This window comes from Enterobacter sp. R4-368 (genome assembly GCF_000410515.1).
Taxonomy (GTDB): domain Bacteria; phylum Pseudomonadota; class Gammaproteobacteria; order Enterobacterales; family Enterobacteriaceae; genus Kosakonia.
In genome coordinates this window covers 2,985,340-3,043,010 of the sequence record NC_021500.1, presented here as the reverse complement: position 1 = coordinate 3,043,010, position 57,671 = coordinate 2,985,340, and the positions used below count along the sequence as shown (strand labels likewise).

Annotated in this window: 49 protein-coding genes, 2 tRNA genes and 3 rRNA genes; 29 read left to right on the top strand and 25 right to left on the bottom strand. The window is 52.3% G+C overall.

Annotated features, from left to right (window positions below):
• Positions 1–59: 59 nt before the first annotated feature.
• Together spfP and polA are read right to left on the bottom strand one after the other, a co-directional pair.
• Positions 60–107 carry a small protein SpfP gene (spfP, locus tag H650_RS26230; protein WP_071892919.1) on the bottom strand — a complete coding sequence of 16 codons (48 nt, stop codon included), beginning with the start codon at positions 105–107 and terminating at the stop codon, positions 60–62.
• A 166-nt stretch (positions 108–273) separates the two neighbouring features.
• Entirely contained in the window at positions 274–3,060 is a 2,787-nt protein-coding gene (polA, locus tag H650_RS14310; RefSeq protein WP_020455884.1) for a DNA polymerase I, read from the bottom strand.
• A gap of 422 nt (positions 3,061–3,482) precedes the next feature.
• Here polA and yihG point away from each other — a divergent pair, with 422 nt between their 5' ends.
• Complete coding sequence (gene yihG, locus H650_RS14305) at positions 3,483–4,391, top strand: 1-acylglycerol-3-phosphate O-acyltransferase, YihG family (protein ID WP_044489534.1); 909 nt, start codon at positions 3,483–3,485, stop codon at positions 4,389–4,391.
• Positions 4,392–4,403: 12 nt separating this feature from the next.
• On the opposite strand, the gene dsbA is transcribed toward yihG, so the two are convergent.
• The 3 genes from dsbA to H650_RS14290 form a co-directional block, all read right to left on the bottom strand.
• On the bottom strand, positions 4,404–5,027 hold the full coding sequence (gene dsbA, locus H650_RS14300) for a thiol:disulfide interchange protein DsbA (RefSeq protein ID WP_020455881.1): 624 nt from the start codon (positions 5,025–5,027) through the stop codon (positions 4,404–4,406).
• A gap of 16 nt (positions 5,028–5,043) precedes the next feature.
• Positions 5,044–6,030, bottom strand: a complete 987-nt coding sequence (locus H650_RS14295) for a serine/threonine protein kinase (protein ID WP_044489533.1) — start codon at positions 6,028–6,030, stop codon at positions 5,044–5,046.
• Positions 6,031–6,105: 75 nt separating this feature from the next.
• Positions 6,106–6,375 carry a YihD family protein gene (locus tag H650_RS14290; RefSeq protein ID WP_017460091.1) on the bottom strand — a complete coding sequence of 90 codons (270 nt, stop codon included), beginning with the start codon at positions 6,373–6,375 and terminating at the stop codon, positions 6,106–6,108.
• 69 nt (positions 6,376–6,444) lie between these two features.
• On the opposite strand from H650_RS14290, the gene mobA reads away from it, so the two are divergent.
• Entirely contained in the window at positions 6,445–7,032 is a 588-nt protein-coding gene (mobA, locus tag H650_RS14285) for a molybdenum cofactor guanylyltransferase MobA (RefSeq protein ID WP_071925243.1), read from the top strand.
• The gene (gene mobB / locus H650_RS14280; protein ID WP_020455878.1) at positions 7,029–7,538 is read left to right on the top strand and encodes a molybdopterin-guanine dinucleotide biosynthesis protein MobB; all 510 of its coding nucleotides are present in this window, start codon (positions 7,029–7,031) and stop codon (positions 7,536–7,538) included. The genes mobA and mobB overlap by 4 nt, the downstream gene beginning before the upstream one ends.
• 208 nt (positions 7,539–7,746) lie before the next feature.
• On the opposite strand, the gene rrf is transcribed toward mobB, so the two are convergent.
• From rrf to H650_RS14255, 5 genes are all read right to left on the bottom strand, one after another.
• Positions 7,747–7,862 (bottom strand): 5S ribosomal RNA (gene rrf, locus H650_RS14275).
• Between the two features lie 91 nt (positions 7,863–7,953).
• A 23S ribosomal RNA gene (locus H650_RS14270) occupies positions 7,954–10,859 on the bottom strand.
• A 178-nt stretch (positions 10,860–11,037) separates the two neighbouring features.
• A tRNA-Ala gene (locus tag H650_RS14265) sits at positions 11,038–11,113 on the bottom strand.
• A 110-nt stretch (positions 11,114–11,223) separates the two neighbouring features.
• Positions 11,224–11,300 (bottom strand) — tRNA-Ile (locus tag H650_RS14260).
• Positions 11,301–11,370: 70 nt separating this feature from the next.
• Positions 11,371–12,910, bottom strand: a 16S ribosomal RNA gene (locus H650_RS14255).
• The 16S, 23S and 5S rRNA genes sit together here with 2 tRNA genes alongside, the layout of an rRNA operon.
• Before the next feature lie 458 nt (positions 12,911–13,368).
• Between H650_RS14255 and H650_RS14250 the strand changes: the two genes are divergently transcribed.
• Together H650_RS14250 and mdtD are read left to right on the top strand one after the other, a co-directional pair.
• Complete coding sequence (locus H650_RS14250; RefSeq protein ID WP_020455877.1) at positions 13,369–14,058, top strand: FadR/GntR family transcriptional regulator; 690 nt, start codon at positions 13,369–13,371, stop codon at positions 14,056–14,058.
• An 11-nt stretch (positions 14,059–14,069) separates the two neighbouring features.
• Positions 14,070–15,473 (top strand): multidrug transporter subunit MdtD, encoded by a 1,404-nt coding sequence (gene mdtD / locus H650_RS14245; RefSeq protein ID WP_020455876.1) that lies wholly within the window; start codon positions 14,070–14,072, stop codon positions 15,471–15,473.
• Here mdtD and rbsR read toward each other — a convergent pair.
• From rbsR to kup, 7 genes are all read right to left on the bottom strand, one after another.
• Complete coding sequence (gene rbsR, locus H650_RS14240; RefSeq protein ID WP_097407231.1) at positions 15,465–16,457, bottom strand: ribose operon transcriptional repressor RbsR; 993 nt, start codon at positions 16,455–16,457, stop codon at positions 15,465–15,467. The genes mdtD and rbsR overlap by 9 nt on opposite strands.
• A gap of 3 nt (positions 16,458–16,460) precedes the next feature.
• Positions 16,461–17,390 (bottom strand): ribokinase, encoded by a 930-nt coding sequence (gene rbsK / locus H650_RS14235; RefSeq protein ID WP_044489765.1) that lies wholly within the window; start codon positions 17,388–17,390, stop codon positions 16,461–16,463.
• Between the two features lie 108 nt (positions 17,391–17,498).
• Entirely contained in the window at positions 17,499–18,389 is an 891-nt protein-coding gene (gene rbsB / locus H650_RS14230) for a ribose ABC transporter substrate-binding protein RbsB (RefSeq protein WP_025263782.1), read from the bottom strand.
• A gap of 26 nt (positions 18,390–18,415) precedes the next feature.
• On the bottom strand, positions 18,416–19,381 hold the full coding sequence (gene rbsC / locus H650_RS14225; protein WP_020455873.1) for a ribose ABC transporter permease: 966 nt from the start codon (positions 19,379–19,381) through the stop codon (positions 18,416–18,418).
• A 5-nt stretch (positions 19,382–19,386) separates the two neighbouring features.
• Positions 19,387–20,892 (bottom strand): ribose ABC transporter ATP-binding protein RbsA, encoded by a 1,506-nt coding sequence (rbsA, locus tag H650_RS14220; protein WP_020455872.1) that lies wholly within the window; start codon positions 20,890–20,892, stop codon positions 19,387–19,389.
• 7 nt (positions 20,893–20,899) lie between these two features.
• Entirely contained in the window at positions 20,900–21,319 is a 420-nt protein-coding gene (gene rbsD, locus H650_RS14215; protein ID WP_020455871.1) for a D-ribose pyranase, read from the bottom strand.
• 204 nt (positions 21,320–21,523) lie between these two features.
• Positions 21,524–23,392: a low affinity potassium transporter Kup gene (gene kup / locus H650_RS14210; RefSeq protein ID WP_020455870.1), complete on the bottom strand. Its 1,869-nt coding sequence runs from the start codon at positions 23,390–23,392 to the stop codon at positions 21,524–21,526.
• 223 nt (positions 23,393–23,615) lie between these two features.
• On the opposite strand from kup, the gene ravA reads away from it, so the two are divergent.
• Both ravA and viaA read left to right on the top strand, forming a co-directional pair.
• Complete coding sequence (gene ravA / locus H650_RS14205) at positions 23,616–25,115, top strand: ATPase RavA (RefSeq protein WP_020455869.1); 1,500 nt, start codon at positions 23,616–23,618, stop codon at positions 25,113–25,115.
• On the top strand, positions 25,109–26,560 hold the full coding sequence (gene viaA / locus H650_RS14200) for an ATPase RavA stimulator ViaA (protein WP_020455868.1): 1,452 nt from the start codon (positions 25,109–25,111) through the stop codon (positions 26,558–26,560). The genes ravA and viaA overlap by 7 nt, the downstream gene beginning before the upstream one ends.
• Here viaA and asnA read toward each other — a convergent pair.
• Positions 26,557–27,549, bottom strand: coding sequence for an aspartate--ammonia ligase (asnA, locus tag H650_RS14195; protein WP_020455867.1), 993 nt, complete (start codon positions 27,547–27,549; stop codon positions 26,557–26,559). The genes viaA and asnA overlap by 4 nt on opposite strands.
• A 150-nt stretch (positions 27,550–27,699) precedes the next feature.
• On the opposite strand from asnA, the gene asnC reads away from it, so the two are divergent.
• From asnC to H650_RS14130, 13 genes are all read left to right on the top strand, one after another.
• Entirely contained in the window at positions 27,700–28,158 is a 459-nt protein-coding gene (asnC, locus tag H650_RS14190; RefSeq protein ID WP_007369362.1) for a transcriptional regulator AsnC, read from the top strand.
• Between the two features lie 118 nt (positions 28,159–28,276).
• Entirely contained in the window at positions 28,277–28,726 is a 450-nt protein-coding gene (gene mioC, locus H650_RS14185) for an FMN-binding protein MioC (RefSeq protein WP_020455866.1), read from the top strand.
• Positions 28,727–29,098: 372 nt separating this feature from the next.
• Complete coding sequence (gene mnmG / locus H650_RS14180; RefSeq protein WP_020455865.1) at positions 29,099–30,988, top strand: tRNA uridine-5-carboxymethylaminomethyl(34) synthesis enzyme MnmG; 1,890 nt, start codon at positions 29,099–29,101, stop codon at positions 30,986–30,988.
• A gap of 53 nt (positions 30,989–31,041) precedes the next feature.
• Entirely contained in the window at positions 31,042–31,665 is a 624-nt protein-coding gene (rsmG, locus tag H650_RS14175) for a 16S rRNA (guanine(527)-N(7))-methyltransferase RsmG (RefSeq protein ID WP_020455864.1), read from the top strand.
• 617 nt (positions 31,666–32,282) lie between these two features.
• Entirely contained in the window at positions 32,283–32,663 is a 381-nt protein-coding gene (atpI, locus tag H650_RS14170) for a F0F1 ATP synthase subunit I (RefSeq protein ID WP_017458042.1), read from the top strand.
• A gap of 8 nt (positions 32,664–32,671) precedes the next feature.
• The gene (atpB, locus tag H650_RS14165; RefSeq protein WP_020455863.1) at positions 32,672–33,490 is read left to right on the top strand and encodes a F0F1 ATP synthase subunit A; all 819 of its coding nucleotides are present in this window, start codon (positions 32,672–32,674) and stop codon (positions 33,488–33,490) included.
• Between the two features lie 48 nt (positions 33,491–33,538).
• Entirely contained in the window at positions 33,539–33,778 is a 240-nt protein-coding gene (gene atpE, locus H650_RS14160; protein ID WP_007369368.1) for a F0F1 ATP synthase subunit C, read from the top strand.
• Positions 33,779–33,836: 58 nt separating this feature from the next.
• Positions 33,837–34,307, top strand: coding sequence for a F0F1 ATP synthase subunit B (gene atpF / locus H650_RS14155; protein ID WP_017458044.1), 471 nt, complete (start codon positions 33,837–33,839; stop codon positions 34,305–34,307).
• A 13-nt stretch (positions 34,308–34,320) separates the two neighbouring features.
• Positions 34,321–34,854: a F0F1 ATP synthase subunit delta gene (gene atpH / locus H650_RS14150; protein WP_017458045.1), complete on the top strand. Its 534-nt coding sequence runs from the start codon at positions 34,321–34,323 to the stop codon at positions 34,852–34,854.
• A gap of 12 nt (positions 34,855–34,866) precedes the next feature.
• Positions 34,867–36,408: a F0F1 ATP synthase subunit alpha gene (gene atpA, locus H650_RS14145; RefSeq protein WP_017458046.1), complete on the top strand. Its 1,542-nt coding sequence runs from the start codon at positions 34,867–34,869 to the stop codon at positions 36,406–36,408.
• A 50-nt stretch (positions 36,409–36,458) separates the two neighbouring features.
• Positions 36,459–37,322, top strand: a complete 864-nt coding sequence (gene atpG / locus H650_RS14140; RefSeq protein WP_017458047.1) for a F0F1 ATP synthase subunit gamma — start codon at positions 36,459–36,461, stop codon at positions 37,320–37,322.
• Between the two features lie 26 nt (positions 37,323–37,348).
• Positions 37,349–38,731, top strand: coding sequence for a F0F1 ATP synthase subunit beta (gene atpD, locus H650_RS14135; protein ID WP_017458048.1), 1,383 nt, complete (start codon positions 37,349–37,351; stop codon positions 38,729–38,731).
• Positions 38,732–38,751: 20 nt separating this feature from the next.
• The gene (locus H650_RS14130; RefSeq protein WP_017458049.1) at positions 38,752–39,171 is read left to right on the top strand and encodes a F0F1 ATP synthase subunit epsilon; all 420 of its coding nucleotides are present in this window, start codon (positions 38,752–38,754) and stop codon (positions 39,169–39,171) included.
• Positions 39,172–39,507: 336 nt separating this feature from the next.
• Here the strand turns inward: H650_RS14130 and H650_RS14125 are convergent, their stop codons facing one another.
• Positions 39,508–41,625 carry a right-handed parallel beta-helix repeat-containing protein gene (locus tag H650_RS14125; protein ID WP_020455860.1) on the bottom strand — a complete coding sequence of 706 codons (2,118 nt, stop codon included), beginning with the start codon at positions 41,623–41,625 and terminating at the stop codon, positions 39,508–39,510.
• Positions 41,626–41,968: 343 nt separating this feature from the next.
• Between H650_RS14125 and glmU the strand changes: the two genes are divergently transcribed.
• From glmU to phoU, 8 genes are all read left to right on the top strand, one after another.
• Positions 41,969–43,339 (top strand): bifunctional UDP-N-acetylglucosamine diphosphorylase/glucosamine-1-phosphate N-acetyltransferase GlmU, encoded by a 1,371-nt coding sequence (gene glmU, locus H650_RS14120; protein ID WP_020455859.1) that lies wholly within the window; start codon positions 41,969–41,971, stop codon positions 43,337–43,339.
• Between the two features lie 207 nt (positions 43,340–43,546).
• Positions 43,547–45,376, top strand: coding sequence for a glutamine--fructose-6-phosphate transaminase (isomerizing) (gene glmS / locus H650_RS14115; RefSeq protein WP_044489764.1), 1,830 nt, complete (start codon positions 43,547–43,549; stop codon positions 45,374–45,376).
• 66 nt (positions 45,377–45,442) lie between these two features.
• On the top strand, positions 45,443–46,021 hold the full coding sequence (locus H650_RS14110) for a hypothetical protein (RefSeq protein ID WP_020455857.1): 579 nt from the start codon (positions 45,443–45,445) through the stop codon (positions 46,019–46,021).
• A gap of 272 nt (positions 46,022–46,293) precedes the next feature.
• Positions 46,294–47,334, top strand: a complete 1,041-nt coding sequence (gene pstS / locus H650_RS14105) for a phosphate ABC transporter substrate-binding protein PstS (RefSeq protein ID WP_020455856.1) — start codon at positions 46,294–46,296, stop codon at positions 47,332–47,334.
• 123 nt (positions 47,335–47,457) lie between these two features.
• Positions 47,458–48,417: a phosphate ABC transporter permease PstC gene (pstC, locus tag H650_RS14100; RefSeq protein ID WP_017458058.1), complete on the top strand. Its 960-nt coding sequence runs from the start codon at positions 47,458–47,460 to the stop codon at positions 48,415–48,417.
• Positions 48,417–49,307 carry a phosphate ABC transporter permease PstA gene (pstA, locus tag H650_RS14095; RefSeq protein ID WP_017458059.1) on the top strand — a complete coding sequence of 297 codons (891 nt, stop codon included), beginning with the start codon at positions 48,417–48,419 and terminating at the stop codon, positions 49,305–49,307. Before pstC ends, pstA begins: the two co-directional genes overlap by 1 nt.
• Positions 49,308–49,353: 46 nt before the next feature.
• Positions 49,354–50,127, top strand: coding sequence for a phosphate ABC transporter ATP-binding protein PstB (pstB, locus tag H650_RS14090; protein ID WP_017458060.1), 774 nt, complete (start codon positions 49,354–49,356; stop codon positions 50,125–50,127).
• 69 nt (positions 50,128–50,196) lie between these two features.
• Positions 50,197–50,922, top strand: coding sequence for a phosphate signaling complex protein PhoU (gene phoU / locus H650_RS14085; RefSeq protein ID WP_017458061.1), 726 nt, complete (start codon positions 50,197–50,199; stop codon positions 50,920–50,922).
• A 34-nt stretch (positions 50,923–50,956) separates the two neighbouring features.
• Here phoU and H650_RS14080 read toward each other — a convergent pair whose 3' ends face one another.
• From H650_RS14080 to yieH, 3 genes are read right to left on the bottom strand one after another with little or no spacing between them, the layout of a single operon-like run.
• On the bottom strand, positions 50,957–51,859 hold the full coding sequence (locus H650_RS14080) for an ADP-ribosylglycohydrolase family protein (protein ID WP_020455855.1): 903 nt from the start codon (positions 51,857–51,859) through the stop codon (positions 50,957–50,959).
• Between the two features lie 24 nt (positions 51,860–51,883).
• Positions 51,884–52,471 carry a PF03691 family colicin E2 tolerance protein CbrC gene (cbrC, locus tag H650_RS14075; RefSeq protein ID WP_020455854.1) on the bottom strand — a complete coding sequence of 196 codons (588 nt, stop codon included), beginning with the start codon at positions 52,469–52,471 and terminating at the stop codon, positions 51,884–51,886.
• A 26-nt stretch (positions 52,472–52,497) separates the two neighbouring features.
• Positions 52,498–53,163 (bottom strand): 6-phosphogluconate phosphatase, encoded by a 666-nt coding sequence (yieH, locus tag H650_RS14070; protein WP_020455853.1) that lies wholly within the window; start codon positions 53,161–53,163, stop codon positions 52,498–52,500.
• A 169-nt stretch (positions 53,164–53,332) separates the two neighbouring features.
• On the opposite strand from yieH, the gene H650_RS14065 reads away from it, so the two are divergent.
• A complete protein-coding gene (locus H650_RS14065) occupies positions 53,333–54,670 on the top strand; it encodes an NCS2 family permease (RefSeq protein WP_020455852.1) in 1,338 nt (445 codons plus the stop codon).
• Positions 54,671–54,707: 37 nt separating this feature from the next.
• Here H650_RS14065 and H650_RS14060 read toward each other — a convergent pair whose 3' ends face one another.
• The 3 genes from H650_RS14060 to mnmE all read right to left on the bottom strand — a co-directional run bounded on the left by H650_RS14060 (position 54,708) and on the right by mnmE (position 57,599).
• On the bottom strand, positions 54,708–55,274 hold the full coding sequence (locus tag H650_RS14060) for an NADPH-dependent FMN reductase (protein WP_020455851.1): 567 nt from the start codon (positions 55,272–55,274) through the stop codon (positions 54,708–54,710).
• Positions 55,275–55,293: 19 nt separating this feature from the next.
• On the bottom strand, positions 55,294–56,037 hold the full coding sequence (locus H650_RS14055; protein ID WP_020455850.1) for a 4'-phosphopantetheinyl transferase family protein: 744 nt from the start codon (positions 56,035–56,037) through the stop codon (positions 55,294–55,296).
• A 197-nt stretch (positions 56,038–56,234) separates the two neighbouring features.
• On the bottom strand, positions 56,235–57,599 hold the full coding sequence (gene mnmE, locus H650_RS14050; RefSeq protein ID WP_020455849.1) for a tRNA uridine-5-carboxymethylaminomethyl(34) synthesis GTPase MnmE: 1,365 nt from the start codon (positions 57,597–57,599) through the stop codon (positions 56,235–56,237).
• Positions 57,600–57,671: the final 72 nt, after the last annotated feature.

Genomic DNA, 57,671 nt, shown 5'->3' with positions numbered 1-57,671 from the left:
TTCTTTCTTTCGCACAATAAAAAACGCCCCAGTCATTTCTGACTGGGGCGGCTAAATATTCAGCCAAATCCGATTACGTGAAGTAAAAGGTCTGAAAGATAGAACATCTTACCTCTGTACCCTACGCGAATAACTCTACTCCCTTTTTAGATCCGGACAAAGCACTTTTTGTAATTTCTTTTCAATTTTTACATAGGGAATTCTAATGATTGTCACAAAACTCACGGTGATTTGTTGCTTACTTACAGAAAAAGCTCTTTACCCACCGAATACTTAGTGCGCTTGATCCCAGTTCTGACCGCTCCCGACTTCCACCAGCAACGGCACATCCAGTTTAGTGCTGCTCTCCATCAGTTCATGGATCTTTTTCGACACGGCCTCAACATCATCTTTGTGCACTTCAAACACCAGTTCATCGTGTACCTGCATGATCAACCGCACGCGCGGTTTCTCGCTTTGCAGCCAGCTATCTACAGCGATCATGGCGCGTTTAATGATGTCCGCAGCCGTTCCTTGCATTGGAGCATTAATCGCCGCACGTTCCGCACCGGCTCGTCTGGCTCCATTGCTGGATTTGATGTCCGGCAAGTAAAGACGACGCCCGTCCAGTGTTTCAACATAGCCACGCTCTTTCGCCTGTGCGCGGGTACGCTCCATATATTCCAGCACGCCAGGATAACGCTCGAAGTAGAGATCCATATACTTCTGCGACTCTTTACGCGGGATATTGAGCTGGCGCGATAAGCCAAAGGCGCTCATGCCGTAAATCAGCCCAAAGTTGATCGCTTTCGCGCTGCGGCGCTGCTCGTTACTGACACTTTCCAGTGGCAAACCAAACACTTCTGCCGCTGTTGCGCGGTGAATGTCTTTACCTTCGGCAAAAGCAGACAGCAGGCCTTTGTCGCGTGACAGGTGCGCCATAATACGCAGCTCGATTTGCGAGTAGTCCGCCGAGACAATGACGTAATCTTTCGGCGCGATAAAGGCCTGGCGAATACGGCGGCCTTCTTCATTACGTACCGGAATATTTTGCAGGTTCGGATCGGTCGAAGATAAACGGCCCGTTGCCGTCACAGCCTGATGATACGAGGTATGCACGCGCCCGGTTTTCGGGTTGATCATCAGCGGTAGCTTATCGGTATAGGTCGATTTCAGCTTCGCCAGCCCACGATGTTCGAGAATGACTTTTGGCAGTGGGTAATCCAGCGCGAGTTCTTCGAGCACCTCTTCCGACGTCGACGGCGCGCCACCAGGCGTTTTCTTCAACGGCTTAATGCCCTGCTTCTCAAACAGAATGGTTTGCAACTGCTTGGTTGACGAGAGGTTAAACGGCTCACCCGCAATTTCGTGCGCCTTTTTCTCCAGCTCTGCCAGGCGCAGCGTCAACTCTTCGGAGTGCTTGTGTAACACGGCGGGATCGATATTGACGCCGTTACGCTCGATACGCGAAATTACCGGCACCAGCGGCATTTCAATGTTCTGGAAGACGTTCAGCGGCCCGGCATTGTTTTGCAGCTCCGGCCACATCTTCAGATGCAGTTGCAGCGTGACATCGGCATCTTCCGCCGCATAACGCCCGGCCTGCTCAAGATCGATCTGATTAAAGGTCAGTTGGTTTTTACCTTTACCGGCGATCTCTTCAAAGGTGATCGTTTTGTGTTTCAGCCAGCGCTCGGAGAGACTGTCCATATCATGACGGCCAGCGACGCTATCCAGCGTGTAGGATTCCAGCATGGTATCGAAGGCAATACCGCGCAGTTCAATGCCGTAATTTTCCAGCACGCCGCGATCGTATTTAAGGTTCTGCCCCACTTTACGGACATTTTCATCTTCCAGTAGCGGTTTCAGCAATTCCAGCACGCGTTCGCGCGGAATTTGATCCGGAGCATCAAGATAATCATGCGCAACTGGCACATAAGCCGCGATACCCGGTTCGGTCGCAAAGGAGAGGCCAACCAGGTTGGCGCTGATATTGTCCAGGCTGTCGGTTTCCGTATCGAAAGCAAAGAGCGGTGCGCTTTTCAGTTTGCCAATCCATGTTTGCAACGTCTCTTCATCGAGAATGGTGACGTAATTTTCCGCTGACAGCGCGGCTGCGGGAATATCAGCTTCTGCCTCAATCTCAATGGTTTCCTGCGGTTTCGCCGCCGGTTTACTGCCTTTCGCCTGGAGCCACTTGCCCGCTTCTACATCTGCGCTCCAGCGTTTGAATTCATATTTCTTAAACAGCTCAAGAAGCTCCTGCGCCGCAGGCTGCTGAACCTCCAGCTGTTCGCAGGTCAGATCCAGTTCAACATCCGTTTTGATCGTGGCCAGTTGGTAAGAGAGGTAAGCCACCTCTTTGTTCTGCTCAAGCTTCGCCGCCATGGTTTTGGCACCGCGGAAGGTGAGCCCGGCGATTTTATCCGATTCGGCATAGAGCGTATCCAGGCCGCCCAGCCCTTGTAGCAGCGCCTGCGCCGTTTTCTCGCCAACACCTGGCACACCTGGAATATTATCTGAGGAGTCCCCCATCAGAGCGAGGAAATCGATAATTAACTCCGGCGGGACACCATATTTTGTCACCACTTCATCCGGGCCAAGGATCGTGTTGGTCATGGTATTGATAAGCGTAATATTCGGCGTCACCAGCTGCGCCATATCTTTATCACCTGTGCTTATCAGCACGGGCCGCCCCGCTTTTTCGGCTTCACGCGCCAGCGTACCGATGACATCATCCGCTTCAACGCCGGAGACCGCCAGTAATGGCAATCCCATCGCTTTTACCATGGTGTGCAGCGGCTCAATTTGCGCACGCAAATCGTCCGGCATTGGCGGGCGATGTGATTTGTAATGCTCAAACAGTTCATCACGGAAGGTTTTGCCTTTCGCATCAAACACCACCGCAGCATGTGTCGGCTGGTATTGCAAAATCAGGCTGCGCAGCATGTTGAGCACGCCGTACATAGCGCCAGTAGGCTCACCGGCACTGTTGGTCAGTGGCGGAAACGCATGATACGCGCGATAAAGGTAAGACGAGCCGTCAACAAGGATAAGTGGGTTTTCTGGGATCTGAACCATGATGTCCATGCCTGTTTATCAAATTATGGTTAAAGGATGCCACAGACAGGGAGAAAACATGAGTTTTTCGCGGAAAATGCCGAAAAGATTTCGCGATCGTCGGGATCGCTCGCATAAACATCCTGTGGATAAGTTTGTGAATAGTTTTTATCAGGCTGGACTTTTGTGCCATTTCGCCCATCGCAGGATTATACAAATTATTTATATTCAATGAGTTATAATATAAAAGATGATCGTTATTGCTATTTGCTGACAATTTACGCTGTGTGGATATAAGTAATTTTGATTTGATTTATTGCCAATAATTCCTCAGGTATTACCAGCAAGGTTTAAGCATTCCTGATAACCGTTTTCTGTTAAGATCTGCGCCTTGCGCTTGTTTTAGTGTGCTTTTAGCAGCTAACTTTCTGAATAATATAACTATGTCGAGATTCCTTGCGGTAGCCACTCTATTTTTGAGTGTCCTGCTCACCATATTGGTTACCATTTTTTGCTCCGTGCCCATTATTATCGCCGGAATGCTCAAGCTGTTAATTCCCGTTCCTGCGGTATGGCGCGCGATCTCCGCTTTCTGCAATTTTATGATGTATTGCTGGTGTGAAGGGCTTTCCTGGTTATTGCATCTCAACCCTTATTTAAAATGGGATGTTGAAGGGCTCGAAGGCCTGGATAAGAAGAACTGGTATTTGCTGATCTGCAATCATCATAGTTGGGCAGATATTGTGGTGTTATGTGTACTGTTTCGTAAACATATTCCCATGAACAAATATTTCCTTAAACAGCAACTGGCGTGGGTACCTTTTATTGGCCTAGCCTGCTGGGCGCTGGATATGCCTTTTATGCGTCGTTACTCCAGAAGTTATCTGATTCGCCACCCTGAACGTCGGGGTAAAGATGTCGAAACTACGCGCCGTTCATGCGAGAAATTTCGCTTTCACCCAACCACTATTGTGAACTTTGTTGAAGGCTCACGCTTTACGGAAGAAAAACGCCAACAGACACGCTCTTCTTTCAAAAACCTGCTGTCGCCAAAAGCAGCAGGTGTTGCCATGGCGCTAAATGTATTGGGTAAACAGTTCGATAAATTGCTTGATGTTACGCTCTGTTATCCGGAAAACGACCGGACGCCGTTCTTTGATATGCTCAGCGGTAAGCTGACGCGTATTGTCGTGCGAGTCAATTTATTGCCGGTGGATGAAGCGCTACATGGGGACTACGTTAACGATAAGAATTTTAAACGGCGTTTCCAGCAGTGGCTGAATAAACTGTGGCTTGGAAAAGACGAACTGATTGATACTATCAAAGCAGAATACAAAAACGCCGGTCAGTGACCGGCGTTATTTTTACTTCTTCTCAACCAGATATTTCACGGTATTTGCGTAGTCCTGAACGAAGGCATCCAGGCTGCTCCCGTCCATACCCTGCAGGTTAACCTGGTATTTCCCGTTAACAAACATGGCAGGAACACCCTGCAGTTGTAAATCCGCAGCCGCTTTTTCTTGCTGAGCAACCAGCGATTTCACCACGAAGCTGTTCCACGCAGCATCATACTCTTCGCCTTTCACGCCCGCGCTGATGAAGACATCGCGAATATCAGCAACAGACTTCACGGTTTGCGTTTTCTGCACGGCTTCAAACAGTGGAGAGGTGATTTTATCTTCCACACCAAGCGCCATGGCCACAGCCCACGCCTGCGTCATCTCTTTACCCAGTGGGCCTAAGAATTCCACGTGGTATTTGGTCATTTTTGTCCCTTCTGGCAGCTTCTTCTTCACCGCGTCAGCAACATGCCAGACCTGTTCAAAGTCGTAGCAATGCGGGCAATAAAACGAGAAGAACTCAAGCACCTGCGGCTCTCCCGCCACTGGCTTATCAAGCGTAATAAATTGCTTGCCGTCTGTAGGTTGTGCTGCTGAGGCGCTAAAAGCCAGAATCATTCCTGCCAGCGCCAGCCAAATCTTCTTCATGGTCAACTCTCTCCATTTAATACATTGGTGTTAATGCTAAAGGTGGTTCTTGAAGAACTTTCACCTGTTCAAGAAAAATCAATATTTGCCTGCGCCAGTGATCTTCACTACTCAGCCACGGAAAATTTTTGGGAAATGCTGGATCGTCCCAACGACGAATCAGCCATGCCAGATAGTAAACCAGGCGCATGGCGCGTAGCGGCTCCATTAACCCCAGCTCAGCCATGTTGAATTCACTGAATTCTTCGTAGGCCTCGACAATTATCTCCAGTTGCATACGCTGCTCGGCTTTATCGCCGTGTAGCAACATCCAGAGATCCTGTACGGCGGGGCCATTACGGGCATCGTCTAAATCAACGAACATTGGCCCGTCTCGCCAGAGAATATTCCCTGCATGGCAATCACCATGCAGACGCAGAAGATTAAAACGATTATGCCATTGCGCCATTACAGCATCGATAAGCTTATCGGCTGCACGCAAAAATTCATCTTTTAAAGCAGAAGGAACGAGCGTTGATGTTTCAAAAAGTTGGCGTGGCTCAATCAGATATTCTTTAACGCCTATTTCAGGACGACTTGTAAAACGCTTTTTACTGCCGGTTTGATGCATACGGCCAAGGTAGCGGCCCACCCACTCCATTTGCTCCAGGTTGTCGGCTTCAAACTGACGGCCGCCAACGCTTGGGAAAACGGCGAAAAAGAAGTCCTGATGCGTGAGTAAGGTTTGATTGTTGAAAGCGAGCGGGGCCGCAACTGGCACGTCATCACGCTGCAAATCTAAAGCAAATTCATGCTCTTCAAGAATTTGTTCTGCAGACCAACGCGCCGGGCGGTAAAACTTCACCACATAGCGTTTGCGATCTTCATCCTGAAACTGATAAACGCGGTTTTCATAGCTGTTAAGCGGGGTAAGCCCGGAATCCACCCGGATCCCCTGCTCAAACAGCGCATCCATAATGGTATCCGGGTGTAATGTCTGAAAAGTAAAGGCGTTGCAGGTCATCCTGGGATCCGAAAATACGACTAATAATTCAGGATATCATTTCGTAGCGTATTCGGTTGCGCCGCTTACAAGCTTTTACTCTTTAATCACGCCGCGCGCGCGCAACAGCGCGGTTTTAAAATCCTCTTCATAATCCTTCTGAATGCCGGGGATCACCGCATCTTTCGAGGAGTCGCGCATTTTCAGGTGATAGATCAGGATGTCATCACTTAAATCCACCAGGTCGCCTTGATAACCTGACTCTTGCGCCAGTTTCTGCAAAAATTGCACTAAATTAAGCTCCGGCTCTTTTTGCCATGCGGGCTGGAGAAGTTCGATAACTTCATTCAGGCGTTTACATTTCATAATCGTGCTCCTTACTCTGGGTACAGACACGTTAGCAGGGTAAAACCCACAATAAAAGAGGCGATAAGGGTGACGGACAGTAGTGCAGTAACAGGTGTGGTGCTGGCAGGAGGAAAAGCCTCGCGGATGGGTGGAAAAGATAAAGGGCTGCAGGAGTTAAATGGCAAACCGCTGTGGCAACATGTTGCGGAACGGCTGGCACCACAGGTATCCAGCTTAGTTATCAGCGCCAATCGAAACCTTGAAATCTATCGCGCCAGTGGCTTACCCATCCTCACAGATACGCTGGATGATTTTCCCGGCCCGCTGGCGGGAATTCTCTCCGTTATGCAGCAAAGCGATGGGGAGTGGTTTCTGTTTTGCCCGTGCGATACGCCGCGTATACCAACGGATCTTATGGCTCGGTTACAAAAGAACCGGCAGCATAATGCGCCGGCAGTGTGGGCTAATGATGGCGAACGAGATCACCCGGCAATTGCTCTGGTACACCGCAGCATTTTACCATTTTTGCAGGATTATCTCGCCAGCGGCGAACGTCGAGTGATGGTATTTATGCGACAAGCCGGAGGACATTCGGTGGATTGTAGTGATGTGAAATCCGCATTCACAAATGTGAACACCCCTGATGATCTCGCGCACTGGCAGGAGAGAACATGATCCCACTACTTGCTATTGCTGCCTGGAGCGGAACCGGCAAAACGACGCTGCTTAAGAAGTTGATTCCAGCTCTCTGCGAACAAGGTATTCGTCCGGGCTTAATCAAACATACTCATCACGATATGGACGTCGATAAGCCCGGTAAAGACAGCTATGAATTACGTAAAGCAGGTGCGGCGCAAACGTTGGTTGCCAGTTCACAACGATGGGCGTTAATGACAGAAACCCCAGATGAAGCCGAGCTGGATTTGGCATATCTGGTTAGCAGAATGGATGCAACAAAACTGGATCTGGTATTAGTCGAGGGTTTTAAACATGAGGCAGTGCCTAAGATCCTGCTCTGGCGGCATGACTGCGGTCATGATTTAGCGGAGTTAACGCTGGACAAGCATGTTATCGCCATTGCCAGTGATATCCCTCTGAGGCAGGGTGTGCCGGTACTAAACCTGAATGATATTGAGCAGATAGTAACGTTTATTTTGCGCTGGATGAGGCAAGTGGGTTAGTTTTTTAGGACTCAATGCCATGTTTCACATGGGGCTTTGTTCCGGACAGGCAGTCACGCCTGTTGTGCGCTGGCTCCGGAGGCATGCTGCTTTTTCCGTCACGCACAGAGGATTGCTGAAAACCAGCAATCAGCATCGCAGGGCGTGAGTTCACAGCGTAAAAACGCAAAAAGGCCATCCGTCAGGATGGCCTCTTCACTTAATTAATGCCTGGCAGTTCCCTACTCTCGCATGGGGAGACCCCACACTACCATCGGCGCTACGGCGTTTCACTTCTGAGTTCGGCATGGGGTCAGGTGGGACCACCGCGCTACTGCCGCCAGGCAAATTCTGTTGTCAGACCGTTCTCACGCCCTGACCTAATCTGTATCAGGCTGATTTCATGTCTCTCACGCCAAAACATCTTCGGCGTTGTAAGGTTAAGCCTCACGGTTCATTAGTACCGGTTAGCTCAACGCATCGCTGCGCTTACACACCCGGCCTATCAACGTCGTCGTCTTCAACGTTCCTTCAGGAGACTTAAAGTCTCAGGGAGAACTCATCTCGGGGCAAGTTTCGTGCTTAGATGCTTTCAGCACTTATCTCTTCCGCATTTAGCTACCGGGCAGTGCCATTGGCATGACAACCCGAACACCAGTGATGCGTCCACTCCGGTCCTCTCGTACTAGGAGCAGCCCCCCTCAATTCTCCAGCGCCCACGGCAGATAGGGACCGAACTGTCTCACGACGTTCTAAACCCAGCTCGCGTACCACTTTAAATGGCGAACAGCCATACCCTTGGGACCTACTTCAGCCCCAGGATGTGATGAGCCGACATCGAGGTGCCAAACACCGCCGTCGATATGAACTCTTGGGCGGTATCAGCCTGTTATCCCCGGAGTACCTTTTATCCGTTGAGCGATGGCCCTTCCATTCAGAACCACCGGATCACTATGACCTGCTTTCGCACCTGCTCGCGCCGTCACGCTCGCAGTCAAGCCAGCTTATGCCATTGCACTAACCTCCTGATGTCCGACCAGGATTAGCTGACCTTCGTGCTCCTCCGTTACGCTTTAGGAGGAGACCGCCCCAGTCAAACTACCCACCAGACACTGTCCGCAACCCGGATTACGGGTCCACGTTAGAACACCAGCCATTAAAGGGTGGTATTTCAAGGACGGCTCCACGCAGACTGGCGTCCACGCTTCAAAGCCTCCCACCTATCCTACACATCAAGGACCAGTGTTCAGTGTCAAGCTATAGTAAAGGTTCACGGGGTCTTTCCGTCTTGCCGCGGGTACACTGCATCTTCACAGCGAGTTCAATTTCACTGAGTCTCGGGTGGAGACAGCCTGGCCATCATTACGCCATTCGTGCAGGTCGGAACTTACCCGACAAGGAATTTCGCTACCTTAGGACCGTTATAGTTACGGCCGCCGTTTACCGGGGCTTCGATCAAGAGCTTCTCCTTACGGATGACCCCATCAATTAACCTTCCGGCACCGGGCAGGCGTCACACCGTATACGTCCACTTTCGTGTTTGCACAGTGCTGTGTTTTTAATAAACAGTTGCAGCCAGCTGGTATCTTCGACTGATTTCAGCTCCACGAGTAAATCGCTTCACCTACGTATCAGCGTGCCTTCTCCCGAAGTTACGGCACCATTTTGCCTAGTTCCTTCACCCGAGTTCTCTCAAGCGCCTTGGTATTCTCTACCTGACCACCTGTGTCGGTTTGGGGTACGATTTCGTGTTACCTGGAGCTTAGAGGCTTTTCCTGGAAGCAGGGCATTTGTTACTTCAGCACCGTAGTGCCTCGTCATCACGCCTCAGTGTTAAAGTGCTCCGGATTTGCCTGGAGCACACACCTTCACGCTTAAACCGGGACAACCGTCGCCCGGCTAACATAGCCTTCTCCGTCCCCCCTTCGCAGTAACACCAAGTACAGGAATATTAACCTGTTTCCCATCGACTACGCCTTTCGGCCTCGCCTTAGGGGTCGACTCACCCTGCCCCGATTAACGTTGGACAGGAACCCTTGGTCTTCCGGCGAGCGGGCTTTTCACCCGCTTTATCGTTACTTATGTCAGCATTCGCACTTCTGATACCTCCAGCATGCCTCACAGCACACCTTCGCAGGCTTACAGAACGCTCCCCTACCCAACAACGCATAAGTGTCGCTGCCGCAGCTTCGGTGCATGGTTTAGCCCCGTTACATCTTCCGCGCAGGCCGACTCGACCAGTGAGCTATTACGCTTTCTTTAAATGATGGCTGCTTCTAAGCCAACATCCTGGCTGTCTGGGCCTTCCCACATCGTTTCCCACTTAACCATGACTTTGGGACCTTAGCTGGCGGTCTGGGTTGTTTCCCTCTTCACGACGGACGTTAGCACCCGCCGTGTGTCTCCCGTGATAACATTCTCCGGTATTCGTAGTTTGCATCGGGTTGGTAAGCCGGGATGGCCCCCTAGCCGAAACAGTGCTCTACCCCCGGAGATGAATTCACGAGGCGCTACCTAAATAGCTTTCGGGGAGAACCAGCTATCTCCCGGTTTGATTGGCCTTTCACCCCCAGCCACAAGTCATCCGCTAATTTTTCAACATTAGTCGGTTCGGTCCTCCAGTTAGTGTTACCCAACCTTCAACCTGCCCATGGCTAGATCACCGGGTTTCGGGTCTATACCCTGCAACTTAACGCCCAGTTAAGACTCGGTTTCCCTTCGGCTCCCCTATTCGGTTAACCTTGCTACAGAATATAAGTCGCTGACCCATTATACAAAAGGTACGCAGTCACACCCGAAGGTGCTCCCACTGCTTGTACGTACACGGTTTCAGGTTCTTTTTCACTCCCCTCGCCGGGGTTCTTTTCGCCTTTCCCTCACGGTACTGGTTCACTATCGGTCAGTCAGGAGTATTTAGCCTTGGAGGATGGTCCCCCCATATTCAGACAGGATACCACGTGTCCCGCCCTACTCATCGAGCTCACAGCCTGTGTGCTTTTGTGTACGGGGCTGTCACCCTGTATCGCGCGACTTTCCAGACGCTTCCACTAACACACAAGCTGATTCAGGCTCTGGGCTGCTCCCCGTTCGCTCGCCGCTACTGGGGGAATCTCGGTTGATTTCTTTTCCTCGGGGTACTTAGATGTTTCAGTTCCCCCGGTTCGCCTCATTAACCTATGGATTCAGTTAATGATAGTGTGACGAGTCACACTGGGTTTCCCCATTCGGACATCGCCGGTTATAACGGTTCATATCACCTTACCGGCGCTTTTCGCAGATTAGCACGTCCTTCATCGCCTCTGACTGCCAGGGCATCCACCGTGTACGCTTAGTCGCTTAACCTCACAACCCGAAGATGTTTCGTGAACATCCGCGTGTCGCGAAAATTTGAGAGACTCACAGAACAGTTCGCACTGTTCAGTGTTTCAATTTTCAGCTTGATCCAGATTTTTAAAGAGCAAAACTTCGCAGCACACACAGAATGTGTACTCTGAAGTTTTCTTGTGCCGAACAGTAAAGATGGTGGAGCTATGCGGGATCGAACCGCAGACCTCCTGCGTGCAAAGCAGGCGCTCTCCCAGCTGAGCTATAGCCCCATCGTAGTTAAATCCCGTATACCCGTAATTTTTCCTGAGACAAGGCGTCAAATGGCGAAGCATACAATCAGTATGCGAGTCATTTGACAACGCAGTATTCAGGGAAAATTTGGTAGGCCTGAGTGGACTTGAACCACCGACCTCACCCTTATCAGGGGTGCGCTCTAACCACCTGAGCTACAAGCCTGCAGAGATTTTTACTGCTCGTATTTCATCAGACAATCTGTGTGGACACTGCAGAGGCAGGTTCTTTAAGGTAAGGAGGTGATCCAACCGCAGGTTCCCCTACGGTTACCTTGTTACGACTTCACCCCAGTCATGAATCACAAAGTGGTAAGCGCCCTCCCGAAGGTTAAGCTACCTACTTCTTTTGCAACCCACTCCCATGGTGTGACGGGCGGTGTGTACAAGGCCCGGGAACGTATTCACCGTGGCATTCTGATCCACGATTACTAGCGATTCCGACTTCATGGAGTCGAGTTGCAGACTCCAATCCGGACTACGACGCACTTTATGAGGTCCGCTTGCTCTCGCGAGGTCGCTTCTCTTTGTATGCGCCATTGTAGCACGTGTGTAGCCCTGGTCGTAAGGGCCATGATGACTTGACGTCATCCCCACCTTCCTCCAGTTTATCACTGGCAGTCTCCTTTGAGTTCCCGGCCTAACCGCTGGCAACAAAGGATAAGGGTTGCGCTCGTTGCGGGACTTAACCCAACATTTCACAACACGAGCTGACGACAGCCATGCAGCACCTGTCTCACAGTTCCCGAAGGCACCAATCCATCTCTGGAAAGTTCTGTGGATGTCAAGACCAGGTAAGGTTCTTCGCGTTGCATCGAATTAAACCACATGCTCCACCGCTTGTGCGGGCCCCCGTCAATTCATTTGAGTTTTAACCTTGCGGCCGTACTCCCCAGGCGGTCTATTTAACGCGTTAGCTCCGGAAGCCACGCCTCAAGGGCACAACCTCCAAATAGACATCGTTTACGGCGTGGACTACCAGGGTATCTAATCCTGTTTGCTCCCCACGCTTTCGCACCTGAGCGTCAGTCTTCGTCCAGGAGGCCGCCTTCGCCACCGGTATTCCTCCAGATCTCTACGCATTTCACCGCTACACCTGGAATTCTACCTCCCTCTACGAGACTCAAGCCTGCCAGTTTCGGATGCAGTTCCCAGGTTGAGCCCGGGGATTTCACATCCGACTTGACAGACCGCCTGCGTGCGCTTTACGCCCAGTAATTCCGATTAACGCTTGCACCCTCCGTATTACCGCGGCTGCTGGCACGGAGTTAGCCGGTGCTTCTTCTGCGGGTAACGTCAATGAATAAGGTTATTAACCTTACTCCCTTCCTCCCCGCTGAAAGTACTTTACAACCCGAAGGCCTTCTTCATACACGCGGCATGGCTGCATCAGGCTTGCGCCCATTGTGCAATATTCCCCACTGCTGCCTCCCGTAGGAGTCTGGACCGTGTCTCAGTTCCAGTGTGGCTGGTCATCCTCTCAGACCAGCTAGGGATCGTCGCCTAGGTGAGCCGTTACCCCACCTACTAGCTAATCCCATCTGGGCACATCTGATGGCAAGAGGCCCGAAGGTCCCCCTCTTTGGTCTTGCGACGTTATGCGGTATTAGCTACCGTTTCCAGTAGTTATCCCCCTCCATCAGGCAGTTTCCCAGACATTACTCACCCGTCCGCCACTCGTCACCCGAGAGCAAGCTCTCTGTGCTACCGTTCGACTTGCATGTGTTAGGCCTGCCGCCAGCGTTCAATCTGAGCCATGATCAAACTCTTCAATTTAAAAGTTTGATGCTCAATGAATTAAACTTCGTAATGAATTACGTGTTCACTCGTTGAGACTTGATATTCATTTTTCGTCCGAGGACGTCAAGAATCCAGTCACCCTGAGTGCCCACACAGATTGTCTGATAAATTGTTAAAGAGCAGTGCCGCCTCGCTTTTTGCTGCGGCGCGGGTTGCGTATACTACGCTTTCCCGCTGTGAAGTCAACTGTTTATTTTCAGATTGCTTCACCTGACAGGCCGGTGTGTTTGCCGTTGTGCCGTGTCAGTGGAGGCGCATTATAGGGAGTTAATTCCCGCTGACAACCCCTAATTTCAAAAAACTTTTCAACCGTCTCTTTTTTCAACAAAGCGTGGTAAAAAGCGGCATAAATTGCCGATTTCGCTGTTTTTACCACCACTGAAAGGTATCGAATGGCATACTAGCCAGTGAAATAAAGAAATAAGGAAGTAAAAATGCCGCTAAACGCACAACAACTTGCCGCGCAGAAAAACATCTCCTGGGTTCTGGCTGAGAAACTGGCGCAACAAATCCTGAAGGGAGAATATGCTCCAGGAAGTATTCTGCCGGGTGAGATGGAGCTGGGTGAGAAGTTTGGCGTAAGCCGCACCGCGGTCAGAGAAGCGGTAAAGACATTAACCGCAAAAGGGATGGTGCTTCCCCGCCCGCGTATTGGTACTCGCGTCATGCCGCGCGGAAACTGGAACTTCCTTGATAAGGAACTGCTCTCCTGGTGGATGCATGAGGATAACTTCCAGGACGTTGTTCAACACTTTCTCATTATGCGCAGCAGTCTTGAGCCTCAGGCGTGTCTGCTCGCCGCCACGCTGGGTAGCGCGGAACAAAAAGCGTATCTCAATACATTAATGGAAGAGATGGTGTTGCTGAAAAAGAACTTCAACCGCGAACGCTGGGTAGAAGTCGATATGGCATGGCATGAACATATTTATGCGATGAGCGATAACCCGTTTCTTATTTCATTCTCCACACTGTTTCATTCTATCTATCACACCTACTTTACCTCTATTACACAAAATGAAGTGGTCAAGCTCGACCTTCACCAGGCGATTGTGGACGCCATCCAGGAAAGCGATGGCGACAGCGCGTTCCGGGCGTGCCAGCTATTATTGAATACGCCGAATTAACAGGACCAGGTATGACAGAGAAGAAAGCGCGCAGTATGGCCGGCCTGCCGTGGATTGCGGCAATGGCTTTTTTTATGCAGGCACTGGATGCCACGATCCTTAACACCGCACTCCCCGCAATAGCACAAAGCCTTGGGCGTTCCCCTTTAGCAATGCAATCGGCGATTATCAGCTACACACTGACCGTCGCCATGCTTATCCCCATGAGCGGCTGGCTGGCCGATCGCTTCGGCACACGGCGCGTCTTTATGCTGGCAGTTAGCCTGTTTACCCTTGGCTCGCTGGCCTGCGCACTTTCTAATTCATTACCGATGCTGGTCGTGTTCCGCGTGATTCAGGGGATCGGCGGCGCGATGATGATGCCGGTTGCACGCCTGGCTTTGCTTCGGGCTTATCCGCGTAGCGAATTGCTGCCGGTACTGAACTTCGTCACCATGCCAGGGCTGGTCGGGCCGATTCTGGGACCGGTAATGGGCGGCGTGTTAGTTACCTGGGCAAGCTGGCATTGGATCTTCTTAATTAATATTCCGATTGGCCTCGCCGGTCTGTTTTATGCCCGCAAATACATGCCGAACTTCACCACGCCACGACGCAGTTTCGATATGGGCGGTTTTTTCCTGTTCGGTTTGAGCCTGGTGCTGTTCTCAAGCGGAATGGAGTTGTTTGGTGAGAAGCTGGTCGCCAGTTGGATCGCTTTTACTATCATTCTGAGCGGCATTTTGCTGCTACTGGCCTACGTTCGCCACGCGCGTCGCCATCCAACGCCGCTGATCTCACTCAACCTGTTTAACACCCGCACCTTCTCCGTCGGGATCGCCGGGAACATAGCTTCGCGGTTGGGTACCGGCTGCGTTCCTTTCCTGATGCCGCTGATGTTACAGGTGGGGTTCGGGTATCCGGCATTGATCGCTGGTTGCATGATGGCTCCCACCGCGCTGGGTTCTATCCTCGCAAAATCGATGGTAACCCAGATATTACGCTGGCTTGGTTACCGTAAAACACTGGTGGGAATCACGCTGTTTATTGGTTTGATGATTGCCCAGTTCGCCTTACAAACACCGGCAATGGCAATATGGATGCTGGTATTGCCGCTGTTCATCCTGGGGATGGCAATGTCCACGCAGTTCACCTCAATGAACACTATTACGCTTGCAGACTTAACTGACGAGAACGCCAGCAGCGGTAATAGTGTGCTGGCGGTAACACAGCAACTGTCGATTAGCCTCGGCGTGGCGGTTAGCGCAGCGGTGCTGCGTTTCTATGAAGGGTTTGACAGCACAAACACAGTGGAGCAATTCCACTACACCTTTATCACTATGGGCGCGATCACGCTGATTTCCGCGTTAGTGTTTATGTTGTTGAAAGCAAAAGATGGTCGCAACCTGATTAAAGAACGGCACAAAAAGTCAGGCTGAGCCGCGCTCCATCAATATTGGCGTGAGCTGCAAACGCTGCTGTTGCAGGCCAGGCTCCGCAATACGGTGAATAAGCACATCAATCGCCAGCTCACCCAGTTCATCTTTCGGCTGATGAATAGTGGTGAGCGGCGGCGTCATGTAGCGCGCCAGTTCAATGTCGTCATAACCAACGATCGCCATATCCTGCGGGATTTTCAGCCCGGCCTGGTACAGCGCCTGATAGGCGCCAACGGCCATCGCATCATTACCAATAAATACCGCCTGCGGGCGTTCGTGCATTGCCAGCAGTGCCTGCATCGCGTCGAAACCGCCGCCAAACTCAAAATCGCTCTCGATCTCATCCCCTTCACGGATCACCAACCCGGCACGGGCCATCGCTTCGCGATACCCTTCCAGCCGCAGACGTGCAGGAGTCTTATCCAGCGGACCGGTAATGCAGGCAATACGCGTATGGCCTTTGTTGATCAAATACTGGGTCGCCATATCGCCGCCGAGCAACGAGTTATCCTGAATCAAATCGCTGTCACCGTCGAAGGGTGCCCAGTCCATCATTACTGTGGGAATTGAAGGGTAGCGCTGCATAATCTCTTGCGAAGGCTGGTGCGTTTCGGTACACAGCAACAACAATCCATCGACGCGTTTTTGCATCAATGTTTCCAGGTTGCGGTTCATCCGCTGCTCGTCACCCTCGGTGTTGCACAGCACCAGACTGTAACCCCGCTCGAAGCAGCTACGCTCCACGCCGCGTACCAGCTCCGAGTAAAAGGGGTTGGTACTGGCGGTGATCAGCATGCCAATCGTACGCGTCTGGTTGATCTTCAGGCTACGCGCGATAGCAGAAGGCGCGTAGTTCAGCGTCTTGATCGCCGTTTCCACTTTTTCGCGGATAGCCTCACTGACAAAGCGATCTTTGTTAATTACGTGGGAAACGGTTGAAGTGGAAACGCCCGCCAGGCGGGCAACATCCTTCATGGTCGCCAAGCGTCACCTCTGCGAAGAGAGAAAATCGTCAATCTCGTTGCGCCACGGCACAGACGGTTGCGCACCCTTACGCGTGACGGCAATCGCCGCCGCCGCATGAGCAAAACGAATCGCCTCATCCAGAGGTTTATCTTCCAGTAGCGCGGTCAGCAACGCGCCGTTAAACGTGTCACCCGCCGCAATGGTGTCGATGGCTTTCACTTTAAAGCCCGGTACGCGTTTGCCTTCGCCATTAACGCTGGCCCAGACACCACGGCTACCGAGAGTAATGATCACCGTTTTAATACCTTTGGCGTGCAGCGCCTGTGCAGCCCGCGCGGCGTCTTCGTCGCTGGACACCTTAATTCCGGTGAGTTTTTCCGCTTCGGTCTCATTTGGCGTGATGATATCCACCAGCGCCAGCAGGTCATCGGAAAGCTGGCGCGCCGGTGCCGGATTCAGCGCCACGGTGGTATTGTTCTGATGCGCAATACGCGCCGCAGCCAGTACGCTTTCAACCGGTGATTCCAGTTGCATTAACAGCGCAGAAGCCTGCGCAATCAGGTCATGCTGCGAGTTGACGCGATCAATTGAGAGCGCCGCATTCGCTCCCGCATGAATACCGATAACATTCTCACCTTCACCGTTGACGAAAATCAGCGCAACACCTGTGGATTCGCCCGCGACAACGCTCACCGGCGCAACATCAATATTGTCGCTCTCAAGCTGTTTACGCACGCGCGCACCGGTATCGTCATCGCCGGTACAGGCGATAAACGCAATATCCGCACCGCTACGCCCGGCAGCTACCGCCTGGTTTGCCCCTTTACCGCCAAAAGCCACCTGATACTGGCTGCCCGTCACGGTTTCGCCCGGAGTAGGGAAAGATTCAAGGTTAAGAATGTGATCGGCATTGATACTGCCAAGGACAACGAGTTTGCCTGCGGTTTTCATGATGAGCTTGTCCGTAAAATGCGCCACCTTTCGGTGGCGCGTGCCATGCTTTTCTTTTTTGTATTGTCCCTCCAGTGGCGGGATTGCGCCCTCCACCAGAATGACGAATTACTGCTTAACCACCAGCTTCAGATCAACCGGGTTTTTGGCGTAGACTTTTTCACCTTTCAGCACTTTGTCTGCGGTATCCACGCCTTTCGCGCCGATCTGCTCCGGCAACTGAGCGATAGTCGCCGCCAGTTTACCGTCGTTAACCGCTTTCACGCCGTCTGGCGTACCGTCAAAGCCGACCACCATCACATCAGTTTTACCGGCAGTTTGCAGGGCGCGCAACGCACCCAGCGCCATTTCATCGTTCTGCGCGAAAACAGCCTGCACGTCCGGATGCGCGGTCAGCAGGTTCTGCATCACGTTCAGGCCTTTAGTGCGGTCGAAGTCAGCCGGCTGGCTGGCCAGCACGTTGAATTTGTGCGCAGCAACTGCCTGCTGGAAGCCTTCACCACGTTCACGTGCAGCGGACGTCCCGGCAATACCCGCCAGTTCGATCACTTTCGCGCCTTCGCCCGCTTTCTTAGCAATGTAATCACCGGCGATTTTGCCGCCCAGTACGTTATCAGAAGCGATATGGCTTACCACTTCGCCGCTGGAAGCCACACGGTCAAGGGTGATCACCGGGATTTTCGCCTGGTTTGCCATTTTCACAGCGTTACCTACAGCGTCGGAATCGGTCGGGTTGATCAGCAGCAATTTGGTGCCGCGCACGGTCAGGTCCTGCACGTTCGCCAGCTCTTTCGCCGGGTTGTTTTGCGAGTCCAGTACCACCAGGTCATAACCCAGTTTGTCCGCTTCTTTCTGCGCGCCATCCTTCAGGGAAACGAAGAACGGGTTGTTCAGCGTGGAAATCACCAGAGCAATAGAGTCTTTCGCCATCGCGTTTGCGCTTACGGTGGCGCTCAGTGCAACAGCAGAAACCAGAGTGGCCAGTTTTTTCATGTTCATTTTCATGAGTCCTGTTGTGTAGGTAATTACTGCTTTTTGTTGTCTACCAGCACCGCAAGCAGAATCACCACTGCTTTAACGATCATCTGGTAATAGGAGGAAACGCTCAGCAAATTCAATCCATTATTGAGGAAGCCAAGGATCAATGCGCCGATTAGTGTACCGACAATACGCCCTTTGCCACCTGCGAGACTGGTCCCACCCAAAACAACCGCAGCGATAGCATCCAGCTCATAACCTGCTCCCGCAGTAGGTTGCGCCGAGGAAAGACGCGCCACTTCAATAATGCCCGCCAGCGAGGCCAGAAGGCCGCACAGGGAGTAAACGATAACTTTGACTTTATCAACGCTGATACCGGACAAGCGCGTCGCCGCCTCGTTACCGCCTAATGCATAGATATAGCGGCCCAAACGGGTGTGATGCAACAGATACCACGCCGCGATAAAGACGATCGCCATCAGCCATACCGGTGTCGGAATACCGAACGGGCGACCAATACCGAACCAGCCAAACACATCCGCGTTATCAGTAAAACCGGTATTCACCGGGCTACCGTTGGTATAAACCAGCGTCACACCGCGCAGCAGCAACATCATCACCAGCGTGGCGATAAACGCCTGCACGCGGCCTTTCGCGACAATCGTACCGGTCAGTGCGCCAACAGCCGCACCGAGCGCCAGCGCGCCGACAACCGCCACCAGCGCGTTAACTTCCATTCCCACCAGCGAGGCGGCGACCGCGCCGGTGAGCGCTAACAGGGAACCGACGGACAGATCGATCCCCGAGGTTAAAATAACCAGCGTCATACCGACCGCCATAATGGCGTTGACCGAGGTCTGTTGCAGAATGTTTAACAGGTTATTGACGGTAAAAAAGTTGGGGCTCATGGTCGAGACAATCGCAATCAGCACCAGCAGGGCAATCAACGATTTTTGTTCCATCAACCATGCTTTGGTGAAATAACGGCGACCAGAAACAGCCTGGGTAGTCATCTTTTTTACTCCTGATTCACACGATTAAGCTTGCCCACAGCGGCAGCCATCAACACTTCCTGAGTGGCCTGCTCGCGCGTGAATTCACCGCCGAGATGCCCTTCATGCATCACCATTATGCGATCGCTCATGCCCAGCACTTCCGGCATTTCAGAGGAGACAAGAATGATGCTCAGGCCATCGGCCTTAAACTGGTTAATTAACTGATAAATCTCTTTTTTCGCCCCAACGTCGACACCACGCGTCGGCTCGTCGAGGATCAGCACTTTCGGCCGCGTCATCAGACCGCGAGCAATCGCCACTTTTTGCTGATTCCCGCCGGAGAGCAAACCAATGGCCTGCTCCATAGAAGGCGTTTTCACATTAAACAGACGAATAAAATCATTTACCGCCTGCTGCTCATCTTTGTGTTTCAGCGTACCGCCCGCATGGCTGAAATAACGCAGCGCAGTCAGCGACATATTCTCTTTCACGGACATGCCGAGCACTAAGCCATCGCGCTTGCGGTCTTCCGAAATATAAACAATACCGTTTGCCAGCCCGTCCTGCGGTGAGCGGGTGATCACTTCATGGCCGTCGAGCGTGACATAACCGCTGGTGCGCGGCAGCGCGCCATACAGCACTTTCATCAGCTCGGTGCGCCCCGCGCCCATCAATCCGGCCACGCCAAGAATTTCGCCTTTACGCAGTGTAAAACTGACGTTTTCCACGCCCGGCCCACAGAGCTTATCAACGGTAAGGCGAATTTCGCCCGGCGCTTTATCCAGCCGCGGATATTGATCTTCCAGTTTGCGGCCTACCATCATTTCAATCAGCGTATCTTCGGTCAGCGTGGCTACTTCGCGTTCGGCAATAAATTGCCCGTCACGAAAGACGGTCACGTCATCGCAAATCTCGAAGATCTCTTTCATGCGGTGAGAAATATAGACGATGCCGCGCCCCTGCGATTTCAGCTCGCGAATGACACGAAACAGCGATTCGGTTTCGGTATCGGTCAGGGCATCGGTTGGCTCATCCATAATGATGACCTGCGATTCGTAGCTCATCACTTTGGCGATTTCGACCATCTGCTGATCGCCAATCGACAGTTCGCCGACCAGCCGCTCGCTTTTAAAACGCAGATTCAGCTTCGCCAGCAGTTTGTCAGCTTCGGCAAACATCTTTTTCCAGTCGATTTTGCCAAAGCGATTCACAAACTCGCGGCCGAGAAAGATGTTCTCGGCAATGGTGAGTTGCGGGATCAGGTTCAGTTCCTGGTGGATGATGCCAATACCGGCTTCCTGGGAGGATTTCGGCCCGGTGAAGGTGGTTTCTTTGCCTAACCACAGCAGCGAACCGGCGTCACGGGTGTAGATACCCGTCAGCACTTTCATCATCGTTGATTTGCCGGCGCCGTTTTCACCCACCAGCGCCATTACGCGGCCTGGGTAAACATTCAGCGCCGCGCCGGAGAGGGCTTTTACGCCGGGAAAGGCTTTGTCGATGCCTTTGAGTTGTAGTAACGCGTCCATGATGGCCTCAGAAGGTCACGCCAGCACAGAGAATGATATTCGCAAACGGGGAACACTCCCCGCTGCGAATCACCGCATGACTGTCCGCGGTGTGTTTTTTAAATTGCTCGTGCGTAACGTACCGCACTTCTATGTTATTTCCCTGGTGTTGCTGCAGCTGCTCAATATGCTTGAGCAACGTTTCATGGAGCTGCGGATTATGCTGCTTAATCTCCGAGGCGATAATCGCGGACTCAACCTGCATTTCCGCCGTCACCACTTCCAGTACTTGCATAAAGGAAGGCACGCCCTGCGTTAATGCCATATCAATACGTTGCGTGTTACGCGGCACCGGCAACCCGGCATCACACACCACCAGCGAATCGGTATGACCAAGACGAGAGATGACTGACGAGATATCAGCGTTAAGCACACGACCTTTTTTCATTTTTTATGCTCCATCAGCGAAACGTTTCGCTGGATGCAGTGTAGTACGAAGAATGTGCAGAAAACCATCTTGCCGTTACAGAAGTGTGATCGATATCGAAACGTTTCGCTTGTCGAAATGATGAAAAAAACAGCTTTCCTGTTTTAAGTGAAATAGACAGTAATTAATAGCAAAAACCCCTCATAGAGAGGGGTTTTATTAGCATTAAATTTCGACCTGCGTTCCCAGTTCTATCACCCTATTTGGCGGGATCTCAAACTGGTCTGGCGCGCGTAGCGCGTTGCGCTGCAGCACCAGATAGAGTTTACCGCGCAGACGCAAATACCAGGGACGTTTGCCCAGAATTAACGACTCATGCGACATAAAGAACGAGGTTTCCATCATGCGGCAGTTCAGCCCTTCCAGCCCGCAACGGTGGAACACCTCTTCCACATTTGGCGTTTCGCGCCAGCCGTAGCTCGCCACCACACGCCAGAAAGTCGGCGACAATTGCTCAATCTGCACCCGGCGTACATTGTGCACGTACGGCGCATCTTCAGTACGCAGGGTCAGCAGGATCACTCGCTCATGCAGCACCTTGTTGTGCTTCAGGTTATGCATCATCGCGAACGGAATAACGTTCAATGCCCGCGACATATAGACCGCTGTGCCCGGTACGCGCACCGGCGGTGATTTCTCCAGCGAGGCAATCATCGCCTCCAGAGAGTTACCGTGTTCATGCATACGGCGCAGCAGGCGGAAACGCTCGCTCTTCCAGGTGGTCATCACCATGAACATCACCAGCCCCAAAGTTAATGGCAACCAACCGCCGGAGACGATTTTATCGAGGTTCGCCGAGAACAGCGGCACATCGATAGAGAGGAATAAAAGCAGAAGCAGCCCCACCAGCACTTTGTTCCAGTGCCAGTTTTTGCGCGCCACCGTGGTGGAGAGAATGGAGGTCAGCACCATCGTACCGGTTACGGCGATACCGTACGCCGCCGCCAGGTTACTGGAGTGCTCAAAGCTGACAATAACCAGCACCACTGCAAAGTAGAGCAGCCAGTTAATGAACGGGATATAGATCTGCCCGGATTCCATCTCCGAGGTATGGATGATGCGCATCGGTGCCAGATACCCCAGACGCACGGCCTGGCGCGTCAGCGAGAACACGCCGGAAATCACCGCCTGCGAGGCAATCACCGTCGCCAGCGTGGCGATAATCAGCATTGGGATCAGCGCCCATTCCGGCGCAAGCAGGAAGAAGGGGTTTTTAATCGCTTCCGGCGTTTTCAGTAGCAACGCGCCCTGGCCAAAGTAGTTCAGCACCAGCGACGGCAGCACAACGATAAACCACGCCACGCGGATCGGCAGCTTACCGAAGTGGCCCATATCCGCATACAGCGCTTCCACCCCGGTGATCGACAGCACCACCGCGCCCAGCGCCACAAAGGAGATAGCTTTATATTGCAGGAAGAAGTTCACCGCCCAAACGGGGTTCAGCGCCTGCAACACCTCAGGATTATCAATAATGCTGCGTGCACCGAGCACCGCGAGAATCAAAAACCACGCCAGCATAATGGGCGCAAACAGCTTACCCACAAGACCAGTACCATGTTTCTGGATCGCGAACAGCAGGGTTAACACCACAATCGACAGCGGCACAATCCAGGCGTCGAGCGAAGGCGCGATAATTTCCAGCCCCTCTATCGCCGACATCACCGAGATGGCGGGCGTGATGACCACTTCGCCATAGAAGAAGCTGCCGCCAATCAGTCCCATGATCACCAGCACCGAGGTCATCCTTGCGGATGTATTGCGCCCGGCCAGCGACATGAGGGTTAAGATCCCGCCTTCACCGGCGTTATCCGCCCGCATGACAAAGGTCAGGTACTTAATGGAGACAACGAAAATTAGCAGCCAGAAGATGAGCGACAGAAAGCCGAACACAGCATCCCGTTCAACACCAAAGCCGAACTGACCGGACAAACATTCACGAAGTGTATAAAGCGGGCTGGTACCGATATCACCGTAGACAACCCCAATCGCCGCAAGCGTAACCGCGGGCAATGATTGCTTATTATCAGTGCTCATAGACTAATCTTTTAATTGAATGCCACAATGTGTGCTTAGTCCCTTGGCCCACAAAAAGCGCACAGTATGCACGATTATTTGCGAAATCGTACCCCTAAATGCGGCCACATTAATCTGGCGCAAAGAAAATAAAGCCGTTCTTCAGTCTATTACAAGCCCTTTCAGGAACGTCTATACTCGCTTTTGCAAGCCGGATAACACGGCGAAAGGACGCAAATCTATTATGGCTCACTCACATTTATTAGCAGAAAGAATTTCCCGCTTAAGCAGCGCACTGGAAAAAGGACTCTTCGAGCGCAGCCACGCCATTCGCCTGTGTTTGCTGGCGGCACTAAGCGGTGAGAGTGTGTTTCTTCTTGGTCCGCCGGGCATTGCCAAAAGCCTGATTGCTCGCCGTCTGAAGTTTGCCTTCAAACATGCCCGCGCTTTTGAATATTTGATGACCCGTTTCTCCACACCGGAAGAGGTGTTTGGCCCGCTTTCCATTCAGGCGCTGAAAGATGAAGGCCGCTATGAGCGTTTAACCACCGGCTATTTACCGGAAGCTGAAATTGTCTTTCTGGATGAGATCTGGAAAGCAGGTCCGGCCATTCTCAACACCCTGCTGACCGCAATTAACGAACGGCGTTTTCGCAATGGTGCCAGCGAAGAGAAAATCCCCATGCGCCTGCTGGTGGCCGCCTCAAACGAACTGCCCGAAGCAGACAGCAGCCTTGAAGCGCTGTATGACCGCATGTTGATTCGCCTGTGGCTCGACAAAGTGCAGGAGAAGGGCAATTTCCGCTCGATGCTGATTAGCCAGCAGGATGAGAACGACAATCCGGTGCCAGCTGAGTTGCAAATCACCGATGAAGAGTACGCCAGCTGGCAACAGGAGATTGGCAAGGTCAAACTGCCGGATAATGTCTTTGAGCTTATTTATACGTTGCGCCAGCAGCTTGATGCGTTGCCGAGCGCGCCGTATGTTTCCGATCGTCGCTGGAAAAAGGCTATCCGCCTGTTACAGGCCAGCGCCTTTTTCAGCGGTCGCGATGCAGTCGCGCCGATTGATTTAATCCTGCTGAAAGATTGCCTGTGGCACGATGCGGAAGGCATGCGTCTGCTGGAACAGCAACTGGAAGTATTGATGACCGGGCACGCCTGGCAGCAGCAATCGATGATTGCGCAGCTCACCACAATTTCGCAGCGCCACCTGCAACTTCAGCAACAACAAAGCGACAAAACAGCACTCAAAGTGAGCCGTCAGGGCGGGATGTTCAGCCGTAAGCCGCATTATGAGTTACCCGCCGGTTTAACCGAACCGGTGTTGACCCTCCTTCTGCAACAGCCGTTAAAACTGCATGATTTGCAGGTTATCCACGTCACTATTGAACGCGGTGCGCTGGAGCAGTGGCTGGCGAAAGGCGGTGAGATCCACGGCAAACTCAACGGCATTGGTTTTGCGCAAGTGCTGAATCTGGAAGTGGATACCAGCCTGCATCTGTTGATCCGCGACGTCAGCCTGCAAGGATCGCGTCTTGCCCTGCCCGGTGGCAGTACCACTGAAAATGTGCCGGAAGAGATCAAGCAACAACTGGAAGCACTGGACAATACCTGGCACCAGCAGCACACCCGCTTTAGCGAACAGCAAAAATGCCTGTTTATTGCCGCCGACTGGTTAGGTCGCATTGAAGCCAGCCTGCAGGATGTCAGAGCGCAGATCCAACAGGCGCGGCAATGCTAACGCTGGAAACTCTGAATGTAATACTCACCATCAGTGAGGAGGCGTTAGTTGAAGAACTTATCGTCCTCCTGCTGGCTTCACCGCAACTGGCGCTGTTTTTCGAAAAATTTCCCAAACTCAAACATGCGATAACAGAAGATGTGCCGCGCTGGCGCGAGGCACTGAAAAAGCATCTGAAAGAGGCGGAAGTGCCGCCGGAGCTGGCGCAAGAGGTGCTTAGCTACCAGCAAAATCAGTTGCTTTCGACTTCGCAATTTACCATTCAGTTACCACAAATTCTGGCATTGCTGGAAAAGTTGCACTCCCCTTTTGCCACCCAGGCGCGACAAATGGTTGCCGATAACCCGGTTTTCACGCCCGCGCTGCATACCCTGTTTTTGCAACGCTGGCGGCTGAGCCTGGTGGTGCAAACTACCGCTTTCAACCAGCAGTTACTGGAAGAGGAGCGTGAGCAGCTGCTCAGTGAAGTGCAGGAACGCATGACGCTCAGCGGCCAGCTAGAACCGGTCCTGATCGAAAATGAAAATGCCGCAGGTAGGCTATGGGATATGAGCGCCGGGCAGCTCAAACGCGGTGATTATCAATTGATCGTGAAGTACGGTGATTTTCTCAAAGAGCAACCGGAACTCCAGCAACTGGCGGAACAGCTTGGCCGCTCACGGGAAGCCAGGTCGGTGCCGCGTAAAGATGCGCCGATGGAAACCTTCCGCACCATGGTCCGCGAACCGGCAATCGTACCGGAGCAGGTTGACGGACTGCACCAGAGCGACGATATCCTGCGATTATTGCCGCCAGAGCTGGCAACGCTGGGTATCACCGAACTGGAGTATGAGTTTTACCGGCGGCTGGTGGAAAAACAGTTGCTGACTTATCGCCTGCATGGCGATGCCTGGCGGGAAAAAGTGACGGAACGCCCGGTCGTTCACCAGGATTTTGACCAGCAACCGCGCGGCCCCTTCATTGTCTGTGTCGATACCTCCGGTTCCATGGGCGGCTTTAATGAGCAGTGCGCCAAAGCGTTCTGCCTGGCGTTAATGCGCGTGGCGCTGGCGGACAAACGGCGCTGTTTTATTATGCTGTTTTCCAGCGAAGTGGTGCGCTATGAACTTACCAGTGCGCAGGGGCTGGAGCAGGCGATCCGTTTTCTCAGCCAGCGCTTTCGCGGTGGCACCGATCTGGCGAGTTGTTTTCGCGCGATCATCGAACGGATGCAGGGCGGAGAGTGGTATGACGCGGATGCAGTGGTGATTTCGGATTTTATCGCCCAGCGCCTGCCGGACGATGTCGTCAGTAAGGTAAAGGAACTCCAGCATATTCATCAACATCGCTTTCACGCGGTGGCGATGTCGTCCCACGGCAAGCCCGGCATCATGCGTATCTTCGACCATATCTGGCGCTTCGACACCGGGATGCGCAGCCGCCTGTTACGGCGCTGGCGGCGTTAAAGCAGGCCGGAAACCTGCTCGCGGACGTGCGCAGGCCACACGCCGCACTGCACTTGCCCGATGTGCGGTAATTGCAGTAGCAGCATGGTAAGGCGCGATTGACCGATGCCGCCGCCGATAGTTTGTGGCATCTCACCGCGCAACAGCGCCTGGTGCCACTCCAGTTGTAAGCGATCTTCATCGCCGGTCAGCTTTAACTGGCGTTTTAAGGTGTCGGCATCGACGCGAATGCCCATCGACGACAGTTCCAGCGCGTCTTCCAGTACCGGGTTCCACACCAGAATATCGCCATTCAAACCGCTGAAACCCGCTTCCGCAGCCGTGCTCCAGTCATCATAATCAGGCGCACGCACATCATGACGCTTGCCGTCGCTAAGTTTGCCGCCAATGCCCATCAGGAACACCGCGCCCAGCTCTTTCGCGATCGCTCTCTCGCGACCTTTGGCGTCGAGATGCGGAAAGCGGCTGAGCAGCGCTTCGCTGTGTACAAAGTGGATCTGCTCTGGCAGGAACGGTGCCAGACCAAATCGCTCGCTGACGGCAGCTTCAGTCTCTTTGATCCCTGACCAGATCGCCTCTACAGTGCTTTTTAACGTGGCCAGCTTGCGTTGATCATCACCGAGTACGCGTTCCCAATCCCACTGATCCACATAGACGGAGTGAATAGAAGAAAGGCGATCTTCATCCGGGCGCAGGGCTTTCATGTGCGTGTATAGCCCTTCACCGGCGCTGAAGTCGTGCTGGCCCAGCGTCTGACGTTTCCATTTAGCCAGTGAATGCACCACTTCGAAACGGGCATCCGGTAACGTTTTCACATTGACCTGTACCGCTTTTTCGCACCCCGACAGGTTATCCTGCGTGCCATCACCCACGCGGCTAAGGATCGGCGCCTGAACTTCAATTAGCCCCAATTTCTCCTTAAGCTGGCGAGAGAAAAAAGATTTCACGAAAGCAATCTGACGTTGTCTGGCGATGTAAGCGGTTTTCATTATGTTACTCCTGTGTCCTGTTGCTATGCATTAAGCAATAAAACATCGCAATAACTCAATAATGCACAATTAAAAAGCCGGTAACGCTTTTGATTCGTTAATACAGCAAGCTAAAATAGAAAGAATCATTATTATTCATAAGAAAATTCTATGGAAAATTATCAGATCGACAATCTGGACCGCGGCATCCTGGATGCCTTAATGGCAAATGCGCGTACCGCCTATGCCGAGCTTGCCAAACAGTTCGGCGTCAGCCCCGGCACTATTCACGTACGCGTAGAGAAAATGAAGCAGGCAGGGATCATTACCGGTGCGCGCATTGATGTAAGCCCGAAACAACTGGGATATGACGTCTGCTGTTTTATCGGCATTATTTTGAAAAGCGCCAAAGATTACCCCTCCGCGCTGGCGAAGCTGGAAAGTCTGGAAGAGGTGACCGAGGCTTATTACACCACCGGGCACTACAGCATCTTTATTAAGGTAATGTGTCGATCCATTGACGCCTTGCAGCAGGTACTTATCAACAAGATCCAAACAATTGATGAAATTCAATCCACGGAGACGCTGATCTCCCTGCAAAACCCGATCATGCGTACGATCCGCCCTTAACCGGGCGTTTTCATCCTCAAATAATACCCGTATTGTCCACAGGTAGATCCCAGCCCATTCACAGCGTACAATGCCCCCCTATTTATCGCCGAATGGCGGGTAAAACGGAGCGGGCTTCATGGCAGACATCACTCTTATTAGCGGCAGCACCCTTGGCGGCGCGGAATATGTGGCGGAACATCTGGCGGAAAAGCTGGAAGACGCGGGTTTCAGTACCGAGACGCTGCACGGCCCGCTTTTAGAGGATCTTGCTTTGCAGGGCACCTGGCTGGTGGTGAGTTCGACCCATGGTGCGGGCGATCTGCCCGAAAACCTGCAGCCGCTTTTAGACGATTTGAACGCGCAAAAACCGGATCTCTCCCAGGTACGCTTTGGCGCTATTGGTATCGGTAGCCGCGAATATGACACGTTCTGTCAGGCGATCGAAAAACTGGAAGCTTCATTAACGGCGTGCGGAGCAAAACAGATCGGCGAAACGCTGAAGATCAACATCCTTGATCACGATATTCCGGAAGATCCAGCGGAAGAATGGCTGGGATCCTGGAAAAATTTACTCAATACCGATTAAAGATCGTGCGATCAGATGTGGATAACTATGCTTAAAAGCACTGATCAACCGGTAGTTATCCCATTAGCAACTGCAGTTCAGTTTTTGACTTGTGTATAACTAGCCATTCTGATCCCAGCTTATACGGTTCAGGATCACCGATCATTCACAGCTAATGATCCTGCCTAATGACTTGATCCTAAAGTGATGATCAGGGTTATCCACAGCACCTGTCGATCCTAATAAGAGATCACAATAGAACAGATCTCTACATATAAAAGATCTTCTTTTTAATAGCCGGGATCCGATCCTTTCTCACTGGACTAAAGTTGAGTAGAATCCACGGCCCAGGCTTCAATCCAATTTCTAACCGCTCAGGCGAGGCATACCACCATGTTTTATCCGGATCCTTTTGACGTCATTATCATTGGCGGGGGTCATGCAGGCACTGAGGCCGCGATGGCCGCAGCGCGTATGGGTCAGCAGACCCTGCTGTTGACACACAATATCGACACGCTGGGGCAGATGAGCTGCAACCCGGCGATCGGCGGTATTGGGAAAGGACACCTGGTAAAAGAAGTGGATGCGCTCGGCGGGCTGATGGCGAAGGCGATCGATCAGGCGGGTATTCAGTTTAGGATACTAAACGCCAGCAAAGGCCCGGCAGTCCGTGCGACACGTGCGCAGGCAGACCGCGTGCTTTACCGCCAGGCAGTGCGAACAGCGCTTGAAAACCAACCGAACCTGATGATCTTCCAGCAGGCGGTTGAAGATCTGATCGTCGAAAACGATCGCGTTGTGGGTGCCGTGACCCAGATGGGGCTCAAATTCCGTGCGAAAGCGGTGGTGCTGACCGTAGGGACCTTCCTCGACGGTAAAATCCATATTGGTCTTGATAACTACAGCGGTGGTCGTGCGGGCGATCCGCCATCGATTCCGCTGTCGCGTCGTCTGCGCGAACTGCCGCTGCGCGTCAGCCGCCTGAAAACCGGTACACCGCCGCGTATTGACGCGCGCACTATCGATTTCAGCGTTCTGGCCCAGCAGCATGGCGATAACCCGATGCCGGTGTTCTCGTTTATGGGCAACGTCGCGCAGCATCCGCGTCAGGTGCCGTGCTATGTCACGCATACCAATGAAAAAACCCACGATGTGATCCGCAATAACCTCGATCGCAGCCCGATGTATGCCGGTGTTATCGAAGGGATCGGCCCGCGTTACTGCCCGTCGATCGAAGATAAAGTCATGCGCTTTGCCGATCGCAATCAGCACCAGATCTTCCTTGAGCCGGAAGGACTAACCTCCAACGAAATCTACCCGAACGGTATCTCCACCAGCCTGCCGTTTGATGTGCAGATGCAAATTGTGCGTTCCATGCAGGGGATGGAAAACGCGAAGATTGTTCGCCCTGGCTACGCCATTGAGTACGACTTCTTCGATCCGCGCGATCTGAAACCTACGCTTGAAAGTAAATTTATTCAGGGTCTGTTCTTTGCCGGCCAGATTAACGGCACCACCGGGTACGAAGAAGCTGCGGCCCAGGGGCTGCTGGCGGGGCTTAATGCCGCGCGCTTCTCTGCCGAAAAAGAGGGCTGGGCGCCGCGTCGCGATCAGGCTTATCTTGGCGTACTGGTGGACGATCTCTGCACCCTGGGGACAAAAGAGCCGTACCGTATGTTTACCTCCCGCGCGGAGTACCGCCTGATGCTGCGCGAAGACAATGCCGATCTGCGCCTGACGGAAGCGGGTCGTGAGCTGGGTCTGGTGGATGACGAGCGCTGGGCGCGTTTCAACGAAAAACTGGAGACTATCGAGCGTGAACGTCAGCGCCTGAAATCTCAGTGGGTATCGCCAGCCTCTGAACATACGCCTGCTGTCAACGAACATCTGACTGCACCGTTATCGCGCGAAGCCAGCGGCGAAGATCTGCTGCGTCGTCCTGAGATGACCTACGAGCAACTGGTTCAGTTGGCGCCGTTCGCTCCGGGCCTGGACGATCAACAAGCTGCCGAGCAGGTGGAAATCCAGGTGAAATACGAGGGTTATATTGCGCGTCAGCAGGATGAGATCGAAAAACAGCAGCGCAATGAGAATACGCTGTTACCCGCAACGCTGGATTACCGCCAGGTTAACGGGCTTTCCAACGAAGTGATCGCCAAGCTTAACGATCATAAGCCGTCGTCCATTGGCCAGGCATCACGCATTTCCGGCATTACCCCGGCGGCGATCTCCATTCTGCTGGTGTGGCTGAAAAAACAAGGTATGCTGCGCCGTAGCGCCTAATCTTACTTATCTGCCCGGTTTTACCGGGCATTTTAATTCCACAGGTAACAACCGTGCTTAACAAACTCTCTCGTCTGCTCGATGAAGCAGGTATTTCGTTGTCCGATCACCAGCAACAACAACTGGTGGCTTACGTCGAACTGCTGCACAAATGGAACAAAGCGTACAACCTGACTTCCGTACGCGATCCCAACGAGATGCTGATCCGCCATATCCTCGACAGTGTTGTGGTTGCGCCTTACCTGCAAGGTTCACGCTTTATTGACGTTGGGACCGGCCCCGGATTGCCTGGCATTCCGTTGTCTATCGTATGCCCTGAATCGCACTTCACGTTGCTCGACAGCCTTGGCAAACGGGTACGGTTTTTACGCCAGGTTCAGCATGAATTGAAACTGAGCAATATCGAACCGGTGCAGAGTCGTGTCGAAGATTTCCCGGCACAACCGCCATTTGACGGTGTTATCAGCCGCGCTTTTGCTTCGCTGAATGACATGGTGAACTGGTGCCGGCATTTGCCTGGCGAAGAAGGGCGTTTCTATGCGCTTAAAGGTTTAGTGCCGGAAGAGGAAATTGCGCTGTTACCCGCTGATTTGTGTGTAGAAACAATTGTTAAACTGCATGTTCCGCACCTGGATGGCGAGCGTCATTTAGTCGTCGTTAAAGCAAATAAAGTTTAATTTTTATCAAAAAATGTATCATTCGTGCGGTTGCCGCGATGTTAAAAAACGACATTAAAAACGGTGATACGTTCAGTTACATTTAACCGTATTTTTACCAGGATTTTTCTGACATTTAACGCTGTGAATTTTATTCACGCTTAAAATAATCAACTGTGAAAATATCAGCCCGCTAAAAATCGGCCTCGATAACGAAATATTGTTGTTAAATAATTATTAAAAATGTCAATAAATCGTTTTCATAGTAGATGTGAGTGTTTTAAAAAGAGTTGTGATAAATCAGCTTAAATATCAGAAAGATGAAAAGTATCAAATTCCTGCTGCGATAAATAAGGCGGGTGCATAAATGTTTATTTTGTGACCGAGTGCACGCTTTACCAGCAGGAATTTCGCGTTATTTGCACTTTTGCTCGAAGGTTCACAGTTTCTGCAAAAGTTTAAAAATAGCGCTTGGGAAAAATATTTAAACATTTATTCACCTTTTCGCTACTTATTGTTTGAAATCACGAGGCCGCACCGTATAATTTGACCGCTTTTTGATGCTTGACTCCGGGCCCCAAAGAACGTTTTATACGACACGCGGCATACCTCATAGGGAGCAGGAGTTAAGAAACGCAATGTCTGTGTCGCTCTATAGTCGAAACGTTGCTCGCAGGCTTCTGCTTATTCAGTTTCTGGCAGTAATGGCAAGTGGATTGCTGTTTAGCCTCAAAGACCCCTTCTGGGGCATTTCCGCCGTGTGCGGAGGTATGGCAGTCTTACTGCCGAATATGTTGTTTATGATTTTTGCCTGGCGTCATCAGGCGCATACACCCGCTAAAGGCCGCGTGGCTTGGACCTTCGCCTTCGGTGAAGCGCTCAAGGTGTTGATGACATTCGTGTTACTGGTGGTGGCGCTGGCGGTTTTCAAGGTGGCTTTTTTGCCGCTGATAGTCACGTGGGTTTCGGTGCTGGTAGTTCAGATACTGGCACCTGCTGTAATTAACAACAAAGGGTAAGAGGCATCATGTCTGCAGGAGAATACTCAACACCGCAGGAGTACATCGGTCACCATCTGAATAACCTTCAGATTGACCTGCGTACCTTCTCACTGGTGGATCCGCATAACCCCCCGGCCACTTTCTGGACGCTGAATATCGACTCCATGTTTTTCTCAGTGGTTCTGGGTCTGTTGTTCCTGGTGATGTTCCGTAGCGTAGCGAAAAAAGCCACCAGCGGTGTCCCGGGGAAATTCCAGACGGCGATTGAGCTGGTGATTGGTTTTGTTCATGGTAGCGTCAAAGACATGTACCACGGCAAAAGCAAGCTTATCGCACCACTGGCCCTGACGATCTTCGTCTGGGTATTCCTGATGAACCTGATGGATCTTTTGCCTATCGACTTCCTTCCGTGGATTGGCGAGCACGTCCTGGGTCTGCCTGCACTGCGCGTGGTGCCGTCTGCTGACGTCAACATCACCCTGTCGATGGCGCTGGGCGTATTTATCCTGATTCTGTTCTACAGCATCAAAATGAAGGGTATTGGCGGTTTCGCTAAAGAGCTGACTCTCCAGCCGTTCAACCATCCGGTATTTATTCCGGTAAACCTTATCCTTGAGGGCGTGAGCCTGCTGTCCAAACCGGTTTCACTCGGTCTGCGACTGTTCGGCAACATGTACGCGGGTGAGTTGATTTTCATTCTGATCGCGGGTCTTCTGCCGTGGTGGTCACAGTGGGTTCTGAATGTGCCGTGGGCCATTTTCCACATCCTGATTATTACGCTGCAAGCCTTTATCTTCATGGTTCTGACGATTGTCTATCTGTCGATGGCATCCGAAGAGCATTGATTTTTAACAACACTACTACGTTTTAACTGAAACAAACTGGAGACTGTCATGGAAAACCTGAATATGGATCTGCTGTACTTGGCTGCCGCTGTGATGATGGGTCTGGCGGCAATCGGTGCTGCGATCGGTATCGGCATCCTCGGGGGTAAATTCCTGGAAGGCGCTGCGCGTCAGCCGGATCTGATTCCTCTGCTGCGTACTCAGTTCTTTATCGTTATGGGTCTGGTGGATGCTATCCCGATGATCGCTGTGGGTCTGGGTCTGTACGTGATGTTTGCTGTCGCGTAGTAAGGGTTGCTTTTCAAGCAATTGTTTAGAACGTTAACCAGATAAGAGGCATTGTGCTGTGAATCTAAACGCAACAATCCTCGGCCAGGCCATCGCGTTTGTCCTGTTCGTTCTGTTCTGCATGAAGTACGTATGGCCGCCGTTAATGGCTGCCATCGAAAAACGTCAGAAAGAAATTGCTGACGGTCTTGCTTCCGCAGAACGAGCTAAAAAGGACCTTGACCTTGCACAGGCCAATGCGACCGACCAGCTGAAAAAAGCGAAAGCTGAAGCTCAGGTAATCATTGAACAGGCGAACAAACGTCGTTCTCAGATCCTGGACGAAGCGAAAGCAGAAGCCGAGCAGGAACGTACCAAAATCGTGGCGCAGGCGCAGGCGGAAATTGACGCCGAACGCAAACGCGCCCGCGAAGAGCTGCGTAAGCAAGTGGCTCTGCTGGCAGTAGCCGGCGCCGAGAAAATCATCGAGCGTTCCGTGGATGAAGCTGCTAACAGCGACATCGTGAATAAACTGGTCGCTGAACTGTAAGGAGGAGGGGCTGATGTCTGAATTTGTAACGGTAGCTCGCCCCTACGCCAAAGCAGCTTTTGACTTTGCCGTCGAAACTCAGAGCGTTGACCGCTGGCAGGATATGCTGGCGTTCGCCGCCGAGGTGACGAAAAATGAAGACATGGCAGAGCTTATCTCCGGCGCGTTAGCACCGGAAACGCTCGCTAAGTCGTTTATCGCAGTTTGTGGGGAGCAACTTGACGACAAAGGTCAGAACCTGATCCGGGTGATGGCTGAAAATGGTCGAATCAAAGTGCTTCCTGATGTTCTTGAGCAGTTTATTCAGTTACGCGCAGCCAGCGAGGCTATCGCAGAAGTCGAAGTGACTTCCGCGTCCGCACTGAGTGAAGAACAGCTTTCGAAGATCCGCGCCGCGATGGAAAAACGTCTGTCACGCAAAGTGAAGCTGAATTGCAATATCGATAAGTCTGTAATGGCAGGCGTAATCATCCGTGCGGGTGATATGGTCATTGATGGTAGCGTACGCGGCCGTCTTGAACGCCTTGCAGACGTCTTGCAGTCTTAAGGGGACTGGAGCATGCAACTGAATTCCACCGAAATCAGCGAACTGATCAAGCAGCGCATTGCTCAGTTCAGTGTTGTGAGCGAAGCTCACAACGAAGGTACTATTGTTTCTGTAAGTGACGGTGTTATCCGCATCCACGGCCTGGCCGACTGTATGCAGGGCGAGATGATTTCTCTGCCGGGTAACCGTTACGCTATCGCACTGAACCTGGAGCGCGACTCCGTAGGTGCAGTTGTGATGGGTCCATACGCTGACCTCGCCGAAGGCATGAAGGTGAAGTGTACTGGCCGTATTCTGGAAGTTCCGGTTGGCCGTGGCCTGCTTGGCCGTGTGGTCAACACCCTGGGCGCGCCGATCGACGGTAAAGGTCCGGTTGATAACGATGGCTTCTCGCCAATCGAAGTTATCGCCCCGGGCGTTATCGATCGTCAGTCCGTCGATCAGCCGGTACAGACGGGTTATAAATCCGTTGACGCCATGATCCCAATTGGTCGTGGTCAGCGTGAATTGATCATCGGTGACCGTCAGACCGGTAAAACCGCGATGGCAATCGATGCGATCATCAACCAGCGCGATTCCGGCATCAAATGCGTATACGTCGCTATCGGCCAGAAAGCTTCTACCATTGCTAACGTGGTACGTAAGCTGGAAGAGCACGGCGCACTGTCCAACACCATCGTTGTTGTGGCAACCGCTTCTGAATCTGCTGCACTGCAATACCTGGCGCCGTATGCCGGTTGCGCAATGGGTGAATACTTCCGCGACCGCGGCGAAGATGCGCTGATCGTATACGATGACCTGTCCAAACAGGCAGTTGCTTACCGCCAGGTTTCCCTGCTGCTCCGTCGTCCGCCGGGACGTGAAGCATTCCCGGGCGACGTATTCTATCTCCACTCTCGTCTGCTGGAGCGCGCATCCCGCGTTAATGCTGAATACGTTGAAAACTTCACCAAAGGTGAAGTGAAAGGTAAAACCGGTTCTCTGACCGCACTGCCGATCATTGAAACCCAGGCGGGTGACGTTTCTGCGTTCGTTCCGACCAACGTAATTTCTATTACCGATGGTCAGATCTTCCTGGAAACCAACCTGTTTAACTCCGGTATTCGTCCGGCGGTTAACCCGGGTATCTCCGTATCTCGTGTGGGTGGTGCAGCTCAGACCAAGATCATCAAAAAACTGTCCGGTGGTATTCGTACCGCACTGGCGCAGTATCGTGAACTGGCGGCGTTCTCGCAGTTTGCGTCCGATCTGGATGAAGCGACCCGTAAACAGCTGAGCCACGGTCAGAAAGTGACCGAGCTGCTGAAACAGAAACAGTATGCCCCTATGTCTGTTGCACAACAGGGCCTGGTGCTGTTCGCAGCTGAGCGCGGTTACCTCGAAGATGTGGAACTGGCGAAAATCGGTAGCTTCGAAGCCGCTCTGTTGGCTTTCGCTGACCGTGATCACGCTCCGCTGATGCAAGAGATCAACCAGTCCGGTGGCTATAACGACGAAATCGAAGGCAAGCTGAAAGGCCTCCTCGATTCCTTCAAAGCAACCCAATCCTGGTAACGTCTGGCGGCTTGTCTTAGGGCAGGCCGCAAGGCATTGAGGAGAAGCTCATGGCCGGCGCAAAAGAGATACGTAGTAAGATCGCAAGCGTCCAGAACACGCAGAAGATCACTAAAGCGATGGAGATGGTCGCCGCTTCCAAAATGCGTAAATCGCAGGATCGCATGGCGTCCAGCCGTCCTTATGCAGATACCATGCGCAAAGTGATTGGTCACCTTGCAAACGGTAATCTGGAATATAAGCACCCCTATCTGGAAGAACGCGACGTTAAACGCGTGGGCTACCTGGTGGTGTCGACCGACCGTGGTCTGTGCGGTGGTTTGAACATTAACCTGTTCAAAAAACTGCTGGCGGATATGAAAGCGTGGTCCGATAAAGGCGTTCAGAGCGAACTCGCGATGATCGGCTCTAAAGGCGTCTCTTTCTTTAATTCCGTAGGTGGCAACGTTGTCGCTCAGGTGACTGGTATGGGTGATAACCCGTCCTTGTCAGAGCTGATCGGCCCGGTAAAAGTAATGTTGCAAGCCTACGACGAAGGTCGTCTCGACAAGCTTTATATTGTTAGCAACAAATTTATCAACACCATGTCTCAGGTACCGACCATCACTCAGCTGCTGCCGTTACCGGCTGCAGAAGATGAAGAGTTGAAGCGTAAATCCTGGGATTATCTGTATGAACCTGATCCAAAAGCGCTGCTGGATACTCTCCTGCGTCGTTATGTTGAATCTCAGGTTTACCAGGGTGTTGTGGAAAACCTGGCCAGCGAGCAGGCCGCACGTATGGTGGCGATGAAAGCCGCGACCGACAATGGCGGCAGCCTGATTAAAGAGCTGCAGTTGGTATACAACAAAGCTCGTCAGGCCAGCATTACTCAGGAACTCACCGAAATCGTCGGTGGTGCATCCGCGGTATAACCAGGTTAATTCGTAGAGGATTCATGATGGCTACTGGAAAAATTGTCCAGGTAATCGGCGCCGTAGTTGACGTCGAATTCCCTCAGGATGCCGTACCGCGCGTGTACGATGCTCTTGAGGTTAAAAATGGTAACGAGACGCTGGTGCTGGAAGTTCAGCAGCAGCTCGGCGGCGGTATCGTACGTACCATCGCCATGGGTTCTTCTGACGGTCTGCGTCGTGGTCTGGAAGTTAATGACCTTGCGCACCCGATCGAAGTCCCGGTAGGTAAAGCTACACTGGGTCGTATCATGAACGTGCTCGGTCAGCCGATCGACATGAAAGGCGACATCGGTGAAGAAGAGCGTTGGGCGATTCACCGCGCGGCACCTTCCTATGAAGAGCTCTCCAGCTCTCAGGAACTGCTGGAAACCGGCATCAAAGTTATCGACCTGATGTGTCCGTTCGCCAAGGGCGGTAAAGTCGGTCTGTTTGGTGGTGCGGGCGTAGGTAAAACCGTAAACATGATGGAGCTGATCCGTAACATCGCGATCGAGCACTCCGGTTACTCTGTTTTTGCGGGCGTGGGTGAACGTACTCGTGAGGGTAACGACTTCTACCATGAAATGACCGACTCCAACGTTCTGGATAAAGTATCCCTGGTTTACGGCCAGATGAACGAGCCGCCGGGAAACCGTCTGCGCGTTGCGCTGACCGGCCTGACCATGGCTGAGAAGTTCCGTGACGAAGGTCGTGACGTTCTGTTGTTCGTCGACAACATCTACCGTTATACCCTTGCCGGTACTGAAGTATCCGCACTGCTGGGCCGTATGCCTTCAGCGGTAGGTTACCAGCCGACGCTGGCGGAAGAGATGGGTGTTCTGCAGGAACGTATCACCTCTACCAAAACCGGTTCTATCACCTCCGTTCAGGCGGTATACGTACCTGCGGATGACTTGACTGACCCGTCACCAGCCACCACCTTTGCGCACCTTGACGCAACCGTGGTACTGAGCCGTCAGATCGCGTCTCTGGGTATCTACCCGGCCGTTGACCCGCTGGATTCCACCAGCCGTCAGCTGGATCCGCTGGTTGTTGGTCAGGAACACTACGACACCGCGCGTGGCGTACAGTCTCTGCTGCAACGTTATCAGGAACTGAAAGACATCATCGCCATCCTCGGTATGGATGAGCTGTCTGAAGAAGACAAACTGGTGGTAGCTCGCGCACGTAAGATCCAGCGCTTCCTGTCCCAGCCGTTCTTCGTAGCGGAAGTATTTACCGGTTCTCCGGGCAAATACGTCTCCCTGAAAGACACCATCCGTGGCTTTAAAGGCATTATGGAAGGCGAATACGATCACCTGCCGGAGCAGGCGTTCTACATGGTTGGTTCCATCGAAGAAGCAGTGGAAAAAGCCAAAAAACTTTAACGCCTTAATCGGAGGGTGATATGGCAATGACTTACCACCTGGACGTCGTCAGCGCAGAGCAACAAATGTTCTCTGGTCTGGTCGAAAAAATCCAGGTAACGGGCAGTGAAGGTGAACTGGGTATTTTCCCGGGTCACGCACCGCTGCTCACCGCCATTAAGCCTGGTATGATCCGCATCGTAAAACAGTTCGGTCATGAAGAGTTTATCTATCTGTCCGGCGGCATTCTTGAAGTGCAACCGAGCAGCGTGACCGTTCTGGCTGATACCGCTATTCGTGGCCAGGATCTCGACGAAGCGCGAGCCCTGGAATCGAAGCGTAAAGCAGAAGAGCACATTAATAGCTCTCACGGTGACGTGGATTACGCTCAGGCGTCTGCGGAGCTGGCGAAAGCCATCGCGAAACTGCGTGTTATCGAGTTGACCAAAAAAGCGATGTAACACCGGCTTGAACGTTAAAAAGCCAGTCTGGTTTCCAGGCTGGCTTTTTTTATGGCTGCGTTCCAGTAAAGATGAAACTGAAAGTGTGTTTTATTATTTTGTGATGCATATCACAAAAATGTTGATCGGTTAAAAAATGAGGCGTAGACTCTTTTTTGTGAAGTTCATCACAGAAAATAACCTTCAGTCAAAGCAGGAAACCATTATGAAACTGATCAACAAAATCATCGCTCTCTTCAGCAACATGAACATCTCTTTCGGTACGTTCAATCATTAATTGCTGATATGCCGAGTGGCGCCACGCTTACCGTTGTGTGATAAGCGAGCGCCATCTGGCTACATCTTCAGTTCCGCCAGCACCGCCCCACTATCCAGCACTTTCCCCTTGTTGTTCACGCTCTGCCCTTTCTCAATAAAATAATTCGTCTCATCAATATTTCCGACCACCGCATCGTCATAGCGGCCCGGCGCACTGCGCACGGATTTGTTGTGGGTGAATTTCCCCTGAGTGGAAGCATCACCATAGGGGCTTGGGCGAAAAATAAAGTTAAAGCGTTGATTATCCGCAGCGATATTGTTCTCTACCACCAGCGCACCAGGATTAAAATTGTCGGTGAAACCGTCCAGATGGTTAGCAATCGCTTTACTGTTCCGCACCTGATGCGCCACTGGCTGCCCTTCTCCCCCCAGTTTGAAACCGTTGCTGGTATTGTTGCTGGCAATAGAATTCTCGATCACCACAACACCATTGCCGCCGTCCTCAATCTTATTAAACAAATCAAAGCCGTCATCGATATTGTCATGGGAGTAGCATCTCTCCAGGCGGTTACCGTCACCGACGCGCATCTTCACCGCGAAGCCGTCAGCGTTGATTTTGCCGGGATCTTCATTACCCCAGGACTCAGCATCGATCACGCGGTTATGGCTCGCCCACAGTGCGCGACCAATGTTTTCCGGTGAGGAGATCTGAATGCCGGTATCGTCATTACGCCAGGCGACCACTTTTTCGATCACGTTATGGCTACCCTGCACACGCAGGCTCTTATCGGTAACGCCAATACCTTTGATATGCCAGTAGCTGGCATCAACCAATAAACCGTGGATCACCGCTTTGCCATCGGCTTGCAGCGTTTTTGGTTTATCACGCAAGCCGCTGGCGGTGAGCGGGATCTCTGCCCGGGCATAATCTCCGGCTTTCAGGTTAATTGTCCCGCCTGGCGGCAACAGAGATATAGCGGTTGGCAAATCCAGAGGTGATGCAGCGGTACCTTCACCATCCGCTTTACCATCGGCGGCGGCATACAGAGTAGAAGCCATGGTTCCGGCAACCCTTTCGACAGCGAACGTCTGCGAAATGGGCGTTATCTCTTTACCGCTTGTTGGTGTAAAGGTCAGTGCAAAGGTGTTCTCTGCCGCCAGGTGAGTTGGCAGGGTATACATTTCACCTGCTTTCACCGGTTTTTCATTACCGATCACCACTTCGTTCTGCCGCACGCTAAACAAGCCATCATAATTAGCGCGTGCCTGCACCGTGTAGGCTTCGCCAATGCTCTGGGCGGGAGAGGCTATTTGTACGACAACCGGCAACGGCTTAGCCTGCCAGGGTTTAGAATCAATAGTCTGGGCTTTGCTGGTGGTTAATGTGGCATCGCTAACCACAATTTTGGCGTTACGCGAGGCAAAAAAACCCACGTAATAGTGGTCTTTATTTTGCACCGAAATCAAATCGGCGCGCGGTACGCTGCGGCTGACCCATTTATCACTCCCCTGCGGCGCCCATGCGCTGATAAAACCGTCGTTGGTACGTTCTAGTTTCAGGCGAAAGGTTGGTGTCTGGCGAAGATCAATCTCTTCCTGATAACTCTGTTTCGAGATAGTGGCACCAGCATTCCCCCACGGCTGGCTAATCCCCTCGCGGGTAATCGCTTGCATCTTCACGCGGAAATTATCTTTTTTATCCTGCGTCATAATGGCGTTCATCACCATATTTGATGCCGCCGGAAACTCTTCATAACCCTCTTTCAGCGGCTGCTGGCGCGGAGTACCAATCACATCTCGTACCAGCAAACCTGCACCTTCCTGCGCGGCGGGTTTTGCTCCGTTTTCAGGACCGAACTGTTCAACGGTAATGGTTGCCTGTAAGACAAAATTTTCGTTACCAGGAAGTCGGGTATAAAAAAACGTCAGGCCGTCGTGAGAATTGGCAATTTTGCCGCCACGGCTTTCAATAGTGATCGGATTTGTTAACGTCGCTTCATCCGCAACAGAGAGCTTTTTACCGGCGATGGTGACATCATTGACGCCTATTTTTTCCGGTAACACATTCGATGAGAAATTCATGTCGGTAGATTGCCCAAAAGCAATTGCTTTCCAGACAGGGGCTGTTGCAGCCAACGCAGGAATGGGAATAAGTGAACTGCAAATCGTGAGGGCCAGAGGTATTTTATAATTCATTTTATTCTCCTGATTGATAATTGCCTGCCATTATCATCAAGATGAAACGGTGTTTCTTTTTTGTACGTCACACTCTTTGATAATTAAAACGCTGTTTTGTTTTTGTGCGATCTTTATTCAGGGTGAGAATAATGGCTAACTCATTGTATGAATTAGCACCAGCGGGAAATGGCGCTATTTTTCAGCGGCAAACTGATTTACTCTGCGCACCAAATAGTCTTCAAATGGCCTGAAATAGCGGAACTTGAGCGTTTCGTCGGCAATCCATTTCATGCTACAAAATATGTAGAATTTTCAACACGAAAGAGGTTTACTTCTTTCCCAAAATAGAGTCAGGACGCAAATGTTGAACACAAAAATGAGTGTGGTGATCCTTGCTGCGGGCAAAGGTACACGCATGTATTCCGATCTTCCCAAAGTGCTGCATACGCTTGCAGGGAAAGCGATGGTTCAGCATGTCATTGATACCGCAACTTTTCTTGGCGCGAATCACGTCCATCTGGTGTATGGCCACGGTGGCGATCTGCTCAAACAACGCCTTTCTGACGATAAACTCAATTGGGTTCTGCAAGCTGAACAGCTGGGTACTGGCCATGCGATGCAGCAGGCCGCACCGTTCTTTGCGGATGACGAAGATATTCTCATGCTCTATGGTGATGTGCCGCTGATTTCGGTGGAAACACTGGAACGTCTGCGTGCTGCAAAACCGCAAGGTGGGATCGGTTTGTTAACTGTGGTTCTGGATGACCCTACTGGATATGGCCGCATCACGCGCGAAAACGGCGTTGTGACTGGTATTGTTGAGCAGAAAGATGCCAGTGAAGAGCAGCGTAAGATTAACGAAATCAATACCGGTATTTTGATCGCCAATGGCGGCGATATGAAACGCTGGCTTGGTAAACTCACCAACAATAATGCCCAGGGTGAATACTACATCACCGATATCATTGCACTGGCTTATCAGGAAGGGCGTGAAATCGTCGCTGTGCACCCGCAGCGTCTGAGCGAAGTGGAAGGCGTTAACAATCGTCTTCAGTTGTCACGCCTGGAACGCGCTTATCAGTCTGAGCAAGCCGAAAAATTGCTGCTGGCAGGCGTTATGCTGCGCGATCCTGCGCGTTTCGATCTGCGCGGTACGCTGGAGCACGGGCGGGATGTCGAGATCGATGCTAACGTCATCATTGAAGGTCACGTTAAGCTTGGCGATCGCGTGAAAATTGGCGCTGGTTGCGTTCTGAAAAACAGCGAAATTGGCGACGATTGCGAAATCAGCCCGTATAGCGTTGTGGAAGATGCTCGTCTGGAAGCGGAATGTACCATCGGGCCTTTTGCGCGTTTGCGCCCGGGCGCTGAACTGTTGGCTGGCGCGCATGTCGGCAACTTTGTGGAAATGAAAAAAGCGCGTCTGGGGAAAGGTTCGAAAGCGGGCCATCTGACTTATCTGGGCGATGCAGAAATTGGCGACAACGTAAATGTCGGTGCAGGCGTTATTACCTGTAACTATGATGGCGCGAACAAGCATAAAACTATTATTGGTGATGATGTCTTCGTTGGTTCTGACACGCAACTGGTGGCACCTGTCACAATCGGTAAAGGTGCGACGATTGCCGCCGGTACCACGGTGACGCGCAACGTTAACGAAAATGAACTGGTTTTAAGCCGCGTGCCGCAGGTCCAAAAACAGGGCTGGCAGCGTCCGGTGAAGAAGAAGTAACGATTTCAGGGATGAGGGGAAAGATAATTCCCCCGCCCGCGTGCAGTACCTATAAAAATAACCCCACTCTCTACAAGGCTCGGGGAGTCCGATAATCGGACACTTACACTCAATAATTCGCGTTGTACAAAGGCAGCGTCGAAGAATGACGTGTAAACAGGTTGACCGACAACAAAAGGCATAATGCCAAAATCGGAATCAAAAAATATGTGTGGAATTGTTGGCGCAGTCGCGCAACGTGATGTAGCTGAAATCCTTCTCGAAGGCCTTCGTCGTCTGGAATACCGTGGTTATGACTCTGCTGGTCTGGCGGTGATTGATGCACAAGGTCATATGACCCGTCTGCGCCGTCTTGGTAAAGTGCAGATGCTCTCTCAGGCGGCGGAAGAACACCCGCTGCATGGTGGCACCGGTATTGCTCATACGCGTTGGGCAACGCATGGTGAACCGTCGGAAGGCAACGCGCATCCGCATGTTTCTGACCATATTGTGGTGGTGCATAACGGTATTATCGAAAACCACGAGCCGCTGCGTGAAGAGTTAAAAGCACGCGGTTATGTGTTTGTTTCTGAAACGGATACCGAAGTTATCGCGCACCTGGTGCACTGGGAACTGGAGCAGGGCGGCACGCTGCGTGAAGCTGTACTGCGTACTATTCCTCAGTTACGCGGGGCATATGGCACTGTCATCATGGATACGCGCGATCCGGGTACGTTGCTGGCAGCGCGCTCTGGCAGTCCGCTGGTTATTGGCCTGGGCATGGGTGAAAACTTTATTGCATCCGATCAGCTGGCCTTGCTGCCGGTTACCCGCCGCTTTATCTTCCTTGAAGAGGGCGATATTGCTGAAGTGACTCGCCGTAGCGTGACTGTTTTCGATAAATCTGGCGCGCAGGTTAAACGCCCTGATATCGAATCTAATCTGCAATACGACGCTGGCGATAAAGGTATTTACCGCCACTACATGCAAAAAGAGATCTACGAGCAGCCGAACGCCATCAAAAACACACTGACTGGCCGTATCAGCCATGGTGAAGTTGATCTGAGCGAACTGGGGCCGAATGCCAACGAGCTGCTGTCGAAAGTTGAACATATTCAGATCGTTGCCTGCGGTACGTCTTATAACTCCGGTATGGTTTCCCGCTACTGGTTTGAAGCGCTGGCGGGTGTTCCGTGCGATGTCGAAATCGCTTCTGAGTTCCGCTATCGCAAATCTGCGGTGCGTCGTAATAGCCTGATGATCACCCTGTCGCAGTCTGGCGAAACGGCGGATACGCTGGCGGCACTGCGTTTGTCAAAAGAGCTGGGTTATCTGGGTTCGCTGGCTATTTGTAACGTTCCGGGTTCCTCGCTAGTGCGCGAATCCGACCTGGCGATGATGACCAAAGCCGGTACGGAAATCGGCGTTGCATCAACCAAAGCGTTTACCACTCAGCTCACTGTGTTGCTGATGCTGGTGGCGAAACTGAGCCGCCTGAAAGGGCTGGATGCGGCCATTGAGCACGATATCGTTCATGGTTTGCAGGCGCTGCCGAGCCGCATTGAGCAGATGCTGTCGCAGGATAAACGCATTGAAGCGCTGGCAGAAGATTTCTCCGACAAGCATCATGCGCTGTTCCTTGGCCGTGGCGACCAGTATCCGATCGCACTGGAAGGTGCGCTGAAGCTGAAAGAGATCTCCTATATTCATGCCGAAGCCTATGCCGCAGGTGAACTGAAACATGGCCCATTGGCGCTGATTGATGCCGATATGCCGGTGATTGTCGTTGCGCCAAACAACGAGCTGCTGGAAAAACTGAAATCCAACATCGAAGAAGTTCGCGCCCGTGGCGGCGTGCTGTATGTCTTTGCCGATCAGGATGCCGGTTTCACCAGCAACGACAATATGCACATTATCGATATGCCGCATGTAGAAGAAGTGATCGCGCCAATCTTCTATACCGTGCCGCTGCAACTGCTGGCTTACCATGTTGCGCTGATCAAAGGCACCGACGTGGATCAGCCGCGTAACCTGGCGAAATCGGTTACTGTGGAATAAGGTCTTAAGCTTGTCATAGTGTAGAGAGAGGTTGCCTGATGGCAGCCTCTTTTTTTAAGGATAGCCATGAGTTTGTTGGAAAAAATGGCAGGTGCAAGATTGCTTGCACTCATCAATTATTGCCGGGGTGTTGATGCGGGAATAGCGGGTCGCAAGCTGGCACAGTTGAAGCTGGCGGCGGAGGCATTTAAAGAGATGCCAAAGGCCTATCCTGCAGGCAGAGGCGGGATGACATTTTATGGCAGCGTAACGGTGGTGTTTTATGCCTTGTTACTAAGCTATGTTTGCCTTGCGCTGACGGTGAAAACCGCCATTGGTGGCCTGAGTTTCATCGCAGGTGTAGCGGTATTTTTAGTCCTGGTCGTGGCGCTCATCGGCGTAGAAAAAGGGCGCACGCTCTCCTTAAAATTATTCCTGGCTGTCTGGTTGCTGTTATGTGTTTGCAACGTGCCAGTGGCAGGATGGCTTCTCATTGCTCCGTTTTCCGCACTGTCTCTGGTTTTTTGGGGGAGTAGTATGGTTCTTTTATGGCTGACGCGGAAAGTGATGAATGGGCCGGAACTTACGAAATTAGTGCAGTGGCGTGTATCGCTAAAAATAGCCCAATTCCGGCGTCAGGCGCTGACGCAATCCAGGCGTAAATAAAGTGATAAGCGGTGGCTTTTTCTCGCGTTTTGTTAGGACTTCTTGTCAGATTCAGCTACGTTTTTAATGTCATAAAACTAAAATCTTGCTGACATTTTATCGTCATCAACTTTTTTATCTCGCTGATAAATCATCCTGAATTCGTTAAATCTGGCCGTAATCCGTTGCTGTCATCAAACAGTAACAATCTTTGCATATAACTGTCATCAAAGTGTCCTATTTTGCTCATCGTAGCCACTAAACAACGATTTACGATTCTTGCAGGAGACATTATGAACGTTATGCGTACCACTGTCGCAACTGTTGTCGCCGCGACCTTTTCTCTGAGTGCATTTGCTGTAAACGCAGCTGCCAGCCTGACAGGCGCGGGCGCAACTTTCCCGGCGCCGGTGTATGCCAAGTGGGCTGATACCTACCAGAAAGAAACAGGTAACAAGATTAACTACCAGGGTATCGGTTCGTCTGGTGGCGTTAAACAAATTACTGCTAAAACTGTTGATTTCGGTGCGTCCGATGCCCCGCTGGCTGACGACAAACTGGCTCAGGAAGGCCTGTTCCAGTTTCCGACTGTGATCGGCGGTATCGTGCTGGCAATTAACGTCCCGGGTGTTAAATCCGGTGAGCTGGTGCTGGACGGCAAGACCCTGGGTGATATCTACCTGGGTAATATCAAAAAATGGGATGACGCGGCTATTGCCAAACTCAACCCAGGCCTGAAACTGCCTTCACAGAACATCGCTGTGGTTCGCCGCGCTGATGGTTCCGGTACCTCCTTCGTTTTCACCAGCTACCTGGCGAAAGTGAACGAAGAGTGGAAATCTAAAGTCGGTTCTGGCTCTACCGTTAACTGGCCGACCGGTCTGGGCGGTAAAGGTAACGACGGTATCGCCGCGTTCGTTCAGCGTCTGCCGGGCTCTATCGGTTACGTTGAATATGCTTACGCTAAGCAGAACAACCTGACCTACACCAAGCTGCTTTCTGCCGATGGTAAAGCGGTTAGCCCGACGGAAACCAGTTTCTCCAACGCGGCTAAAGATATCGACTGGAGCAAGTCTTTCGCACAGGACCTGACTAACCAGAAAGGTGCGGACGTGTGGCCAATCACTTCCACCACGTTCATTCTGGTGCATAAAGAGCAGGCTAAACCTGAGCAAGGCGCTGAAGTGCTGAAATTCTTTGACTGGGCCTACAAAAAAGGCGGCAAACAAGCTAACGATCTCGACTACGCAACCCTGCCGGATAGCGTTGTTGAACAAGTTCGCGCTGCCTGGAAAGCCAACGTGAAAGACAGCAGCGGTAAAGCACTGTACTAAGCACTGGTTTTTGAAGAACATGGCGGATGGCGCTTACACCATCCGCCTTACAGATCTTCTGTAGGCCGGCAAGCGCAAGTGCCTGCGGGCAAATTCGTAAGACGTTAAACTGAAGAGTAATTTATGGCTGCAACCAAGCCGGCATTTAATCCCCCGGGTAAAAAAGGCGACATGTTATTCAGCGCACTGGTAAGACTGGCTGCGCTGATTGTGTTATTGCTGCTCAGCGGCATTATCGTGTCCCTGATTTTCTCCTCATGGCCAAGCATTCAGAAGTTTGGTTTTTCTTTCCTGTGGACCAAAGAGTGGGATGCGCCGAATGACGTCTACGGGGCGCTGGTACCGATTTACGGCACCATTGTTACCTCGGTCATCGCGCTACTTATCGCGGTTCCGGTGAGTTTTGGTATCGCGCTGTTTCTGACGGAGCTGTCGCCAAACTGGCTGAAACGCCCGCTGGGTATTGCTATTGAACTGCTGGCGGCGATCCCGAGTATTGTGTACGGCATGTGGGGGCTGTTTATTTTTGCTCCGCTGTTCGCGACTTACTTCCAGGAGCCGGTGGGCAATGTCCTTTCTAACATTCCATTTGTCGGCGCGCTGTTTTCCGGCCCCGCATTTGGTATCGGCATTCTGGCCGCCGGGGTGATCCTCGCCATTATGATTATTCCGTACATTGCGGCGGTAATGCGCGATGTATTCGAACAAACACCGGTGATGATGAAAGAGTCGGCCTACGGCATTGGCTGCACCACCTGGGAGGTTATCTGGCGTATCGTGTTGCCCTTTACCAAAAACGGGGTGATTGGTGGCGTAATGCTGGGGCTGGGGCGCGCACTGGGTGAAACCATGGCGGTGACCTTTATCATCGGTAACACCTACCAGCTCGACAGTGCTTCACTGTTTATGCCTGGCAACAGTATTACCTCTGCACTGGCGAATGAGTTTGCCGAAGCCGAATCGGGCTTGCATGTCGCGGCATTGATGGAACTGGGGCTTATCCTGTTCGTGATCACCTTTATCGTATTGGCCATTTCTAAATTTATGATCATGCGCCTGGCGAAAAACGAGGGGGCACGCTAATGGCTACGCTTGAAATGCAAAGTACCGCGCAACTGGCTGAATCGCGTCGCAAAATGCAGGCGCGCCGCCGTCTGAAAAACCGCATTGCCCTGACATTGTCGATGGCGACGATGGCCTTTGGTCTGTTCTGGTTGATTTGGATCCTGCTGTCGACGGTTACCCGTGGTTTTGATGGTATGTCGCTGGCGATGTTTACCGAAATGACACCGCCACCAAATACGGCGGGCGGTGGCCTGGCTAACGCCCTGGCGGGCAGCGGCCTGTTAATTCTCTGGGCGACGGTTGTCGGTACACCACTGGGCATTATGGCCGGGATTTATCTGGCGGAGTATGGCCGTAAATCACTGTTGGCTGAAATTATTCGGTTTATCAACGACATCCTGCTTTCAGCGCCTTCTATCGTGGTTGGCCTGTTCGTTTACACCATCGTTGTCGCGCAGATGCAGCACTTCTCCGGTTGGGCCGGTGTGATTGCGCTGGCGCTGTTACAGGTGCCGATTGTCATCCGTACTACGGAAAACATGCTGAAACTGGTGCCGGACAGCCTGCGCGAAGCGGCTTACGCGTTGGGAACGCCGAAATGGAAGATGATTTCCGCCATTACCCTGAAAGCCTCGGTTTCCGGGATTATGACCGGCGTGCTGCTGGCTGTTGCGCGTATTGCGGGTGAAACGGCACCGCTGCTGTTTACCGCGCTCTCCAACCAGTTCTGGAGCACCGATATGATGCAGCCTATCGCTAACTTGCCGGTGACGATTTTCAAATTCGCTATGAGCCCGTTTGCCGAGTGGCAGCAGCTGGCCTGGGCCGGGGTGCTGATCATCACTCTCTGTGTACTGTTGTTAAATATTCTGGCGCGCGTCATTTTCGCGAAGAGTAAACACGGTTAATTTTTGCGACGCGGCGAAAGCGGCGTCGAGTTGAGGAAAGAGATAAATGAGTATGGTTGAAACGACGCCGGGCAAGATTCAGGTTCGCGATTTGAACTTCTATTACGGCAAATTCCATGCACTGAAAAACATCAGCCTGGATATTGCCAAAAATCAGGTGACGGCGTTTATCGGGCCGTCGGGTTGCGGTAAGTCCACGCTGCTGCGTACGTTTAATAAAATGTTTGAGCTCTATCCTGAGCAGCGCGCGGAAGGCGAGATCCTGCTGGATGGCGACAATATTCTGACTAACACGCAGGATATTGCGCTGCTGCGCGCGAAAGTAGGGATGGTGTTTCAAAAGCCAACGCCGTTCCCGATGTCGATTTACGACAATATCGCTTTCGGTGTGCGCCTGTTTGAGAAGCTTTCACGCCCGGATATGGACGAGCGTGTGCAGTGGGCTTTGACTAAGGCCGCATTATGGAACGAAACCAAGGATAAACTGCACCAGAGCGGGTACTCTCTCTCCGGTGGTCAGCAACAGCGTCTGTGCATTGCCCGCGGGATCGCGATCCGCCCGGAAGTGCTGTTGCTTGATGAACCCTGTTCAGCGCTCGACCCGATCTCAACCGGTCGTATCGAAGAGCTGATTACGGAACTGAAACAGGATTACACCGTTGTTATCGTAACGCACAACATGCAGCAGGCGGCGCGCTGTTCCGATCACACGGCATTTATGTACCTCGGTGAGTTGATTGAGTTCAGCAATACAGATGATCTGTTCACGAAGCCGAAGAAGAAGCAAACGGAAGACTACATTACCGGGCGCTATGGTTGATTTGCCGAGCCGTAAAGGTCTCAGCAACCCTGTTACAACGTGAAATCTGTCGGGCATTTGGAGTGCACCATGGACAATCTCAACCTTAACAAACACATTTCCGGGCAGTTCAACGCTGAGCTGGAAAGCATTCGCACTCAGGTAATGACCATGGGTGGAATGGTGGAGCAGCAGCTTTCTGATGCGATCACCGCCATGCACAACCAGGACAGCGAGCTGGCTAAGCGCGTTGTTGAGGGCGACAAACAGGTCAATATGATGGAAGTTGCCATCGATGAAGCCTGTGTGCGCATTATTGCTAAGCGTCAGCCGACGGCGAGCGATCTACGCCTGGTGATGGCGATCATCAAAACCATCGCTGAGCTGGAACGTATTGGCGACGTGGCGGATAAAATCTGCCGTACCGCGCTGGAAAAGTTCTCCCAGCAACATCAGCCGCTGCTGGTAAGCCTTGAATCGCTGGGCCGACACACCGTGCAGATGCTGCATGACGTGCTGGACGCTTTCGCCCGTATGGATCTGGACGAAGCGGTGCGTATCTACCGCGAAGATAAAAAAGTGGATCAGGAATATGAAGGCATTGTGCGTCAGTTAATGACCTACATGATGGAAGATTCCCGCACCATTCCGAGCGTGCTGACCGCGCTGTTCTGCGCCCGTTCCATCGAGCGTATCGGCGACCGTTGCCAGAATATCTGTGAATACATCTTCTACTTCGTGAAGGGGCAGGATTTCCGTCACGTTGGCGGCGATGAACTGGATAAGCTGCTGGCGGGAAAAGATCCCAAAGAGTGATGTGAAAACCCCCTCAGCGACGAGGGGGTTTTTTTCAGGCCGATTTTGCCAGCAGCTTTCTTGCCAGCCTATCGATATCCTCATACTGCCAGAGTTTGTCACGCCACGTTTGCGGAATGCCGTTTACCCCGTAGAACGCACCAGCCAGTTGTCCGGCAATGGCGGCGGTAGTATCCGCATCATCGCCGAGGTTGGTGGCCAGCAGGATGGTTTCTTCAAAGTCGTTACCTTTGGCGAAACACCACAGCGCCGCTTCCAGGCTCTGCACGCAGTAACCGGTACCAAAAATCTCCGCCCGGTTTTTTTGCAGATAGCAACCCTCAGCGATGTGGCGCAGGTTTTCCTGCTCCGGCAACTGCGCGATATCGGTCAGCGTTTCCTGCTTACTTTTGCCCTGTAAGGCATTCATAAGCTGTTGTGCGAACAGACGGCAGCTGGCGAGTGCTTCCGGCGCTGCGTGCGTCGTGCGTGAAGAGGCTTGTGCATATTCCAGCACTTGCGCTTGATCCGGAAAGAACCACAGTACCACAGGCGCCAGACGCATCAGTGAGCCGTTGCCGGCCGTTCGCGGGTTGCTGGAACCGGCAAACGGCTCGCCATTATTGGCGAACTTCTGCAGCGCGCTGGCAACGGTCATGCCGATATCAAAACAGTGACCTGTAGAGCTTAAATAGCCCCACTTCCACCAGTTCAGATAACGGTTCATCTGATCCTTTGCGTCAAACCCGTTACAGGTGACCAGGCTTTCCGCAAGGCACAGCGCCATTGAGGTATCGTCAGTCCACTGCCCGGCCTGTAAATGAAACGGGCCGCCGCCTTCCATCCCCTTCACGGGTGGAAAGGAGTCCTTCGCGCTGAACTCCACCGTGGTACCAACTGCATCACCTGCGGCCAGCCCGAGCAGGCAACCCTGGTAACGTGCAAGTAATTCAGGCATCTGTTGTGCTCCTGTCGTTCTCCATCAGGATAAATCGGCCCACAAGCGAAGTTTCCCGCAATGCAGGCAGCGGAAGAGATAACCCTGGCAATCACCGCCGTCGAGCAGGTATTCGGGGAGCTTCTCGTAATCAATGCCGAAAGCATCGCAGTCGGCCCGCAGATCGGCAAATTGGTCCAGCTTGTCGGCAATCTCTTTCCAGCCAACGTAACCCTCGAAGGCGCAAAAATCATTACAGTGCGCCAGCCAGAACTCCTGCTGCCAGCCACAATATCCCGGCGTTCTTTCGGTTAATTCAATCACGCTGGCTTCCGGCCAGGGATTTTTAAAACCGGTAAATTCGCCTTCGTCGTCGAACTCGCTTTCTATACCCTCCAGAGAGGATTCATCCTGAAAGCTGCCGCCAAATTTCTCTGCGGCCGCACCGTCAGCAATACACCATGGGCAGAGATAATCGACATCTTGTTGGGTATAGAACGGATTGGTGTAGTAGACATTGGTCGGCTGCTGACAGCAGGCGCAGGTGACCGTTTTGTCTTCAGAGAACACCCCGGTTTCCAGAGGCTGCGGGTGATATTTAAATACCGGTAGAGGGCGATGTGTCTGGGCCATAAAAACATCCTGTTTAGTGGTTTAGATTAACGCGTAACATGCCACCCGCGAGCGCGCCACAGCTCTGGCAACTGCGCCAGGTCAGTGAACATAGTCACTTTTGGGTGGTCGATGGGTTTGTTATGCGGATCGGCGCAGAAGTAAAATACTTCCATCCCTGCCGCGATACCAGATTGCGCCCCGGCGGTGGAATCATCCACCAGAATACAGTTTGCCGGATCGACATTAAGCGCTTTAGCTGCATGGTACATTATCGCCGGATCGGGCTTCCAGCGTTGGATGTCATAGCCGCTAAACAGTTTTTCAGGAAAGTGATGTAGCATTCCAAGTTTGCCCAAAGAGTGTTGCATTTTGCTGACGGGGCCATTAGACACGACGCACATCGGAATCGCCACCGCGTCCAGCAATGCATTCGCTCCGGCAATCACTTCCAGCTCGCTGTCAAACAGACGCGCTACTTCCGCGCGGTACACCGGCTCCAGCGCGCTTTTATCCAGCGGTTTACCGTACTCCTCGCCGATAACATCGATGATTTCATACAGTTTCATACCTTTAAATCGTTTAAAAACCTCGTTCAGATCGAGCGAAATACCAAACGTTTCAAACATATGCACGTACGCGCGGGAACAAATTACTTCACTGTCGACCAGGGTGCCGTCACAGTCGAAAAATACCGCTTCAATGTGGGACATGCCGTTTCCTGTTTTATTGCAAGTTTAACGTTTACTTAACGCAGATTACGGGACGCAATCGTTGCCGTATAAGCAAATTCAATGAAAAAAAGTGTGTGATAACCGTCAACATTGTCTCATTTTGGTATAGGATAGCGACGAATTTTCCCTCCTATTCCGGAAATTGATAATGAGCCAACAACACACTACCCAGGCTTCAGGCCAGGGGTTGCTTGACCGCGTGTTTAAACTGCGCGAGCACGGCACTTCGGCACGCACTGAGGTGATCGCCGGTTTCACGACGTTTTTGACGATGGTGTATATCGTTTTTGTTAACCCCCAGATTCTGGGCGTCGCCGGAATGGATACCAGCGCAGTATTTGTGACAACCTGCCTGATTGCTGCTTTTGGCAGCATTCTGATGGGGCTGGTGGCGAATTTGCCGGTCGCACTGGCGCCGGCCATGGGCCTGAATGCTTTCTTTGCGTTCGTGGTCGTTGGCGCGATGGGCCTCTCCTGGCAGATTGGCATGGGCGCAATTTTCTGGGGCGCGGTCGGTTTGCTGCTGCTGACTATTTTCCGCGTTCGTTACTGGATGATTGCCAATATCCCGGTGAGCCTGCGTGTTGGTATTACCAGCGGTATCGGTTTGTTTATTGGCATGATGGGGCTGAAAAACGCCGGTGTTATCGTCGCCAACAAAGAGACGCTGGTGAGCATTGGCAACCTGACGTCTCACAGTGTTCTGCTGGGTGTGCTCGGTTTCTTTATCATCGCGATTCTGGCGTCGCGCAACATTCACGCCGCGGTGCTGATCTCTATCGTTGTGACAACGCTGCTGGGCTGGCTGATGGGTGATGTGCAGTACCACGGCATCGTTTCCGCGCCGCCGAGCGTGGCGTCCGTTGTCGGCAACGTTGATCTGGCCGGTTCGTTTAATATCGGTCTGGCGGGTGTGATTTTCTCGTTTATGCTGGTTAACCTGTTCGACTCTTCCGGTACGCTGATTGGCGTGACGGATAAAGCCGGGCTGGTGGATGAGAGCGGCAAATTCCCGCGCATGAAGCAGGCGCTGTTCGTTGACAGCATCTCTTCAGTGACAGGTTCGTTTATCGGCACCTCTTCCGTGACGGCTTATATCGAATCGTCTTCGGGTGTCTCTGTCGGTGGGCGTACCGGCCTGACCGCAGTGGTGGTTGGTCTGCTGTTCTTGCTGGTTATCTTCCTGTCGCCGCTGGCGGGCATGGTTCCGGCTTATGCCGCTGCTGGTGCGCTGATTTACGTTGGTGTGCTGATGACATCCAGCCTGGCGCGCGTGAAATGGGAAGATATGACAGAAGCCGTGCCTGCATTCATCACTGCCGTGATGATGCCGTTTAGCTTCTCAATTACTGAAGGTATTGCGCTCGGCTTTATCTCTTACTGTGTGATGAAGATCGGCACTGGCCGTCTGCGCGATCTGAGCCCGTGTGTTCTGGTGGTTGCGGTGTTGTTCCTGCTGAAAATCATCTTTATTGACGCGCATTAATCTTTCTCCCTCTCCCGCAAGGGAGAGGGATTTACCATTACCGCTTAACGCGCTGAATATAATCACCAAACGCCGTTAGCTGCCCGGTCAAATGGTCGAGCGTACTTTGATCAACCACTTCTCCTGTTTGCTGATCCACCTTGTTCTGGATCACGCCGCCCATAAACTCCGGCTTGTTCATTACCATCGCATCCAGGAATACCAGGATCTGGCGTAAGTGATACTGGCAGCGAGCACCACCAATCGCGCCCATTGAACTGGTCTGGATCAACACCGGTTTTCCAGCCAGCGGTTGCTCAGGCAGACGCGATAACCAGTCGATGGCGTTCTTCAGGCCGCCAGGCACGGAGTAGTTATACTCAGGCGTCACAATGACCACGCCGTCCGCAGCGCGGATTTGTGCCGCGATCGCTTCCACACTTTGCGGGAAACCTTCTTCTTGCTGAATATCAGCGTCATACAGCGGAATATCAGCAATAGAAGGTAGCGGCGTTACTTCCATTCCTGCCGGAGCGAGTTTCGGTAACGTGCGTGCAACCATGGCATTGAATGAGCCTTTGCGCAGGCTTCCGAGAAGTGTCACAACCTTAAGTTCAGCAGACATAATGACTCCTGTGTAGGGATCAATTAAGGATCAGCGCTTTTTCCGCAGGCAGGCTGGTGAATCGCATTAAGCGGGATGCGGGATCGTTAGCGCGCGTTTGCACATCAGAAAGATAACGCCACCCTTTTTGACTGTCGAATTCCCAGATCTTCAGGCTTTCGATTGCCGGGCTCACGGCGACCGACCAAATCAATACATCTTCCGCGTCACACATCACTTCCACCTGCGACAGTTGCGCAGTGCGAAGACGCCCAGAGCCTGGCAACAACTGTAGCTGGCCCGGCTCATCCTGCATCTGGTGCAGCAATTTCATTACGCTCTGGCGAATGGTCAAAAGCTGGGTTTGCGCTTCGTTAGCATCGTTTTGGTTGTTGATCCACAACTGTTCATTATTGGTGAACGTGTGTTTATGGCCGTGCGGGCTATGAAAACTCCGTGTTGCGCGCTGTAACTCCATATCCAGCCCGCATTCGCCTTCGGTGGTGATAGCCACACCGACCATGTTCCCGGCATACGCCAGTGAGAAGTGCGGCAGGCTGCTGTCGACAAACCTCGGTCTTCCGCTTGGCTCAACTTCTATTTCCGGCAGTTCACTCGCGCCGTACAGCATAAACAGCATTTCGGCGAGTAACGCGCGGGAAGCGAGAAAGCGTGAGCGGCGGTGTTCAGGAAGCTGGCGCGCCGTATCGTGGCAGGTTAGTGGTAATCGGGTAGAAATGAGATGCCCTTCTGACAGAATCCCTCTAGCAAAGTGCGTCGCCATTTTTCTCTCCGTGATAATGGTCTGAGTTGATCGAATCGATAATCAATATTATCGCCCATACTGCATAGGTTTTAATGCGGAAATTCGTATCTGAAAAGTCCTAACGGGGATATTTACACTTTCTTTCGCTGATCCGAAACACTTTAGGAAAATCCACCGTAGTAACACAAACGGCCGTTAAAACGGCCGCCATGTCATTACTTACCAATACAGAAACTTGAGAAAATGCGCCCCAGCAAGTCGTCCGAGGTAAACTCGCCGGTGATTTCACTTAAGTTCTGCTGTGCCAGGCGTAGCTCTTCGGCAAGTAATTCACCTGCCCATGCACCTAACAGCTGTGCTTTGCCCTGTTGCAAATGCTCTGCGGCCGTTTCCAGCGCTTGTAAATGACGACGACGCGCGAGGAAGCCGCCCTCCATGTTGGTGTCAAAACCCATGCTCTGTTTAAGATGCTGGCGTAACACCTCCACACCTTCACTGGTTCGCGCTGAAAGGCGAACCAGTGAGTGATTATTCACTTCACTGATGCCAGGCGGTTCTCCGGTCACGTCCGCTTTATTGCGTACCACGGTAATCGGTAGTTTTGCTGGCAAACGGGCAATAAAATCGGGCCAGATCGCCGCCGGGTCAACGGCATCGGTAGTGGTGCCATCCACCATAAACAGCACTCGGTCGGCTTGTTCGATCTCCTGCCAGGCGCGTTCGATGCCAATGCGTTCCACTTCGTCGCTGGCTTCGCGCAACCCGGCAGTATCGATAATATGCAGCGGCATACCATCGATATGAATATGTTCGCGCAGTACGTCGCGAGTGGTGCCGGCGATCTCGGTAACGATTGCCGCTTCGCGTCCGGCCAGCGCATTCAGCAGGCTCGATTTTCCGGCATTTGGGCGTCCGGCAATAACGACCTTCATCCCTTCGCGCAGCAGGCTGCCCTGGCGCGCTTCGGCGCGTACGGCGTCCAGATCGGCGATAACGTTATTCAGTTGCGCTTCGATTTTGCCGTCGGAGAGGAAATCGATCTCCTCATCCGGAAAGTCAATTGCCGCTTCGACGTAGATGCGCAGGTGAGTAAGTGCTTCCACCAGGTGATTCACGCGGGCGGAAAATGCGCCCTGCAATGAGTTAACCGCCGAACGTGCCGCCTGCTCAGAGCTGGCATCAATCAGGTCGGCAATTGCCTCAGCCTGCGCCAGGTCGAGCTTGTCGTTAAGGAATGCGCGCTCAGAGAACTCGCCAGGATTGGCGATACGCAGCCCTGGCAGCGTCAGGATGCGTTTTAACAGCAGATCGAGGATCACCGGGCCGCCGTGGCCTTGCAGCTCCAGCACGTCTTCACCGGTGAAAGAATTCGGGCCGGGGAACCACAGCGCAATGCCCTGGTCCAGTGCGGTGCCGTCGACATCCATAAACGGCAGATAGTCGGCATAACGCGGTTTCGGTAGCTTGCCCAGCACCGCCTGCGCTACATCGCGTGCTTTGCTGCCTGAAATACGCAGGATGCCCACGCCACCGCGTCCCGGTGGGGTTGCCTGGGCGACAATCGTGTCGTTGTGGTTCATGGTTTATTTTCCGAAATCTCAAAATAAGAAAGGCGGTCAGTTGACCGCCTTCCGTAGAGCTATGACTTACTG

Bases quoted from the DNA above. Each gene is read 5' to 3' on its own strand.
- polA (WP_020455884.1), bottom strand. From the start codon at position 3,060: ATGGTTCAGATCCCAGAAAACCCACTTATCCTTGTTGACGGCTCGTCT.
- yihG (WP_044489534.1), top strand. From the start codon at position 3,483: ATGTCGAGATTCCTTGCGGTAGCCACTCTATTTTTGAGTGTCCTGCTC.
- dsbA (WP_020455881.1), bottom strand. From the start codon at position 5,027: ATGAAGAAGATTTGGCTGGCGCTGGCAGGAATGATTCTGGCTTTTAGC.
- H650_RS14295 (WP_044489533.1), bottom strand. From the start codon at position 6,030: ATGACCTGCAACGCCTTTACTTTTCAGACATTACACCCGGATACCATT.
- H650_RS14290 (WP_017460091.1), bottom strand. From the start codon at position 6,375: ATGAAATGTAAACGCCTGAATGAAGTTATCGAACTTCTCCAGCCCGCA.
- mobB (WP_020455878.1), top strand. From the start codon at position 7,029: ATGATCCCACTACTTGCTATTGCTGCCTGGAGCGGAACCGGCAAAACG.
- H650_RS14250 (WP_020455877.1), top strand. From the start codon at position 13,369: ATGCCGCTAAACGCACAACAACTTGCCGCGCAGAAAAACATCTCCTGG.
- mdtD (WP_020455876.1), top strand. From the start codon at position 14,070: ATGACAGAGAAGAAAGCGCGCAGTATGGCCGGCCTGCCGTGGATTGCG.
- rbsK (WP_044489765.1), bottom strand. From the start codon at position 17,390: ATGAAAACCGCAGGCAAACTCGTTGTCCTTGGCAGTATCAATGCCGAT.
- rbsB (WP_025263782.1), bottom strand. From the start codon at position 18,389: ATGAACATGAAAAAACTGGCCACTCTGGTTTCTGCTGTTGCACTGAGC.
- rbsC (WP_020455873.1), bottom strand. From the start codon at position 19,381: ATGACTACCCAGGCTGTTTCTGGTCGCCGTTATTTCACCAAAGCATGG.
- rbsA (WP_020455872.1), bottom strand. From the start codon at position 20,892: ATGGACGCGTTACTACAACTCAAAGGCATCGACAAAGCCTTTCCCGGC.
- rbsD (WP_020455871.1), bottom strand. From the start codon at position 21,319: ATGAAAAAAGGTCGTGTGCTTAACGCTGATATCTCGTCAGTCATCTCT.
- kup (WP_020455870.1), bottom strand. From the start codon at position 23,392: ATGAGCACTGATAATAAGCAATCATTGCCCGCGGTTACGCTTGCGGCG.
- ravA (WP_020455869.1), top strand. From the start codon at position 23,616: ATGGCTCACTCACATTTATTAGCAGAAAGAATTTCCCGCTTAAGCAGC.
- viaA (WP_020455868.1), top strand. From the start codon at position 25,109: ATGCTAACGCTGGAAACTCTGAATGTAATACTCACCATCAGTGAGGAG.
- asnA (WP_020455867.1), bottom strand. From the start codon at position 27,549: ATGAAAACCGCTTACATCGCCAGACAACGTCAGATTGCTTTCGTGAAA.
- asnC (WP_007369362.1), top strand. From the start codon at position 27,700: ATGGAAAATTATCAGATCGACAATCTGGACCGCGGCATCCTGGATGCC.
- mioC (WP_020455866.1), top strand. From the start codon at position 28,277: ATGGCAGACATCACTCTTATTAGCGGCAGCACCCTTGGCGGCGCGGAA.
- mnmG (WP_020455865.1), top strand. From the start codon at position 29,099: ATGTTTTATCCGGATCCTTTTGACGTCATTATCATTGGCGGGGGTCAT.
- atpI (WP_017458042.1), top strand. From the start codon at position 32,283: ATGTCTGTGTCGCTCTATAGTCGAAACGTTGCTCGCAGGCTTCTGCTT.
- atpB (WP_020455863.1), top strand. From the start codon at position 32,672: ATGTCTGCAGGAGAATACTCAACACCGCAGGAGTACATCGGTCACCAT.
- atpE (WP_007369368.1), top strand. From the start codon at position 33,539: ATGGAAAACCTGAATATGGATCTGCTGTACTTGGCTGCCGCTGTGATG.
- atpH (WP_017458045.1), top strand. From the start codon at position 34,321: ATGTCTGAATTTGTAACGGTAGCTCGCCCCTACGCCAAAGCAGCTTTT.
- atpA (WP_017458046.1), top strand. From the start codon at position 34,867: ATGCAACTGAATTCCACCGAAATCAGCGAACTGATCAAGCAGCGCATT.
- atpG (WP_017458047.1), top strand. From the start codon at position 36,459: ATGGCCGGCGCAAAAGAGATACGTAGTAAGATCGCAAGCGTCCAGAAC.
- atpD (WP_017458048.1), top strand. From the start codon at position 37,349: ATGGCTACTGGAAAAATTGTCCAGGTAATCGGCGCCGTAGTTGACGTC.
- H650_RS14130 (WP_017458049.1), top strand. From the start codon at position 38,752: ATGGCAATGACTTACCACCTGGACGTCGTCAGCGCAGAGCAACAAATG.
- H650_RS14125 (WP_020455860.1), bottom strand. From the start codon at position 41,625: ATGAATTATAAAATACCTCTGGCCCTCACGATTTGCAGTTCACTTATT.
- glmU (WP_020455859.1), top strand. From the start codon at position 41,969: ATGTTGAACACAAAAATGAGTGTGGTGATCCTTGCTGCGGGCAAAGGT.
- glmS (WP_044489764.1), top strand. From the start codon at position 43,547: ATGTGTGGAATTGTTGGCGCAGTCGCGCAACGTGATGTAGCTGAAATC.
- H650_RS14110 (WP_020455857.1), top strand. From the start codon at position 45,443: ATGAGTTTGTTGGAAAAAATGGCAGGTGCAAGATTGCTTGCACTCATC.
- pstS (WP_020455856.1), top strand. From the start codon at position 46,294: ATGAACGTTATGCGTACCACTGTCGCAACTGTTGTCGCCGCGACCTTT.
- pstC (WP_017458058.1), top strand. From the start codon at position 47,458: ATGGCTGCAACCAAGCCGGCATTTAATCCCCCGGGTAAAAAAGGCGAC.
- pstA (WP_017458059.1), top strand. From the start codon at position 48,417: ATGGCTACGCTTGAAATGCAAAGTACCGCGCAACTGGCTGAATCGCGT.
- pstB (WP_017458060.1), top strand. From the start codon at position 49,354: ATGAGTATGGTTGAAACGACGCCGGGCAAGATTCAGGTTCGCGATTTG.
- phoU (WP_017458061.1), top strand. From the start codon at position 50,197: ATGGACAATCTCAACCTTAACAAACACATTTCCGGGCAGTTCAACGCT.
- H650_RS14080 (WP_020455855.1), bottom strand. From the start codon at position 51,859: ATGCCTGAATTACTTGCACGTTACCAGGGTTGCCTGCTCGGGCTGGCC.
- cbrC (WP_020455854.1), bottom strand. From the start codon at position 52,471: ATGGCCCAGACACATCGCCCTCTACCGGTATTTAAATATCACCCGCAG.
- yieH (WP_020455853.1), bottom strand. From the start codon at position 53,163: ATGTCCCACATTGAAGCGGTATTTTTCGACTGTGACGGCACCCTGGTC.
- H650_RS14065 (WP_020455852.1), top strand. From the start codon at position 53,333: ATGAGCCAACAACACACTACCCAGGCTTCAGGCCAGGGGTTGCTTGAC.
- H650_RS14060 (WP_020455851.1), bottom strand. From the start codon at position 55,274: ATGTCTGCTGAACTTAAGGTTGTGACACTTCTCGGAAGCCTGCGCAAA.
- H650_RS14055 (WP_020455850.1), bottom strand. From the start codon at position 56,037: ATGGCGACGCACTTTGCTAGAGGGATTCTGTCAGAAGGGCATCTCATT.
- mnmE (WP_020455849.1), bottom strand. From the start codon at position 57,599: ATGAACCACAACGACACGATTGTCGCCCAGGCAACCCCACCGGGACGC.